General features: G+C 44.8%; 59 protein-coding genes (2 of these 59 only partly in view). 22 read left to right on the top strand and 37 right to left on the bottom strand.

Going from position 1 to position 57,671, the window contains the following annotated elements; all coding sequences use genetic code 11:
• The 5 genes from FLA_RS09110 to araA all read left to right on the top strand — a co-directional run.
• Positions 1-636 carry the 3' portion of an AraC family transcriptional regulator gene (locus FLA_RS09110; RefSeq protein ID WP_076381047.1) on the top strand. 264 nt of this gene lie to the left of the window's left edge, so only the last 636 of its 900 coding nucleotides appear in the window; the start codon falls outside the window, past its left edge; its stop codon occupies positions 634-636.
• Positions 611-1,315, top strand: a complete 705-nt coding sequence (locus FLA_RS09105) for an NUDIX hydrolase (protein ID WP_076381048.1) — start codon at positions 611-613, stop codon at positions 1,313-1,315. Before FLA_RS09110 ends, FLA_RS09105 begins: the two co-directional genes overlap by 26 nt.
• A gap of 89 nt (positions 1,316-1,404) precedes the next feature.
• Positions 1,405-3,087 carry a ribulokinase gene (locus tag FLA_RS09100; RefSeq protein ID WP_076381049.1) on the top strand — a complete coding sequence of 561 codons (1,683 nt, stop codon included), beginning with the start codon at positions 1,405-1,407 and terminating at the stop codon, positions 3,085-3,087.
• 35 nt (positions 3,088-3,122) lie between these two features.
• Positions 3,123-3,818 carry an L-ribulose-5-phosphate 4-epimerase gene (locus FLA_RS09095; protein WP_076381050.1) on the top strand — a complete coding sequence of 232 codons (696 nt, stop codon included), beginning with the start codon at positions 3,123-3,125 and terminating at the stop codon, positions 3,816-3,818.
• Positions 3,819-3,858: 40 nt separating this feature from the next.
• Positions 3,859-5,358: an L-arabinose isomerase gene (gene araA / locus FLA_RS09090; RefSeq protein WP_076381051.1), complete on the top strand. Its 1,500-nt coding sequence runs from the start codon at positions 3,859-3,861 to the stop codon at positions 5,356-5,358.
• Between the two features lie 153 nt (positions 5,359-5,511).
• Here araA and FLA_RS09085 read toward each other — a convergent pair whose 3' ends face one another.
• A complete protein-coding gene (locus FLA_RS09085) occupies positions 5,512-5,727 on the bottom strand; it encodes a YwbE family protein (protein ID WP_076381052.1) in 216 nt (71 codons plus the stop codon).
• 68 nt (positions 5,728-5,795) lie between these two features.
• On the opposite strand from FLA_RS09085, the gene FLA_RS09080 reads away from it, so the two are divergent.
• From FLA_RS09080 to FLA_RS09070, 3 genes are read left to right on the top strand one after another with little or no spacing between them, the layout of a single operon-like run.
• On the top strand, positions 5,796-6,665 hold the full coding sequence (locus FLA_RS09080; protein WP_076381053.1) for an alpha/beta hydrolase: 870 nt from the start codon (positions 5,796-5,798) through the stop codon (positions 6,663-6,665).
• A 56-nt stretch (positions 6,666-6,721) separates the two neighbouring features.
• On the top strand, positions 6,722-7,522 hold the full coding sequence (locus FLA_RS09075; protein WP_076381312.1) for a HipA family kinase: 801 nt from the start codon (positions 6,722-6,724) through the stop codon (positions 7,520-7,522).
• Positions 7,500-7,880, top strand: coding sequence for a DUF3037 domain-containing protein (locus tag FLA_RS09070; protein ID WP_076381054.1), 381 nt, complete (start codon positions 7,500-7,502; stop codon positions 7,878-7,880). The genes FLA_RS09075 and FLA_RS09070 overlap by 23 nt, the downstream gene beginning before the upstream one ends.
• Before the next feature lie 112 nt (positions 7,881-7,992).
• Here FLA_RS09070 and FLA_RS09065 read toward each other — a convergent pair whose 3' ends face one another.
• The 6 genes from FLA_RS09065 to FLA_RS09040 form a co-directional block, all read right to left on the bottom strand.
• Positions 7,993-8,418 (bottom strand): hypothetical protein, encoded by a 426-nt coding sequence (locus FLA_RS09065; protein WP_076381055.1) that lies wholly within the window; start codon positions 8,416-8,418, stop codon positions 7,993-7,995.
• A 34-nt stretch (positions 8,419-8,452) separates the two neighbouring features.
• Entirely contained in the window at positions 8,453-9,040 is a 588-nt protein-coding gene (locus FLA_RS09060; RefSeq protein WP_076381056.1) for a hypothetical protein, read from the bottom strand.
• 11 nt (positions 9,041-9,051) lie between these two features.
• A complete protein-coding gene (locus FLA_RS09055) occupies positions 9,052-9,543 on the bottom strand; it encodes a hypothetical protein (protein ID WP_076381057.1) in 492 nt (163 codons plus the stop codon).
• Between the two features lie 10 nt (positions 9,544-9,553).
• Complete coding sequence (locus FLA_RS09050; RefSeq protein WP_159445152.1) at positions 9,554-10,447, bottom strand: DUF1266 domain-containing protein; 894 nt, start codon at positions 10,445-10,447, stop codon at positions 9,554-9,556.
• Between the two features lie 107 nt (positions 10,448-10,554).
• Entirely contained in the window at positions 10,555-12,447 is a 1,893-nt protein-coding gene (locus FLA_RS09045; RefSeq protein ID WP_076381059.1) for a sensor histidine kinase, read from the bottom strand.
• 23 nt (positions 12,448-12,470) lie between these two features.
• Positions 12,471-13,214 carry a LytR/AlgR family response regulator transcription factor gene (locus tag FLA_RS09040; RefSeq protein ID WP_076381060.1) on the bottom strand — a complete coding sequence of 248 codons (744 nt, stop codon included), beginning with the start codon at positions 13,212-13,214 and terminating at the stop codon, positions 12,471-12,473.
• 281 nt (positions 13,215-13,495) lie between these two features.
• On the opposite strand from FLA_RS09040, the gene FLA_RS09035 reads away from it, so the two are divergent.
• A complete protein-coding gene (locus FLA_RS09035; RefSeq protein WP_076381061.1) occupies positions 13,496-13,873 on the top strand; it encodes a DoxX family protein in 378 nt (125 codons plus the stop codon).
• On the opposite strand, the gene FLA_RS09030 is transcribed toward FLA_RS09035, so the two are convergent.
• The 10 genes from FLA_RS09030 to FLA_RS08985 form a co-directional block, all read right to left on the bottom strand.
• Positions 13,870-14,763 carry a hypothetical protein gene (locus FLA_RS09030; protein WP_076381062.1) on the bottom strand — a complete coding sequence of 298 codons (894 nt, stop codon included), beginning with the start codon at positions 14,761-14,763 and terminating at the stop codon, positions 13,870-13,872. The two genes, FLA_RS09035 and FLA_RS09030, sit on opposite strands and share 4 nt — an antisense overlap.
• Position 14,764: 1 nt before the next feature.
• Positions 14,765-16,075, bottom strand: a complete 1,311-nt coding sequence (nrfD, locus tag FLA_RS09025; RefSeq protein ID WP_076381063.1) for an NrfD/PsrC family molybdoenzyme membrane anchor subunit — start codon at positions 16,073-16,075, stop codon at positions 14,765-14,767.
• A gap of 36 nt (positions 16,076-16,111) precedes the next feature.
• Positions 16,112-17,050, bottom strand: a complete 939-nt coding sequence (locus FLA_RS09020) for a 4Fe-4S dicluster domain-containing protein (RefSeq protein ID WP_084206401.1) — start codon at positions 17,048-17,050, stop codon at positions 16,112-16,114.
• 25 nt (positions 17,051-17,075) lie between these two features.
• A complete protein-coding gene (locus FLA_RS09015; RefSeq protein ID WP_076381064.1) occupies positions 17,076-17,318 on the bottom strand; it encodes a hypothetical protein in 243 nt (80 codons plus the stop codon).
• 84 nt (positions 17,319-17,402) lie between these two features.
• Positions 17,403-17,804, bottom strand: a complete 402-nt coding sequence (locus tag FLA_RS09010; protein ID WP_076381065.1) for a c-type cytochrome — start codon at positions 17,802-17,804, stop codon at positions 17,403-17,405.
• A 33-nt stretch (positions 17,805-17,837) separates the two neighbouring features.
• Positions 17,838-18,764, bottom strand: coding sequence for a DUF5777 family beta-barrel protein (locus FLA_RS09005; protein WP_076381066.1), 927 nt, complete (start codon positions 18,762-18,764; stop codon positions 17,838-17,840).
• Positions 18,765-18,785: 21 nt separating this feature from the next.
• Positions 18,786-19,196 (bottom strand): c-type cytochrome domain-containing protein, encoded by a 411-nt coding sequence (locus FLA_RS09000; RefSeq protein ID WP_084206402.1) that lies wholly within the window; start codon positions 19,194-19,196, stop codon positions 18,786-18,788.
• 11 nt (positions 19,197-19,207) lie between these two features.
• Positions 19,208-19,954, bottom strand: a complete 747-nt coding sequence (locus tag FLA_RS08995; protein WP_076381068.1) for a YceI family protein — start codon at positions 19,952-19,954, stop codon at positions 19,208-19,210.
• Between the two features lie 147 nt (positions 19,955-20,101).
• The gene (locus FLA_RS08990; RefSeq protein ID WP_084206403.1) at positions 20,102-20,464 is read right to left on the bottom strand and encodes an Hpt domain-containing protein; all 363 of its coding nucleotides are present in this window, start codon (positions 20,462-20,464) and stop codon (positions 20,102-20,104) included.
• A gap of 89 nt (positions 20,465-20,553) precedes the next feature.
• The gene (locus tag FLA_RS08985; protein WP_076381070.1) at positions 20,554-20,967 is read right to left on the bottom strand and encodes a hypothetical protein; all 414 of its coding nucleotides are present in this window, start codon (positions 20,965-20,967) and stop codon (positions 20,554-20,556) included.
• Between the two features lie 224 nt (positions 20,968-21,191).
• Here FLA_RS08985 and FLA_RS08980 point away from each other — a divergent pair, with 224 nt between their 5' ends.
• The 3 genes from FLA_RS08980 (at position 21,192) to FLA_RS08970 (ending at position 22,945) form a co-directional block, all read left to right on the top strand.
• Positions 21,192-21,572 carry a helix-turn-helix domain-containing protein gene (locus FLA_RS08980; protein WP_076381071.1) on the top strand — a complete coding sequence of 127 codons (381 nt, stop codon included), beginning with the start codon at positions 21,192-21,194 and terminating at the stop codon, positions 21,570-21,572.
• An 86-nt stretch (positions 21,573-21,658) separates the two neighbouring features.
• Positions 21,659-22,420 (top strand): SDR family NAD(P)-dependent oxidoreductase, encoded by a 762-nt coding sequence (locus tag FLA_RS08975; RefSeq protein WP_076381072.1) that lies wholly within the window; start codon positions 21,659-21,661, stop codon positions 22,418-22,420.
• Between the two features lie 234 nt (positions 22,421-22,654).
• Positions 22,655-22,945: a hypothetical protein gene (locus tag FLA_RS08970; RefSeq protein WP_144264111.1), complete on the top strand. Its 291-nt coding sequence runs from the start codon at positions 22,655-22,657 to the stop codon at positions 22,943-22,945.
• Between the two features lie 32 nt (positions 22,946-22,977).
• Here FLA_RS08970 and FLA_RS08965 read toward each other — a convergent pair whose 3' ends face one another.
• The 10 genes from FLA_RS08965 to FLA_RS08925 all read right to left on the bottom strand — a co-directional run bounded on the left by FLA_RS08965 (position 22,978) and on the right by FLA_RS08925 (position 35,120).
• On the bottom strand, positions 22,978-25,137 hold the full coding sequence (locus tag FLA_RS08965; protein ID WP_076381074.1) for a type IA DNA topoisomerase: 2,160 nt from the start codon (positions 25,135-25,137) through the stop codon (positions 22,978-22,980).
• Positions 25,138-25,206: 69 nt separating this feature from the next.
• Positions 25,207-25,836, bottom strand: coding sequence for a murein L,D-transpeptidase catalytic domain-containing protein (locus FLA_RS08960; RefSeq protein WP_076381075.1), 630 nt, complete (start codon positions 25,834-25,836; stop codon positions 25,207-25,209).
• 64 nt (positions 25,837-25,900) lie between these two features.
• Complete coding sequence (locus FLA_RS08955; RefSeq protein WP_076381076.1) at positions 25,901-26,581, bottom strand: DUF4253 domain-containing protein; 681 nt, start codon at positions 26,579-26,581, stop codon at positions 25,901-25,903.
• A gap of 356 nt (positions 26,582-26,937) precedes the next feature.
• Positions 26,938-27,492, bottom strand: a complete 555-nt coding sequence (locus tag FLA_RS08950) for an endonuclease V (protein ID WP_197705878.1) — start codon at positions 27,490-27,492, stop codon at positions 26,938-26,940.
• A 91-nt stretch (positions 27,493-27,583) separates the two neighbouring features.
• On the bottom strand, positions 27,584-28,255 hold the full coding sequence (locus tag FLA_RS08945) for a hypothetical protein (protein ID WP_076381078.1): 672 nt from the start codon (positions 28,253-28,255) through the stop codon (positions 27,584-27,586).
• 118 nt (positions 28,256-28,373) lie between these two features.
• Complete coding sequence (locus FLA_RS08940) at positions 28,374-28,568, bottom strand: hypothetical protein (RefSeq protein ID WP_076381079.1); 195 nt, start codon at positions 28,566-28,568, stop codon at positions 28,374-28,376.
• A 60-nt stretch (positions 28,569-28,628) separates the two neighbouring features.
• Positions 28,629-30,920: a GH92 family glycosyl hydrolase gene (locus FLA_RS08935; RefSeq protein WP_076381080.1), complete on the bottom strand. Its 2,292-nt coding sequence runs from the start codon at positions 30,918-30,920 to the stop codon at positions 28,629-28,631.
• A gap of 137 nt (positions 30,921-31,057) precedes the next feature.
• The gene (locus tag FLA_RS31435) at positions 31,058-31,219 is read right to left on the bottom strand and encodes a hypothetical protein (RefSeq protein WP_159445153.1); all 162 of its coding nucleotides are present in this window, start codon (positions 31,217-31,219) and stop codon (positions 31,058-31,060) included.
• A 203-nt stretch (positions 31,220-31,422) separates the two neighbouring features.
• Positions 31,423-33,738 carry a hypothetical protein gene (locus tag FLA_RS08930; RefSeq protein ID WP_076381081.1) on the bottom strand — a complete coding sequence of 772 codons (2,316 nt, stop codon included), beginning with the start codon at positions 33,736-33,738 and terminating at the stop codon, positions 31,423-31,425.
• Positions 33,739-33,794: 56 nt separating this feature from the next.
• The gene (locus tag FLA_RS08925; RefSeq protein ID WP_084206405.1) at positions 33,795-35,120 is read right to left on the bottom strand and encodes a nucleoside recognition domain-containing protein; all 1,326 of its coding nucleotides are present in this window, start codon (positions 35,118-35,120) and stop codon (positions 33,795-33,797) included.
• A 93-nt stretch (positions 35,121-35,213) separates the two neighbouring features.
• Between FLA_RS08925 and ychF the strand changes: the two genes are divergently transcribed.
• Positions 35,214-36,317 (top strand): redox-regulated ATPase YchF, encoded by a 1,104-nt coding sequence (gene ychF, locus FLA_RS08920; RefSeq protein ID WP_076381082.1) that lies wholly within the window; start codon positions 35,214-35,216, stop codon positions 36,315-36,317.
• Positions 36,318-36,476: 159 nt separating this feature from the next.
• Here ychF and FLA_RS08915 read toward each other — a convergent pair whose 3' ends face one another.
• Positions 36,477-36,881, bottom strand: coding sequence for a hypothetical protein (locus tag FLA_RS08915; protein WP_076381083.1), 405 nt, complete (start codon positions 36,879-36,881; stop codon positions 36,477-36,479).
• Positions 36,882-36,996: 115 nt separating this feature from the next.
• Between FLA_RS08915 and queG the strand changes: the two genes are divergently transcribed.
• A complete protein-coding gene (gene queG, locus FLA_RS08910) occupies positions 36,997-37,959 on the top strand; it encodes a tRNA epoxyqueuosine(34) reductase QueG (RefSeq protein WP_076381315.1) in 963 nt (320 codons plus the stop codon).
• A 22-nt stretch (positions 37,960-37,981) separates the two neighbouring features.
• On the opposite strand, the gene FLA_RS08905 is transcribed toward queG, so the two are convergent.
• Together FLA_RS08905 and FLA_RS08900 are read right to left on the bottom strand one after the other, a co-directional pair.
• Positions 37,982-39,424 carry a porin family protein gene (locus tag FLA_RS08905; RefSeq protein ID WP_076381084.1) on the bottom strand — a complete coding sequence of 481 codons (1,443 nt, stop codon included), beginning with the start codon at positions 39,422-39,424 and terminating at the stop codon, positions 37,982-37,984.
• Complete coding sequence (locus FLA_RS08900; RefSeq protein WP_231940410.1) at positions 39,414-39,935, bottom strand: RNA polymerase sigma factor; 522 nt, start codon at positions 39,933-39,935, stop codon at positions 39,414-39,416. The genes FLA_RS08905 and FLA_RS08900 overlap by 11 nt, the downstream gene beginning before the upstream one ends.
• 123 nt (positions 39,936-40,058) lie before the next feature.
• Here FLA_RS08900 and bioA point away from each other — a divergent pair, with 123 nt between their 5' ends.
• Complete coding sequence (bioA, locus tag FLA_RS08895; protein WP_076381086.1) at positions 40,059-41,330, top strand: adenosylmethionine--8-amino-7-oxononanoate transaminase; 1,272 nt, start codon at positions 40,059-40,061, stop codon at positions 41,328-41,330.
• Positions 41,331-41,332: 2 nt separating this feature from the next.
• On the opposite strand, the gene FLA_RS08890 is transcribed toward bioA, so the two are convergent.
• From FLA_RS08890 to sppA, 3 genes are read right to left on the bottom strand one after another with little or no spacing between them, the layout of a single operon-like run.
• A complete protein-coding gene (locus FLA_RS08890) occupies positions 41,333-41,842 on the bottom strand; it encodes an SRPBCC family protein (protein ID WP_076381087.1) in 510 nt (169 codons plus the stop codon).
• Between the two features lie 9 nt (positions 41,843-41,851).
• A complete protein-coding gene (locus FLA_RS08885) occupies positions 41,852-43,006 on the bottom strand; it encodes an ABC transporter permease (RefSeq protein WP_076381088.1) in 1,155 nt (384 codons plus the stop codon).
• Positions 43,007-43,046: 40 nt separating this feature from the next.
• Positions 43,047-44,804: a signal peptide peptidase SppA gene (sppA, locus tag FLA_RS08880; RefSeq protein ID WP_076381316.1), complete on the bottom strand. Its 1,758-nt coding sequence runs from the start codon at positions 44,802-44,804 to the stop codon at positions 43,047-43,049.
• Between the two features lie 64 nt (positions 44,805-44,868).
• Here sppA and folK point away from each other — a divergent pair, with 64 nt between their 5' ends.
• The 3 genes from folK to FLA_RS08865 are packed head-to-tail and all read left to right on the top strand — an operon-like array spanning position 44,869 to position 47,315.
• Positions 44,869-45,372, top strand: a complete 504-nt coding sequence (gene folK / locus FLA_RS08875; protein WP_076381089.1) for a 2-amino-4-hydroxy-6-hydroxymethyldihydropteridine diphosphokinase — start codon at positions 44,869-44,871, stop codon at positions 45,370-45,372.
• 23 nt (positions 45,373-45,395) lie between these two features.
• Positions 45,396-46,028, top strand: a complete 633-nt coding sequence (locus tag FLA_RS08870) for a deoxynucleoside kinase (RefSeq protein ID WP_076381090.1) — start codon at positions 45,396-45,398, stop codon at positions 46,026-46,028.
• 18 nt (positions 46,029-46,046) lie between these two features.
• Positions 46,047-47,315 (top strand): MFS transporter, encoded by a 1,269-nt coding sequence (locus FLA_RS08865; RefSeq protein ID WP_076381091.1) that lies wholly within the window; start codon positions 46,047-46,049, stop codon positions 47,313-47,315.
• An 84-nt stretch (positions 47,316-47,399) separates the two neighbouring features.
• On the opposite strand, the gene FLA_RS08860 is transcribed toward FLA_RS08865, so the two are convergent.
• Complete coding sequence (locus tag FLA_RS08860) at positions 47,400-47,717, bottom strand: DUF2188 domain-containing protein (protein ID WP_084206406.1); 318 nt, start codon at positions 47,715-47,717, stop codon at positions 47,400-47,402.
• 106 nt (positions 47,718-47,823) lie between these two features.
• Here FLA_RS08860 and FLA_RS08855 point away from each other — a divergent pair, with 106 nt between their 5' ends.
• Both FLA_RS08855 and FLA_RS08850 read left to right on the top strand, forming a co-directional pair.
• On the top strand, positions 47,824-48,246 hold the full coding sequence (locus FLA_RS08855; protein WP_076381092.1) for a hypothetical protein: 423 nt from the start codon (positions 47,824-47,826) through the stop codon (positions 48,244-48,246).
• Between the two features lie 472 nt (positions 48,247-48,718).
• Positions 48,719-49,606, top strand: a complete 888-nt coding sequence (locus tag FLA_RS08850) for a HEPN domain-containing protein (protein ID WP_084206407.1) — start codon at positions 48,719-48,721, stop codon at positions 49,604-49,606.
• A gap of 775 nt (positions 49,607-50,381) precedes the next feature.
• On the opposite strand, the gene FLA_RS08845 is transcribed toward FLA_RS08850, so the two are convergent.
• From FLA_RS08845 to FLA_RS08835, 3 genes are all read right to left on the bottom strand, one after another.
• Entirely contained in the window at positions 50,382-52,460 is a 2,079-nt protein-coding gene (locus FLA_RS08845) for a glycoside hydrolase domain-containing protein (protein ID WP_076381093.1), read from the bottom strand.
• Positions 52,461-52,708: 248 nt separating this feature from the next.
• Positions 52,709-54,961 (bottom strand): cation:proton antiporter domain-containing protein, encoded by a 2,253-nt coding sequence (locus FLA_RS08840; protein WP_076381094.1) that lies wholly within the window; start codon positions 54,959-54,961, stop codon positions 52,709-52,711.
• 78 nt (positions 54,962-55,039) lie between these two features.
• Positions 55,040-55,522 (bottom strand): YkgJ family cysteine cluster protein, encoded by a 483-nt coding sequence (locus FLA_RS08835; protein WP_076381095.1) that lies wholly within the window; start codon positions 55,520-55,522, stop codon positions 55,040-55,042.
• Positions 55,523-55,689: 167 nt separating this feature from the next.
• Between FLA_RS08835 and FLA_RS08830 the strand changes: the two genes are divergently transcribed.
• Together FLA_RS08830 and FLA_RS08825 are read left to right on the top strand one after the other, a co-directional pair.
• Positions 55,690-56,907 (top strand): PAS domain-containing sensor histidine kinase, encoded by a 1,218-nt coding sequence (locus FLA_RS08830; RefSeq protein WP_231940409.1) that lies wholly within the window; start codon positions 55,690-55,692, stop codon positions 56,905-56,907.
• 17 nt (positions 56,908-56,924) lie between these two features.
• Positions 56,925-57,671, top strand: partial view of a response regulator gene (locus tag FLA_RS08825; RefSeq protein ID WP_076381096.1) — the 5' portion only. 294 nt of this gene lie beyond the right edge of the window; the window shows 747 of its 1,041 coding nt (coding positions 1-747); the start codon lies at positions 56,925-56,927; the stop codon falls past the right edge of the window.

The following is a 57,671-nucleotide window of genomic DNA, read 5'->3' as shown; positions in this document are numbered from 1 at the left end:
CCTGATTCTAGGGTAGCTCATTTTAGAGAGGACTTTTGGGGCCCTGGATTCCTGGATTTGCCGGAAAATGTGAAAATCAAAACCATGCTGGAGAAAGCAGCCAGGGGTATTCAGATTTCCGGGAAAACCCGGCAAGACATTATGTTGCTGCTGGAACAGTTGCAGGTGGCAGAGGGAACAGGCCGTATAGTGCTGCTGTTACAGATATTAGAGGTAATTGCTGAAAGCATCCATATCCAGCCTTTATCCTCTATTGGTTTTAAACCACATCTGGAAGCTGCCGAAAACGACCGTATCAATAATATATACGACTACTCACTCAAAAACTTTAAACGGAAAATACAGCTGGAAGAAATTTCGGCAGTGGCAAACATCAGTCCTCACTCGTTTTGCCGGTATTTTAAATCGCGTACGAGAAAAACGTACTCGCAGTTTCTCATCGAAATAAGGGTTGGTCATGCCTGCAAGCTTTTAATTGAAAATAACAAGAGTATTAAACAACTTTGTTTTGAAAGCGGTTTTAATAACTTTACCAGCTTTCATAAGTACTTTAAACTGATAACCGGCAAAAGTCCGCTGGCTTATCAAAAAGAATTTATTACTTTCCGATATGACAAATCATTCCAGGCAAAATAAAATGCTGATAGCAGTTGACTGCATTATTTTCGGATTTGATGGACAGGAGCTGAAACTACTATTGATAAAAAGAGGATTTGACCCGGAAAAAGGACGCTGGAGCCTGATGGGCGGTTTTGTACAGCCCAAAGAAAGCCTGGAAGATGCTGCTACCCGTGTACTGAAACAACTCACTGGTCTGGAAAACGTGTATATGGAACAATTACACGCTTTTGGCAGCCCCGATCGCGACCCTACAGAACGTATTGCTTCTGTAGCATACTTCAGCTTAATTGACATCAATAAATACCAACAGCAAATCAGTGACGAGTACCAGGCAGAATGGTTTTCGCTGAAAAGAATGCCTTCTCTTATTTTCGACCACCGCGATATGATAGACATGGCCAAGGAAAAACTGCAATACAAAGCAGCCATCCACCCTATTTTATTTGAATTACTACCCGAAAAATTCACTTTGCCACAGCTGCAAAGCCTGTACGAAGGGATTTACGATGCCATTTTAGACAAAAGAAACTTCAGCAGAAAGGTTTTATCTACCGGTTTATTGGTAAAACAAAAGGAAAAAGAGAAAGAAAGCTCTAAAAAAGGCGCTTTTTATTTCAAGCTGGATAAAAAGAAATACCAGAAGAAATTCAATGCGTTCCTCAATTTTATCCCCAATCCGCACAACCTGAAATAAGGTGGGTTACCCTATATTAGATCTCCGCTTGCGGAATTAATTTTTTTATATAAAATTGTAAGTGTTATTTTGACACTATTATTTGCTGTATGAGTCAGGAAAAATATGTAATAGGCGTTGACTACGGAACAGATTCCGTAAGGTCAATTATAGTAAACGCAGTTAGCGGTGAGGAAATAACCTCTGCTGTTTTTTACTATCCCCGTTGGAAAGAAGGTCAATATTGTGCCCCCCAAACCAACCAGTTCAGACAACACCCTCTCGATTATGTAGAAGGGCTGGAACAAACCATTAAAAGCTGTTTAACGCAAGCAGGCGCTTCTGTAGCAGCCAACGTTAAGGCCATTTCGGTAGATACTACCGGTTCAACCCCCGTAGCAGTAGACAAAGCAGGTACCCCGCTGGCGCTGTTGCCCGAGTTTGCCGAAAATCCGAATGCCATGTTTGTGCTGTGGAAAGACCACACTTCTGTAAAAGAAGCGGCTGAGATTAATGCACATGCGGAGAAGTTTAACCCTAACTACCTGCAGTTTGTAGGGGGGATTTATTCTTCAGAATGGTTTTGGGCCAAGCTGCTGCATATTTCCAGGATAGACGAAAAAGTGCGTAAAGCTGCCTACTCATGGGTAGAACATTGCGACTGGATCCCTTTCCTGCTTACAGGTGGTAATGATGTGCATGCACTGCGTCGCGGTGTTTGTGCTGCTGGTCACAAAGCGTTATGGGCTAAGGAATACGACGGTTTACCGCCGAACGATTTCTTTAAAGCACTGGACCCGTTGCTGGACGGCGTAACCAGCCGTTTATTTACCGACACCTATACCTCGGACAAAGCTGCCGGTACTATCAGTGCTGAATGGAGCGCCAAACTGGGGCTGCCTGCTGATGTGGTAATAGGCGTAGGTGCGTTCGACTGTCATATGGGTGCTGTAGGCGGTCAAATTGAACCATACCATTTAAGTAAAGTAATGGGTACCTCTACCTGCGATATGCTGGTAGCACCTGTTGCCGAGTTAAAAGATACTTTAGTAAAAGGCATCTGCGGCCAGGTTCCGGGTTCTATTATCCCGGGCATGATGGGCCTGGAAGCAGGACAAAGCGCTTTTGGCGATGCATACGCCTGGTTTAAAAATGTGCTGGCATGGCCTGTACAACAGGTAATTGCACAGTCAGCTTTACTGGACGCCGCTACTAAAGAACAACTAATACAGGAATCGCTGAACCAGATCATCCCTGTGCTAAGCCAGCAGGCTTCTGCACTGGACTGGAACGAAAACAGCGAACTGGCTATAGACTGGTTAAACGGCCGCAGAACCCCTGATGCCAACCAGTTACTGAAAGGTGCTTTAAGCGGCTTAAACCTGGGCACCAGTGCACCGCGTATTTTCCGTGCTATAGTAGAAGCTACCTGCTTTGGTGCTAAAGCCATTGCCGATCGCTTTGTAGAACAAGGCGTGCCTGTAAAGGGCCTGATTGGTATGGGCGGCGTTGCTAAAAAATCTCCTTTCATTATGCAGATGATGGCTGATGTGATGAACATGCCTATCCGCATTCACAAGTCAGAGCAAACCTGTGCATTGGGCGCTGCTATGTTTGCAGCTACTGCTGCCGGCATCTACGCTACTGTGGAGGAAGCAATGAGTGTTATGGGACAAGGTTTCGACGCTGAATATCATCCCGATGCCGAAAAAGCAGCCCTGTACGCTAAGCGTTACGAGAAATATAAGGCGCTGGGTTATTTTGTAGAAACCAAATTGACTTCAGCAGAGTAATCCTTCATAAAAATCCCTCCAAAATTCACACAAGCATGAGCTATCAGGACATACAGGAAGCCGCTTACGAAGCCAATATGCAACTGCCTAAATTAGGACTGGTGCTGTTTACCTTTGGTAATGTAAGCGCGGCCGACAGGGCTAAAGGCGTGTTTGCCATTAAACCCAGCGGCGTACCTTACGACCAATTATCACCGGAAAAAATGGTAATAGTTGACTTTGACGGCAAAACCGTAGAAGGTAAACTACGCCCCTCTTCCGACACGCTTACCCATGCGGTTTTATACAAGCATTGGGAAAAAATAGGTGGCATTGTACACACACACTCTACCTATGCTACTGCCTGGGCGCAAAGCCTGCGCGACATTCCTATTTTTGGCACTACTCACGCCGATCATAACACGGTAGACATTCCCTGCGCACCGCCTATGAGCGATGAAATGATACAGGGTGATTACGAATATCAGACTGGCTTTCAGATTATGAATGCACTGAAAGACCGTAACCTGAGTTATGAAGAAATAGAAATGATACTGGTAGGCAATCACGCTCCTTTTACCTGGGGTAAAACTCCCGACAAAGCGGTGTATAACAGTGCAGTGCTGGAAAACGTAGCCCAGATGGCTTTGTTAACAGAACAGATTAATCCCAAAGCGCCCCGCCTGAAAGATGCGCTGATTAAAAAGCATTTTGAGCGTAAACATGGCCCACACTCCTACTACGGTCAATAATAGAAAAACCATACAACACAATTCAATAAATACGAATAACATGATCGATTTAAAAAAACTGGAAGTTTGGTTTGTAACCGGCAGCCAGCATTTATACGGCGAAGAAACGCTGAAACAAGTAGCAGAACATTCTCAAATCATTGCTGCTTCTTTAAACAAAGCCAGCCAGATTCCCGTAACGGTTGTTTTTAAGCCAACTGTTAAATCAACAGAAGAAATTTACAACATCGTAGCTGAAGCCAATGCCCAGCGCAATGTAATTGGTATTATCACCTGGATGCACACATTTTCTCCTGCTAAAATGTGGATCAATGGCTTAAAAATTCTGCAAAAGCCATTACTGCACCTGCACACACAGTTTAACCGCGATATTCCGTGGAAAGATATTGATATGGATTTCATGAACCTGAACCAAAGCGCCCATGGCGACCGTGAGTTTGGATTTATGGTAAGCCGTTTACGCCGCAACCGCAAAGTAGTGGTAGGCCATTGGGAAGACACAGCGGTGCTGACTTCTATTGGTGGTTGGGCCCGCGTTGCAGCTGCCTGGCACGACTGGCAGGGCGCACGCTTTGTACGTTTTGGCGACAACATGCGCTTTGTAGCCGTAACGGATGGCGATAAAGTAGAAGCTGAATACAAATTCGGTTTCTCTGTAAATACCTATGGTATTGGCGATCTGGTAAAGGTGATCAATGCTATTGGCGATGCAGAAGTAGATACACTGATTAAAGAATACGAAGGCAAATACAAGATAGCTTCCGGTTTAACTAAAGATGGCGCACAACGTCAGTCGCTGAAAGACGCAGCACGTATTGAGCTGGGTATTAAAGCATTCCTGGAAGACGGAAATTTTAAAGGCTTCACTGATACTTTTGAAGACCTGCATGGCATGATTCAACTGCCAGGTATTGCAGCACAGCGTTTAATGGCTGCCGGTTATGGTTTTGCCGGTGAAGGCGACTGGAAAACAGTAGCCCTGGTGCGTGCGATGAAAGTGATGGGTCACGGCCTGAAAGGAGGAAACTCATTCATGGAAGATTACACCTACCACTTCGATCCTTCTAACCCAATGGTATTAGGCTCGCACATGCTGGAAATTTGTGAATCTATTGCTGATGCACAACCTTCCTGCGAAATTCATCCGTTAGGTATTGGCGGTAAAGCAGATCCTGTAAGACTGGTGTTCAACTCCGCTGCAGGCCCCGCTTTAAATGCCTCTTTAATTGATATGGGCAACCGTTTCCGCTTACTGGTGAATGAAGTGGAAGCTGTAAAACCAGATCAGGACTTACCTAAACTGCCGGTAGCACGTGCCTTCTGGAAACCACTTCCGGACATGAAAACAGGTTTACAGGCATGGATTCTGGCAGGTGGCGCACACCATACAGGCTATAGCCAGAACCTGACAGCAGAAAACCTGGAAGACTTTGCAGATATCGCCAATGTAGAATTTACATTGATTGGCAAAGACACGAACATATATCAGTTCAAAAATGAACTGCGTTGGAGCGAAGCTTACTACCAGTTAAAAGGCTAGTATCTTACTACATATAGTTTTTCAAAGGGGCTTCTTAGTTAGGGGCCCCTTTGCTTTTTACTTACCTGCCGCGCTAAACTATTTACCGACCTCATCGATAAGTATACCCGGATTATTCAAAAGGAATGGGCTAAGCCATAATCAGGCAGATCACTAATACTCCTCATCCATAATAGGTTCAATTTCTACCACCCGGCCAATCTGACCATCTTCCAGTCGCACTTTAATACCCCTCGTGTGGTATGCTGCCGAGGTAAGCAGGTCTTTTACCACTCCATAGGTTTTCCGGCCGCTACGCTGGTCTTTTTTCAGGATAATCGCCACCTCCAGTCCCGGGTAAATATCTTTCCTGTATTGACCGTCTTTCATTTGCTTGTGTTAAAGTGAAACGCAATAATACAAACAGGAAATGAGATAACTTTAAATAAACAATATCCATGAGATTTTTGCTAATACTACTGCTTTGCTTACCCACCTGGCTCCACGCTCAAAAAAGCCAGGTAATAAATAGCTTACCTGTAAAAAGTAATATTCTACAAAACACCCAGCACATAGCTATATACCTTCCCGCTGGTTACGCTAAAAGCAACACGCAATATCCTGTACTATATCTGTTACATGGGGCTGGCGGCAATTATCGCAGCTGGCTACAAGACGGTAACCTTCAACACATTGCAGACAGCTTTTTGCAGGCCAGTAAAACACAATGTATCATAGTAATGCCAGATGCCGCCATGACCTTTTACCTGGATAATATTCACGGGCACTACTCCTATGAAACCTACTTCTTTAACGAATTGATTCCTTATATAGAAGCTCACTACCGCTGTAAACCAGACAGAAGATTCAGAGCAATTGCCGGCTTGTCTATGGGTGGCTTTGGTAGCCTGTTGTATGCCATGCACAGGCCAGCTATTTTTTCGTCCTGTTATGCTATGAGCGCTGCGGTAAGAACAGATGAAGACATCATAAAAATGCCATTGGCCGACTTTCGCCGCAGATACACCACCGCACTGGATAGCATTGCTGATACCGATAACCGCATTACACCCTTCTTGCATCAAAACAGCATTTTATACCTGGCGGAACATATACCAGACAGTCAAAAGCAACTGGTTCGTTTTTTTATCGATTGTGGAGATGATGATCCACTTTCCAAAGGCAACGCCCTGCTGCACATTCTTATGCAGGAAAAAGGCATTTTACATGAATACCGGGTGCGCAACGGGGCGCACACCTGGGATTATTGGAAACAGTCGCTACCGCAGGCATTACAATTTATTACACAGGCATTTCAACAACTATAGCAGGCTCACCAGGTAAACCTGTTACGCTGTGGGTGGTATCCTGTATTTTTGTTGTTATGAACTATAGTGTACCACAACTAAGAACGGTTACGGTCATGCGCTATATAACTCCCCTGCGCGAGGGCGGCTCTATGCCAGCGTTGGCTGAGGCTGATGATGAGTTTATGTATGTGCTTAAATTCCGAGGTGCGGGACAAGGTGTAAAGGCGTTGATAGCGGAACTTATTGGCGGCGAAATAGCCCGTCTGCTGGGCTTGAAAGTGCCCGAACTGGTGTTTGCCAACCTGGATGAGGGCTTTGGCCGCACAGAGGGTGATGAGGAGATACAAGACCTGTTAAAGGCCAGCACAGGCCTGAACCTGGCCCTGCATTTTTTATCAGGCTCTATTACATTCGACCCAACTGTTACCACCATCCCCTCGCAGCTGGCTTCGCTGATTGTATGGCTGGACTGCCTGCTGGTGAATGTAGACCGTACAGCCCGCAACACCAATATGCTGTTATGGCATAAAGAACTATGGCTGATTGATCACGGCGCCTGCCTGTATTTTCACCATTCGTGGCAGAACCAGCAGGAAATGGCTACACGCCCGTTTGCATTGATTAAAGACCATGTGCTGCTGCCACAGGCGGGAGATCTGGAAGCAATCAATACCAGCAGCAAAGTCCTCCTTACAGAAGAAAGGATACGAAACATAGTAAACCTGGTTCCTGATGAATGGTTAACTACTGCCGAATCGCCTTTTGCCACTGTAGAGGAACACCGGGAAGCCTATACTCAATTTCTATTAACCCGTTTAAACCATTCCGAAGTTTTTGTTAAAGCAGCACAACATGCAAGAGAAGCACTTATTTGAGTATGCCATTCTTCGCGTAGTGCCCCGGGTGGAACGTGAAGAGTTTATCAACGTAGGCGTAGTACTTTATTCCAGGCCACGCTTTTTACAGGCGGTGTATTACCTGGATGAACAAAGGCTGGCTACGCTATGCAATACAATGGATATAGCCGAAGTAAAGGCCTATCTGGAAGCTTTTGAGCGGATATGCAATGCCGCACCTGGCAGCGGGCCTATTGGCAAGTTAGGGGTGGCTGAACGCTTTCGCTGGCTTACAGCTACACGCAGCACCATTTTACAAACCTCCAGGGTACATCCGGGATATTGCGCCAACCCGCAGGAAACCCTGCACAAGCTTCACCAGCAGCTGGTGTTGTAATCCCTCTGCGCAATTCCAGTTGTAACAAGGCTATCCCCTACTATACACAAGGCAGTATCAAAATACATTGATACAGCCTTTTCTTTTGCGTTCTTTCGGGGAATATGGGCAATTACATAGCTTTCATAAATTCAGTAAAAGCAGCTGCTTCCTGCTTCTGTTCAACAGGCAGCATATAAGCCGAAGCCAATAATTTAGACACTACCGGCATCACCGACAGTTTATACTTAGGCAGGTTTTCGGCTTGTATCACATAACGTTGCTGAAAATCTTTCTTCACAGTTGGCTTATTGCTTTGTGTAATAAAAGTAGGCGCATCAATTTGCTCCAGGTCACTGTTAATTTCCAGTATCACCATGTCTTTCTGGGCAGGGCGAAATCCTACTATATAATTATGCACTATCTGCTTCTGAAAAATCACATAGTTTTTCGTTTGCAGATAACTGGCATACACTGTTTGATACGTATTGGCATCCGGCACGGCGCTGCTAAACAGGCTTTGCATTTGTGCTTTGATATTTTCGCTTGAAGCTGACATAACTTTTGTTTTAACAGAATGAAATAAAAACAGGTTAATAGATCAGGTTTTTAAAATTTCCTTTTACGTCATAGACAAAAGAGAAAGTAGTGCCACCGCTTTCTGGCTCAACATTGATATGATAAGTTGGATTGCCGTCCTCCTTGTTGTCCAGCTTATCGGGCATGCTTAGGCTTACACTGCTTGCTATTACCTTATCGATGCCTTTTTCTTTCTGTATCTTTTCTTTAGCCTGTTTTACCATTGCAGGAATCTTCGAAAGATCTACCTGGTCCAGCGTAAACATAAAATCCCGCGGCTTGCCTTCTCCCGATATTTCCATGGTTATTTCAGACAGGTCTTTCCAAATGCCTTTCATTCTATGCCTTTCAATCAGTTTGGCTGAGTTAAGATCGGGCGTGCCGGTAGCTGTTATTACCGTGCCCACATCTTTATGAAAAGAAAACATCACATCTGTGTAACCGGCACCTTTACCAAACTTACTGTCCAGTTCTTTTTGCGCGTCTTTAATACCATCAGCGGTTTCATAGGTGCATCCTCCCCCTCCAAAGTACTCACAGGCGGTAAGCGTGATGGCCAGCAGGGCAATGCATAGGACCATAGCCTTTAATTTGTGTATCATAGTTTTTCTATTTAGAGTGATAAACAGGAATAGTGTTCTTTTTCTACGAAAGTGGATTGTATCATGTTTTCCAACACAGGTAATACACTCGCTTCATATTTCAGTTGTCCACGGCCTTGTGTACTGTATAATGTACTGATGCGGATGCGCTTGCCGCTTTTGCAGGTTACTTTATAACACACACCATATATTTTCCCGGGTGCAGGTCCAATGTTGTCGATGTTTTCAAACTTTACCAGCAACCAGTTAAACACCCGCAACCAGCTGTAATGTATAGCAGCTGTGTTGGTATCAAACACAACGCACCAGCCCGATGTAGCTATCAACACCACCGCAGCAATCATCAACAGCAATGCCGCATACAGCCAAACCGGGGTAAAATGAAAAGCCATTATACTGCACGCCCCTGCCAGTGCCAGCGATATAAGTCCAGCATGCCGCAATTGTTTATCAGGGTATATGATAATTCTGCCTACCTGTGCAAGAGGATAGTGCTGTTTCATAGGTTAGCTGTTATATAGCATCCCAGGATAAGGCTACCCAGGGGCTTTCCGGACTGGACAGCAATGTTTTCATTCCTTCCTGGAATAAGGCAACGCTATCTACATCTACCCCATTCCATACGCAACGGGCAAACTGATAAGCTACTGATAATTCTTTCCAGGAAGAATAGGTGCTTTTAATAGCCGGGATGCAGTGAACAATGTATTGCAAAGCCTGTTGTTTAGGCAGATAACCTGCATCAAAGCCACCACGACAAAGGTTGATAATGCGGGCAAAATCCCATATTAAAGCATCGGGTTGCTCTGTGCTGCCAATAATCTGCTTTTCGCGAAAAAGCTCAAGTGCATCGCGCGTGTTACGCAGCTTTTCCATTACGGCTTCTTCCTCCTCCTCGTTGTTAACGGCGTAAGAACGCAAAAAGGTTTTGCTTTCTTTTACAGAAATCGTATTCAGGGCCTGGCAAATGGTATCGTATTGCAAGCGATGCCCTTCTTCCTGTAGCCATTCAATGGTTTCCACCAACTCTTCTGCACTGTCGATATCCCACCAGTCGGACAGCAGTTGCCTGCATGCCTGCTTGCCCAAACCGGTAGCGATATCATTCAGATATTGCCCGTTGGCAAAGGCCAGATCGGCCCCGCAGGCAATAGCCCATTTCTCTTCATAGGTGAGGTCGGATACGGCGTTCAGATGTATGGTAAACGCTTCCGGCTGGCCGTCGACATCCGTATTTAAAAAGTTATGTAAAGCGTCGCTATTCTGCTGCTGTGCCTGAGTGGCCCAATCATTGGCCATGTTCACATACTGCGTCATCTGCTTACGGTATACTTCTATCATATCCTCATTAAAGCCCATGTTGCGCAGTTGCTGCAAGTATTGTTCTGTTGCATTCTCCTGATTCATATACTGCATTTACTACTGCAATGTAGAACAGGTATTTACACAGAATAAAGCAGGTATATTTCTGCCGGAAGTTTTCTTAAATCCGTTTGCTTTTCCTGTAAATCCGTTTAAACAGAGCGGCGGCGAACAGGGATTACCATTTCCACTTTCAGGCCTTTTTGTCCCTGCTGCTGCCGGTCGGTGATCACCAGCGTAGCAGGCTGGTGTGTTTGCCTGCTTAAAATAGCCAGCCTTTCCTGTGTAATAATGCCCGACAGCGACTTTTTGGCTACCTGTTTTTCATGCTGTTGCAGGCCCGCGCCATTGTCTTCTATGGTGCAATACAGGGCCTGCCCTTTTAAGCGGATATTCACTTCTATATGTCCTTTATAGGCAAGGTTGCGCATGCCATGCTGGATAGCGTTTTCTACAAATGGTTGCAATAGCATGGGAGGTATATAAATCTCTTCTTCTTCATATCCTTCAAAAGCATGCACCCGGTATTCAAAAACACCTTCAAAGCGCATAGCCTGCAGGCTTAGGTAGTTTTCCAGCGCTTCTACTTCTTCTTTCAATGCCACCAGGTTTTCACGCGAATTTTCCAGGTTAATACGCAGTAGTCTGGCAAACTGGTTCAGGTATTTGGTAGCCTTTTCAGGTTCGTTGTTGCGGATAAAGCTTTGCAGTACAGATAAAGTATTGAAAATAAAATGCGGCTCCATCTGGCTACGCAATAGTTGCTGCTCCAACTCTATGTTTCTTTTTTTATTGCGCAGGCGGCGACGCTCTACCAACAAATACCCTACTCCCACAGCCAGTAACAGCAGGGCTGCCAGTATAATAATTAACCAGCGTTGCTGACGCAATTGAATAGCCTTGTTTTCATTTTCTTTATTCAGCGCTATGGTTTTCAGCTGCTCCTCTTTCAGGTTGTTAATAGCTTCCATTTTTGCCACCTGCTTGTATTGCTGCTGATACATGGCACGCATGGCGGCAATAGAAGAAGAATCCATATAACGGATGGCATTTTTATAATCGCCCATCTGCCACAGCGCTTCGTAAATAGTACCATAAGCGCGGTTTAACATATCCTGGTTCTTTTGCTTTTTAGCTATGGCCAGTGCTTCTTTTAATAAAGGAATGGCTTTGGCTGGGGTATGCTTCTCTATAGCTTCCATCCCCATGTTCAGCCAGTCGTTGTAGGTGATTTCATTCAGCTCTCTTTTCAAGGCAAAAGAAGAATCCAGATACACATGTCCAACGGCCGTATCACCGGTGTTGATATGTAAAACGCCTAAGGCAGAATACACGCTGGCCAACCTTCTTTTATCGTTCAGCTGGCGGGCATAATACATGGCGCTGTCTTCATATAAAAAGGCAGTTGTATGATCTTTCTTTTTTTCATACGAGCGCGACAGTTGCTCCATAAATACTGACTGCTGAAACAGGTCGTTCTTCCGCGGATACTGCGCAATAGCCATGCGGGTATATATTTCCGGCATTACACTATCCCCATACCGGAAATAGGTTTCGGCCCCCAGGTTATACAATCGCCACAGGTTGGGATACTTATATTTTTCGGCCAGCTTTATTAATGGGCGTAACCGTTCAAAAGTATGATCATCTATCACCGTGTCCATACTGGCGCGTAACAAACCGCTATGTTGCAGCAGAAACACATCCAGGTTGCGAACGGTATCAATACCCGTACTATCCAGCATGGCCCTGTAGCAGAGATCGGCCGAATCGGCATCTTTGTTACGCAGGTAACGGTTACCCTTTAAATACAGATAGTAAGCCTTGCTTACAGTGTCTTTTACATGTGGTTCCAGGGCGATCAGCTGCCTGCTCATAGAGTCGGCTCCTATGCGGGATTCCTGGTCTATCAAACGGTTTAGTATAGCAGTGGTTTCGTTAATTCCTGCTACAACAGGCGCAGAAGCTTCCCGCCCTGCCGGCTTTTGCTTACATGCAGTAAGATACAACACCAGCAGGCACAGCAATAGTAACGTTCTTTTCATAGTTGTTATTTAACAGGAAGTAATCAGGACGACCGGCGTAACTGACCGGTAAGAAATTGCATTACATATTCTTTTTTACGGGTAGACACAGGTATTTCTGTGCCATTGCGTAAAATGATATATCCATCTTTATGCAACCGTTCTATGCAATAATGATTTACCATGTATGACTGGTGTGTGCGTATAAACCAGCTTTCAGGCAACAGATCTTCATATTCTTTCATGGGGCGCGACACGGTAACCTTCCTGTTGTCCGATAAATAGAAAGTAGTATAACTACCTTCTCCCTGGCAATACCATATTTCCTCAAAGCTCACCACCTGCAAATATTGTTGCGAACGCAGCACTATGCGGTTATGCAAAGCAGGTTTTAAATGTTCGCGGGCCACTACCTGTTGCTGCATTTGTATCAACGGATATTCCTGCACCCGTTGTAGTGCTGCTGCCAGTTCTTCTTCCTCCAATGGTTTTAACAGGTAATCGAATGCACCGTATTTTATAGCCTTAATAGCATAGTGGTTGTAAGCAGTGATAAAAATAACCCGGAAGGTGCGGGCGGGAAAGGCTTCCAGCAGGTCAAAACCATTACCATCACTCAATTCAATATCCAGCAACAGCAAATCCGGTTCGGTGTTGGCTATCAATACCCGCGCCTCCGACAGGGTGCCACAGGTGCCGGTAACAAAAAAGCCCTCCCGGTTTTCCATCAGGCGGCTGGTATCTCTCCGGATAGCAGGCTCATCATCTATAATCAATGTTCTAATCATACAGGTTGCGGGTGTTCTTTCATTACAGGCAGCTGTTTCCGGGCACAGCGTTCTTTACCGGCCTGGCGGGCATATTTCAGAGCAAATTCAATGCCGCTCACCACCATTTATGCCCGGCGGCCGAAGTTATAGGATAAATGGTAACCAGCCATCTGCATTAAAGTTTCACCACTATATCAGGAAAAAGCGGCGGAAATCCCCCCTAAAATGTCCTGAATGCACATTTTCCCACGTAAATTCCGCTTGTAAGTTTGCTATGTAACAGAAGATCATTAAACACTATGAAATCAAAACAGTTAGTTGTTGGCCATTGGATTGCCGTGTCTTTATTTGCCTTGTTGATGTTAATGGATGCCATTGGTGGCCTTACACATGCCCAGGCAGGGGTGGATTCCATTAAAAAACTCGGTTATCCCGAGTATGTGCTTACCATTATAGGCGTTGCCAAACTAATAGGTGTGGCTGCTATTGTGCAACCACAATACCCCATCCTGCGGGAATGGGGCTATGCGGGGTTTGCCATTAATTTTGTTATTGCCTTTCTTTCGTGGCTGCTGGTAGGTGGTTGGTATGGCCCCTTGCTACCCCCTATTATTATGTTGTTGTTTATGTGTTTACCTTATATACTCTGGAAAAAGAGTGAAACAGAACTGGATTAAGCTTCTTTGCCTATACGCTTTATTTTTACTATCTGCATTACCAGGTATAGCAATATGCCCCAAACAGCACAAATAAGCGTATAGGCTACCATTTGCAACGGCAGTGGCGCTTTGGCATTTACCGCCCACATGGCTCGTTTGCCATATCCAAATTCATCGTCTTTTTTAACCATGCCCCAGGGCACCGTTTTGCTTACGCTGATATTGCCATAAGTATCGTTGTCCTCTACCCTTGCCACCATCACCAGGTTGCCTTTGGCATCGCCCGGCAGTTTTTGTAAAGAAAAAGATGCATTGGCCACACCTAGTGAATCGGTAGTGTAGGTTTCATCTTCCCCTACAGGCAAAAAAGAAGCCAGCCGCTGCACTCCTATTTTCAACTCCACATCCTTCACCGCTACAAAAGAATCCTGCTGCCATTCTTCCACCCGTGCCACAATGCTTCTGCTCCCATCTTCACCGGGCAGCGTATCCAGTAGCAAGCGTGCCCGTGTAATGTCAACACTTTGTGTTTTTGCAGCCAGCTTACCCTGGGGCTGACTTACTGCTACAAAGCTTAATGTGGTAGCCGCTTTCCAGACAGCCTGCAATCGGGCAGGAATGGTAGCAGTAGCTTTGCCGGTGCGGTCTGTAACTACTTTACCAATGCTGTTGGCAGCTAGGGTATCCTGTAGGTAAAGTGCCACAGGCAGGGCTTCTACGGGATTTAATTTGCCATCCTTTTTTTCCAGGGCCGATACTTTTACGTAAGCAATATTATCGTTGTTATAATACGCCAGCTTTAACATCAGTTCAGGTGGCTCATTTTCCTGTGCCATTGCCCGGCCCTGGAACAATATCCCTAGTAGCAGGCCCGCAATCAGCAGCCGTTGTTTTAATAGCCATTTCATATTAATCAGTTTTCATTTCGTCAATAGTTTCCCTGATAGGGATAACAGGAAAGATTCTCACCAGCAGCGTAATTACCAGCAACGCGCCTGCCAGTGAACCACCGGCAATAGCCCACTCTTCCCAGCTGGGGAAATAGTATTTATAGCTGGCGGGCACATCGTGCATAGGCAAAAAGGGATGCAGCATAGAAGGCACCACAATAATGTATCTTTTAAACCAGGCACCGGCCACTACCATCAATCCTGCAATGAACATAGGCAACGGCTTACGGCCTTTCTTAAACACCAGCATCACAATAGGTATTACCATAGATACCAGAATGGTGGTCCAAAACTTCAAAGCCCAGTCACCACGGAAAAGCTGGTTCAGATGCGCGCCTTCTCCTTCTTTCATTTTAAAGGCAGGTACCAGGTATTCATTCACATTGAAATATAGATACAACAAAGCCAGCAGCACCAGAATACGGCCCATTTTGTCAAAGTGTACATCTGTAATATACTTGTCCAGCTGATATGCTTTACGTACCACAAACATGGCAACTACCACGGCGCCGCTGCCCGCCAGAAAAGCACCGGAAATAAAGTAAGCGCCAAAGTTGGTGCTGTCCCATCCGGGCCGGAAAGTAGTAGCAAACAACCACGAGGTTACCGTGTGAATACAAAAGGCCACCGGTATAATAGTGATACAAAGTATGCTGATGGCTTTGCTGCTGATGCGGTGTTGTTCGGGTGTTTTTTTCCAGAAAGCCCCCATGAACTTATACAGCTTCTGAAAAGGTTTTACGGCAGCTACCTGGTGCGCGCGCAATATCTGTATATCTGGCAGCAAAGGCAGGTATAGCAATAAAAGACTCACAAAGAAATAAGTAGTGATCACCACCACATCCCATATAATGGGCGATTGAATGCGCCCGTGGGCAAATACGTTCAGCAGCCTTTCGGGCCGGCCCATATCAATTACAATAATCATGGCCGCGAACATAATAGCCGCAATAGCTATCATTTCAGCAATACGGGTTAAGGGGGTGCTCCAGGTTACATTGGCTATGCGCAATATGGCTGTAATCAACGATCCCACCAGGCTTATAGCCACAAAAAACACAAAGTTGGAAATGTATAAGCCCCACGATACATAATCGCGCATAGCGGTTACCTGCAGCCCATAACGCAGCTGCCGGTAATAGGCAAACACCCCCAGCAGGCAAACTACACTTAATGCAGCCACCCATATTTTGCCGGCCCTGCCAAATGGCCTGGGCAATAGATCGGCTATAATTTTTTGCTCTTCCGTTACTGTTAATTCATTTTCCACAGTAGTATATTTTACAGGTGAACAATCACAAACTGCTTATCCTTTATCGTTTTCCTTACCCACCTCAAATGGAAAGTTTCTGTTTACCGGTGGCAGGTAATACACGTTAGGATGCGTGCCCAGGTCTTCCAGCAGGCGATAACCGGCTTTATCCCTGATCAGCTCGCTAAAGCGGAAAGTTTCGGCACCATTGGAAACACTGTCTTCATTAATGTCACCAAAGAAGAACACGCCGTTGGGACAAGCGCTTACACAGTGTGGTAATTCTCCTTTGCGCGTCATGTCTGCACAAAAATCACATTTACCTACTGTGCCTTTTTTCTGTGGCACACTGGTTTCGCAGTTATAATGCGTGCTGGCTACATCCTCCGTTAACACAGGTTCGCTCCAGTTAAACACACGGGTGCTGTAAGGGCAGGCAGCCATGCAAAAGCGGCAACCTATACAGCGGTCACTGTCTATCAGCACCACCCCGTCCTGACGCTTAAACGTGGCATCTACAGGGCATACTTTTACACAAGGTGGCACATCACAATGCATACAGGTGGTGGGTTGCCAGTAGGGCGCTGTATGCTCCGCTTCTTCTCCCATAGCATATACTTTAATCCAGTTTTGTCCGTCCTGGATATGGTGCATGTGATTACAGGCAGACTGGCATTTTTTCAGGTTTTTACAACGGCTTAAATCAATTACCATTACAAACTTTTTGCCCGCAATGCCCACCCGTGCTTCGTCGTTGCTGATGGGCGGCATATCAGGCACTGGTTTTAAAAAAGCCTTATCCACTTCTATCACATCACCATTTACCGATAACAGCTTTACTTTTTCGCCGGATGGCACAACGCTTTCATCTTCCGGCGTAAAAGGATGTTTATTACTGTTGCAAGCTATAGCCGCCACGCTGCCCACGGCAGCCATAGCAGCGCCGGATAAAAACGCGCGCCTGCTGGTAAGTTCATTAGTTGAGTTGCTCATGATCAAAAAATTGTAGCATCAGTAATCAGGGTTTATGCTTTACCCATGTTTGCAGTTCGGCGTTTGTAACCTTTTTGGTTGCACCTTTTTGCAATAAGGTAGAATCAATCTGCACCAAACGGCCATCCTCTGTAAGCATGGTCACCTTTTCAGACAGGGGTGGCTCCTGTTTTTTTCTAAACCAGGTAATGCCTGACAATCCTGCAATAGCCAGAATAATCCAGCCAGCAAAAAACCGGCGCTCCTGTATATCTTTTTCTACGTCCATAAAACAAAAGTTGAAGTAATAAACCGGCCGCCATTACTGGCAGGCCGGTTTACATTAGTAAACAGAAACAGAACAGAAGAAGAACTATTTTTTAAATGTGCGCATGTAGTTGACCAGATTCCAAACATCTTCCTGCTCAGGAAGTTTCTTTTTAAAAGAGGGCATATCATCTCGCCCTTCAGATGTTTTGTAGAAGATGGCCCCATCGCTTTGCTGCTGAAAAGCGGCTTTGGCAAAAGAAGGGGGCAATGTTTTCAGCTGAGCGGCTTTAGAACCATCGCCCTCGCCCGCTTTACCGTGGCATGACTGGCAATGCTTGCTCCATAACACTTTACCTTCTGCAATAGATTCGGGGGTAGCTTTTACAGGGTTAGGTGTTTTAGCTGCTTTATCGGGTACCGGCCAGTTATCGGCAACGGTAAAAGCAAAAGCTATACAACTAACAGCCAGTAATAAGACGCTGCTTTTTAAAATGCTGAGTTTCATTGTAACTTATTTTTAGATGATAAAAACCTGTCGCTAGTAATTCCACAAACGGGTGATGTTGAAACCAATCAGAAACTGCCTTTCGGTGTAATCGTTCTGGTTAAACACGATGTTGCGCTGTGGGGTGATATAATAGTAGTTACCTGCAAAAAACTGGAATACGTGTCCGCTGGTAGACAACTCCAGACCTGCTGAAATATTGGGATGTGCATTGCCTACATTGTCTGTAGTAAGCGGCTGGTCGTAGTTGGCAATCACCGACATAGATTCAGTCAGTTTAAACCTGCCACCCACCGCTACCATAAAGTGATCATTAGGCTTTTCTTTCAGGTACTTGCCTGCATAAGGGGAATAACCATCTACCACATTATGATGTACCCAGCCCGGCGCCACTTGTACAGATAGCTTCTCGCTTATTTTACGAGCAATGATTAACTGATTGAAGTACGACATGCGATCGGAAAAGCGCGCATAGGTAGCACTCTCCTTGCTTTCTATGGCCATATGAGCATACCAGGTAGCACTTACCGGTGACCCTTTGCCATTACGCACCTGTTTTAGCAAAGCATATTTGGCGTAGCCTTCCCAGGTCATATTGCTTTTGGTTAACGCCACCCCTACCAGTAAATTTTTGATAGGAACATAGTTAGCGCCCAGCGAAATGTTGGCAGAAGCAAACAGCCCATAAAAATCTTTATAACCATTGTTCACCGTTCCAAAGCGGTGACGAAAATCCATTTCAAATGTTCGTACCACTGGCACCTCCACTGTTTGCTCATCAATAAGCCAGATGCTTTCAAATGTATTTTTAACCGGCTTCCCTTTTTTAGGCAGTACAGGCTGGCTTACTGCTTCGGCTTCCACAGCAGTGCTGTCCTGCGCCTGCAAAGCAGCACTGTAGCCTACCAGCAGTAATGCGCAACATACCATACGCACACCGGATATATTCAATTGTTTCATGATTGATAATTGTAGAAATGATTAATTATTCAATGCCCCGTTGTTGATCCAGTTTTTAATTTTGTCAATATCAGTGGTCTTCATAGGACCATCGGGTGGCATAGAACCGGAACTTACTTTCTGGTAAAGAATGCTGCTGGCGGCATCACCCGCTACCACATACTTGCCATTGATCAACGATTTATAAGCATTGTCTGCACGCAGGTCGGGCGCTTCATTGCCGCCGTGGCAGGTAACACAATTGCTGGTAAAAAGCGGCACTACATATTTCGCAAATGTTACCGAATCGGCAGGCACTGCACCTCCATCACTACCACCCGAACTGCCGTCGCTACTTGAACTGTCGGCCATTCTTACATCCTTGTAACAACCTGTTAGCAAGGCGCAGCCAGCCATAGCCATTATCATGACTGTGAGTATCGTACGTTTCATAACTGTAGAAATTATTGTTTGAAGTTGGCGTTACAGGTAATGTCCACTTTGTCATTCACCTGATCCTGATCGGCCTTTAAAGGATGGTCGGTAAGAGAAATAGAAAAGCGCAGATCAAAGCTTCTGAGCAGGTTGGTACCATTGGTATAAGTGCCTTTGCCTGCATAGCCCAGTTTGGCAGTCACTTCCTTGGTTATTCCCATGAAAGTGAAGTCGCACACTACGTTGTATACATTCTCTGCTGAATTATAGGTAACAGTTTTAGATTGAATCACCGCTTTGTTATAATCGTTGGCAGGTTCACCACTTTTGGCTGCGTCTGATGCAGCATCGGTATTAAAGGCAGTTAATAAACATCCACCATCCCTGCCACTTTCGCCGGTGTTTACCTGGTTTAACTGCACCCATGCCCTGAACTTAGTATTGGAAGGGGTAGCTTCATCAAAGTTAAATTCACTGAATCCAAACCAGTTAAATTTACCGGTTAGCTTGGCTCCTATAGCGGCATAACGTGTTTCCCACCCTACATTGGAGTGTACTTTATCAAATGTATACACCCCATTAGCAGCAGTAGCAGCAAACTTTACCACATCAGAACCGCGTGTTACATAATAGGTAGGATCTGTGCTTTCAGAGCCGGTGCTGCTGGCTGGCAACACGGCATCGTCGTGGGTACAGGAAGATGTATAAAAGATAATTCCACTACACAATAAAGAAGCAGCTATAAGAACCCGGATAGGTTTGTGCCTGGTTTTCATAATGTAAACTTTTAGTTTTTTTCGAATTGGTTTCTACACCAAAACTAAAAGCCGCACCATGACATTTCTATGACATAAAGCATTAGCAAATATGACTTTGGACAGATAGCAATATGACAAAAGTCATATTATATAAAAAGATGTATTTCAGGCTTGTTGAATATAGTTTCCAATTAATTGATTTACCAGCTGTACTTCTTCTTTTGTTTGCAGCACTAAAAGGCCAGCTTCTTTTTCCGAAATATATTGCAAATGTTCAAACTGCTGCGCCAGGCTTCCCAGGCAAGGCAAACCGGCAATCAATGTAGTGCCATATAGTTTATGTCCTTCCGCTTTCAAATTTTGCAACTCGTTATTGCACACATTCGTCTCCAATATGGCCACCGACTTGTTCAGTTCTTTTATTATCATGGCAAACATCTCGTTCAATTGTTCTTTATTGTTCACCATCAGGCCAGACATAATAGTGGCATCAAAATGAGCAGGCAGTTTCATTGTATCGGATTGCATAAAAAAAGCTTTATCGGGCGGTTAAATGTAACAAAGGCGGTAGAATTCCACCTTATAAACAGATTAAAAATTAAAAACATAACAATACTTCAATATTGAAAATCAAGATCCTTGTAATTAGAAGCCACCCACAGCATTAATGTTTTAAAACCACCCACGTAACGGGAAATACGCATATGTTTTCCTTTGTGAGAAACCAGGTAAATGTAATCCTGCCTTACCCGGTAGCCCTTGATGTCTTTTAACCGGAGTTCCTTGTGCTGAAAGCGGCAAACCTGACGAACAGAATGATGATCCACCATCCATTTTTTGTTAATTAAAAACAACTCCCGTACACAAAACGTTAGAGCTATACCGGCAACAACAAATGTTACAAAGTACTCTGTGCTAATAGGAATGATACTCAGCGGAGCCGCTATCCAAACTAAAAAAATAGTAATCCACGCTGTAACACAAAGGCGCAACAACGTTTTCCATATGGAAGGGTATGTATATATTTTCATGTCGTAGTTGGGGTCTTAATTCCTCATAAATTTAATAAAATAAAATAGTTATTAATTGTTGGAGCCTTTATCTTTTGCGGGAACATTTACTCACATTTACACTCAGGCATTCGTATTGCCGTGGTTATATATAACAAATAATACAAAACCTCACCCCCTCTGTAGCAACTCTACTACAACATACCATAGAATTCCTACTTTTGTGTTTACAAACCAATACAAGCATGTCCGTTCCCCAGAAATATCTAAGCCGGAAAGACGAGATCACGGCCGATTTTTTAAGACTGGCCGAAGCACATATCAACGACCTGGTAAATAACCGGTTAGAACGCAGGTTGTCTACGGCCGATTTTGCCAGGCAGCTTTTTATAGATTCCCGCCACCTTACCAACACTATTAAATTAACCACCGGAAAATCGCCCTGTGAGATTATGGAAGAGCGTATTATAGAAGAAGCGCAAAAAATGCTGAACAACACTACCCTTGCGGTGGCGGATATCAGCAGCCGGTTTGGCTATAACAGCCCGGCCAGTTTTATTAAATTTTTCAAAGGCCTTACCGGCATCACTCCCCTGCAATACCGTAAAACCCGCCAGGCTGCTTAGGTAAATTCTGAAGTCTGCGATACTTTTTCTGGTATCCCCCCTGCTAATTTTGTATAGCAATAACGCAAACAATAAATCAAAATAGCATGGCACAATCTAAAATTGCACTGGTAACAGGTGGTAGCCGCGGCTTGGGTAAAAACATGGCATTAGCGCTGGCATCCAAAGGACTGGACATCATTCTTACTTATCACAGTAAAAAAGACGAGGCAGCAGCCGTAGTAAAAGAAATTGAACAACTGGGGCAAAAAGCAGTAGCACTGCAGCTGGATGTGGCCAACAGCAAAAGTTACGATGCTTTTTTTGCTGAAGTGGGCAATGCCTTAACCGGCACTTTTGGTTCTGCAAACTTCCACTACCTGGTAAACAATGCGGGCGTAGGTGTTCACGCATCTTTTGCCACTACCACAGAAGAACAGTTTGACTCACTGGTGAATATTCACCTGAAAGCTGCCTTTTTCGTTTCTCAGAAAGCCCTTCCCCTGCTGGCAGATGGTGGCGGCATTGTAAACATCAGCACCGGTTTAGCCCGTTTCAGCACTCCTGGTTACGCAGCTTATGCCACCATGAAAGGCGGTATTGAAACACTCAGCCGCTACCAGGCCAAAGAGCTGGGCGCCAGAGGTATACGTGTAAACGTAGTTGCTCCCGGTGCTATTGAAACCGATTTTGGCGGTGGCATGGTAAGGGATAATTCAGATGTAAATGCCTTCATAGCTTCTCAAACCGCTTTAGGCCGTGTGGGTTTACCGGACGATATTGGCAGCGTGGTGGCCTTCCTTTGCTCTGACGATGCCAAATGGGTTACTGCTCAGCGCCTGGAAGCTTCGGGTGGCATGTACCTGTAGTAAATAAATGTATATAAAGTAAGATGCCTGCTGACATTGACTTGTCAGCAGGCATCTTACTTTATTAAAAACGTACAGCAGTGTACCAAAACCGTACAGTATGTTTTAGCAAACAAAAACTTAATTGATTGACTCATAATAGCGTTGCAAACTGGCACCTGGTTGGCAATATAAATGCGAAGTGTAGGTTTTGTGCTGCGGGAATATGTTGATTCACCAGTTAATATCCAATATATGCTTAACAGATTCTACCATTTTACTCAACTAGCTGCTTTGCAGGCACATCGTTTGGTGCTTTTCTCTCAAAAGAGAACCCTGTTATGCATTACCTGTTTAATACTATTATTTTCCGCGGCCACTATGGGCAGTGCAATGAGTAAAAGAGTGATGATCACTAAAAAGATACGTCCTGCTCAACAAAGTGTTTACAATAAAAAAGCTGCCGATTCAACTGGTTTCCCGCATTTATACAGTTTCCCTTCCTGGTTTTTAAGCAAATGTTTCCGCTTATTACATATTTCCTGATACCCTCCTCCTTACTAATACGGACTGTTATTCTATTCCGCCACAATTACAAACTCACTGTTCAGCACCAGCTTAGCTTCGGTTTCACCCTCTTTACCCGGTACCTGTAACCCTTTAATTTTACCGGTTTTACCTTTTATCACCAGGTCAGCCACCTGTTTATCAGAAAGCTTTTTACCCATCACCTCAAAAGGTACTTTAAAGCCACACTCTCTAAAGTTAGCGCAGCCATAAGCTGTATTCCCTTTCTTCAATGCATGCGTTTTACACTTAGGGCAGTTCATTTCTTCCAGCACCACAGGCTTTTTAGGTTCTTTCGGCTCTTTAGGTTTGACCTCTTTGGGCCTAGCTTCTTTAGGTTTGGCTTCTTTCTTCTCTTTCTCGTCCTTTACAGGCGCAGCTTCTACCACTGATATCACCTTATGCACGCTGTATTTCACTTCACGTGTAAGGTTCACCACCATATCAATCAACTCCTGTTTAAAGGTTTCCATGGCATATTCGCCTTTTTCTATCATGCGCAGTTTGCGCTCCCACTGTCCCGTTAACTCGGCACTCTTGAGCAGCTCGGTTTGTATAGTGTCTATTAAGTCCATCCCTGTTTGTGTAGCAAACAGGTTTTTCTTACGTTTTTCAATGTACTTGCGCCGGAATAAGGTTTCTATGATATTGGCACGGGTACTTGGGCGGCCAATACCGTTATCTTTCAATAATTCACGCATTTCTTCATCTTCCACCTGCTTGCCAGCTGTTTCCATAGCCCGCAGCAAGGATGCTTCGGTGAAAGGTTTTGGTGGACTGGTTTTGCCGTGATGCACCCGGGGCGTATGCGGACCACTTTCGCCTACTTCAAACACCGGAATCAGCTTTTCTTCTTCTTCCCCTTCTTTTTTAGGTGCTGCATCGTTGGCATACACTTCTTTCCAGCCTGGTTCCAGTATTTGCTTACCAGTGGCTTTAAACTCCACCTGGCCCACCTTACCCAGTACGGTTGTGTTGCTTATTTTACATTCCGGGTAAAACGCAGCAATAAAACGCTTGGCTATTAAATCGTACACCCGCTTCTCTTCGGTGCCAATGCCGGAAGGATATACTCCCGTTGGAATAATAGCATGGTGATCCGTTACCTTATTATCGTCGAAAACTGTTTTGAGTTTGGGGATGGGCTTTGCCAGCAAAGGCGCCGTTAAAGCCGCATATGGGGTCATATCCTGTAAAATGCCCGCTATTTTCGGGTACATATCATCCGGCAGGTAGGTAGTATCCACCCTGGGATAAGTAACCAGCTTTTTCTCGTACAGGTTTTGAATATACTTGAGCGTTTCGTCTGCCGTATAGGCGTATTTTTTGTTGGCTTCTACCTGCAAACCAGTTAAGTCGAACAAGCGCGGGTTGCCTTCTTTTCCTTCTTTTCGCTCAAAAGAGGTAATTACAAAAGGATGCTCTTTCAGATAAGCCAATCCCTTCTCGGCTTTTTCAATATTCTTAAGCCTGTCTATGGTAGCGGTAAACTCCGTTTCGCGGTAAATGGTTTTTAATTCCCAGTATTCTTCCGAAACGAAGGCGTTAATTTCTTTCTGGCGCTGCACAATCATGGCCAGCGTGGGTGTTTGCACCCGGCCTATAGACAATACCGTTTTAGTTCCGGCGGCAAACTTGCGGGTAAACAAACGGGTGGCGTTCATACCCAGCAGCCAGTCGCCAATGGCACGGCCGCTGGCAGCTGCGTAAAGGTTATTATATTGAGCACTGTCTTTTAGCTTCTGGAAGCCATCTTTTATAGCCTGTTCTGTCAGCGAAGAAATCCAGAGCCTTTTTACCGGTACCTGGCAACGTGCTTTTTGCAGCACCCAACGCTGAATCAACTCTCCTTCCTGCCCGGCATCCCCGCAGTTGATCACCTCGTCGCATTGCTGTATCAGGTTTTCAATTACTTTAAACTGCTTTTTTACCCCGTCGTTTTCAATCAGCTTTATCCCAAACGTATTCGGAATCATCGGCAGGTCTTCCAACCGCCAGAATTTCCATTGATCGTAGTAATCGTGCGGTTCTTTCAGGGTGCAGAAATGCCCGAACGTCCAGGTAACCTGGTAGTCGTTGCCTTCGTAATAGCCATCCCTTCGCTGTTTAGCGCCGAGAACTTCAGCTATATCTTTGGCCACACTTGGCTTTTCCGCAATGCACACCTTCATACGTTTTCAAATATAGGGCGGCAAAAGTCGGAAATTGTAAATAAAATAGCAACGGTAATTCCCTCAGCCTTACTGATAAATATACAGTAACACCGGTTTTGAAGAAGCATCCAGCTTTTTAGCCAGTTTAGCGAGGAAAGCAGGAGCTACTGTGGGGCATCCATCGCTTTGGCAAATGTCATCCGGGGCCACTTCATTGGCAGGCACACAGGTATGAGAGTGTAGTACTACATAACGGTTAAACGCATTACTATTTGTAGCGTCCAGGCCATATAATTTATAAGCCAGTCCCCATTGACCATGATAAGGCTTTCCTATTTTATACCTACCCAGCGAGGTGCAGCCACTGCCATTCACATTGGAATACTTTCTTCCTTCGAGCCAGTTTTCATTACAACGCCCATGCGCTACCAAGCCACTCACTTCCACAGAATCTTTTTCCAGGTTATACACATAAAAGCGATTACTGCCCGAAGGTTTGCTCATATTCACCAGGAAACAAAAACGGGTGTTGAATCCGTTTTTACGGATGTAGTCCGAAACCGATTTTGCATGCTGCTTTAGCTGGGTAATTTCTACACCCACACCCGCCGCTTCCTTTTTAAGCTTTTTGTTATTTTCAGACGCATGAGAAGTACAGGCACACCAGATACCGCACAACATAACAATGGCAAGTATACCGCTTAGGAATTTAGGCATGAGATAGTTTTGTAAGAAAGGATGCAGTAACAATCATTTTCCATAACACAGCAGGCAAATTCTTTTACTCCCACCATAAAGTGATCTTGCCTTTCTCCTCTTGTAAGGAAACAGCCAGGGCTTCTATATCTTCCGGCTCTTCTTCCGACAACGGACATACTTTTAATGTTTCCCGTGCATAGTCATGCCAGTCTGTAATATTACCATGCGGACGTACTATCATCCAGTCGCGGGCTACGGCAATAAAATCTACCGTGTATTTCAGTTCCAGTTGTTTTAGTCTTACAATAAGGCTATCTGTGCAGCAGCTATCCACCTCACTACAAGTTTCCTGCATACGTACAATATCATATTTATCAGCAGTACGTACTATGGTAATCTTTTTTTTATGATCCCCTCTGTAATGGTCTTCCGATATAAAAGCCATACAGTGTTGCTGTTGCAACCAGCTGTTTAATGTATCTATCAGCTCGGCACTTTTCTCCCCGTCTACCAATAAAGAGATACCTGGTAAATAGATAGGGGCATTATGATGTATGGTATCGGCCAAAGGCTTTTTAGTATGCAGCAATGTAGCGGTGGCATGAGTTATTTTTTCAGCTTCGCTGATCACTACCACATCTATACCTGTGGTAGCTGCCAGACTTTTTTGATTATCAGAATTCCTGCTGTCAGGGGCATTGCATGCAGCCAGTGATAGCCATGCAACCGCAAGCCATGTTGCTTTGGTTAAGGGTTGATTCATATACGCAGGGTTTATACTATACAGGGTTTATGTACTTCTTTCATGGTGTTTTGAAATACTTCATCAGGTTATAAAAGGGTTGTTGTTTGCTGCACTAAAATTAGATAAAAAGGTGCAAGCAACAGTTGTTAGCATGTTAAGGAAACAAGTTATTTACTTTTTGAAAAAAAATCTTTGAAACGGATACGTAGTTTTCTTCCCTTCTTACTCTTTAGGGTATCGGACTTTGACCAACCCCTTAAAAAAACGATTTTAGTTTTCTGACGGAGAGATTACCCCCCTTATTTACAGGATGTCACTATCGCTGAATAAAGGAGGTAATTTCCCCTCCCTCAGTTCTTCTCTTCTTTTCATCATTACACTTGCTTTGTTAATGTATCCAGCTCCTTTAATACCTGTGGTATACGAAATTCTCCATACATACTTTTAATATGCGCAGCTGCTGTATCTATGTCCATCCCTAATGCTGATACAAACAAAGGACGCTGACTTTCACCTCTCAACACGGCTCGCTTCAGTTGTTCAAATCCTGCATAGTCAGTTTTAGCCACACCAATAACCGGCACCTTACCTTCCAGCAATTCAAATACATATCCTCCCAGTCCTTTATTGCCTTCATCATCCAGCACCACAAAACCATCAATAATAATAGCCTGTGGTAATGTTGCGGGCATTTGCTGCAACAGGCTAGCTATACAGGGAAGTTCTCTTTTATAAAACGCACCTGGTTCATAAGCTTCTATCCCTTCTTTTATTTCGGTATACACCTGTGCTGGTGAAGCTGCCGTAAAGCTGTCCAGTACAATACCCACCGTTTTGGCTTTATCATCGTAGTAATAACTATCAAACGCATAAATCATATCCTGTCTAAAATTATAAGTGCTGTATAATATTACAACAACATTGGGCATAACTAAAAAACTTCCTCATTCCACCAGGCAGTTGCCCGAAAGAACAAGGAAGTTTTTTTAGTGCAAACAGGCATAGTAACCTGTTGGCAAATTATACTACAGAAGGTCTTTGCAAAGAAGAAAATCCACCATTGCCCTGTTCTTTCAACAAAGCAGCCAGCTTCATCCTACCCTCCTGACCATTATCTATTACATACTTCAGCTCGGCCTGGGTTAACAGTTTTACATTCACCAGTTTGATAGTTTCCAGCGAAAGTTCTATTCCCGCAGGCAAACCTTCATCAGAAATGCCTAACATGGCTCCCACCCTGCCGTCTGCATTTAAAAATTCAGCCGGCACATCTACATTATAAAACTCGGTAGAGATATAAGGCTGCTTGTCCAGCATAGAAGCTACACTGCCATTATCCGCCATGAGCTGCGCTGCCTGGTACACCAGCTGAAACTGCCAGGTGCTTTGTACAGGCCCGGTAAGCGGCTCCGTTACAATATAGGTTTCCAACCCAAAACCATTATAAGGAGCATTGTCGGGATTGGTGTCCATATCATCGTATGGATCGCTCAGGCCATCACTGGCCAGGATAGTACTGTCGGGTCTGTGTACGGTAATAAACGCCTGACGTACCGATGGCCACATAGGACCACCCATAAAGGCCGGGTTAATGATGTGGGCGATGACATCTTCTTCCAGTTTACCCACTGCCTGCCAGAAAGAGGTACGTAACAGGCAAGAATCTTCATAATGCTGATCGTAAGTTTCCATAGTTATTTTTATGCATGTGCTAAAGCACACCGTTTAGAGTTTACACACCAAAATACAGAAATAAACAGATGAGAAACACAAAGGCCGCTTCTTTTTAGAAACGGCCTTTGCTGTTTTATCAGGAGGGATTATCCCTCGTATTTTTAATAAGGCTGATACCTGAAAAAAAGAATATGGCTCCCAGTATGCCATAGATAAAAATGGACTTAATGCTTCTGGTACCTCCTGTAGTATTCATAAACTGAACAGCTGCCAGGATAAGCCCTAATACTCCTAACAGGGAAAGAATAATACCCAATATGCGTTTTTCCATGGTTACATTTTCCCATAGAAATACAAATTATGTGCCCACCTGCCGCTTGTGGGAGCTGTTTTATTGCGTACTGGCAGGCGGACGGCTATCTGCCCCAGTGCCCCATTTTTTATTGGGTTTGATGCCCATTACAAACTCTATTGTGGCCCCACTGGTAATATCTGCATGAGTAATATAGGTTTTAGCATAGGGCTTGCCATTGAGCAGCACCTGCTGAATATAGATATTGTTGCCCCCGGCGGCAGGTGCTAGCATAGTAAATGGTTTACCATTGGCATTATGTATCACCGCTTTTTTTAATTGGGGCGAGCCTATGGCGTAAACACTACTGGCCGGGTTTACCGGGTAAAAGCCCATAGCACTGAATATATACCAGGCACTCATTTGTCCGCAGTCTTCATTGCCCGAATACCCGTTAGCCTTGTTGTTGTATTGCTGCTGCATTACCTCTGCCGCATATTGCTGCGCTTTCCACGGCTGGCCGGCATAGTTATACAGGTATATTACATGATGGCTGGGTTCATTGCCATGTGCATACTGGCCTATAAAGCCAGAAGCATTACCATTTACATCTTCCGGCTTGGCAGTGAGGGTAAAAAAGGTATCCAGCTTGTTTTGGAAAGCCTTCTCCCCACCTACCAGGTTTATCAGTCCCGGCACATCCTGTGGCACATACCAGAAATATTGCCAGCCATTGCCCTCTGTAAAAGGCGAACCGCCATTGCCGCCATAAGCCAGCGGGTTAAAAGGTAACCATTCCCCATTACTGTTTTTACCACGGAAAAAGCCCGTTTGCTGATCGTACAGGTTGCGGTAATACATGCTTCTTTTCGTAAAGTAGGTATAGTCTGCAGTGTGGCCCATCTGCTGCGCCATTTGTGCTACACACCAATCGTCATACGCTATTTCCAATGTAATAGACACGGATTGTGACTGCTTATCTTCCGGGAAATAATGGTACTGCTCTAACAGGTTAAAAGGCGAGCCGGGATGACTGCGTAAAGAAGAAGCTTTTATGGCTTCATATGCCTTCTGATAGTCTACTCCTGCAATACCTTTCCGGTAAGCATCCACAATAACAGGAATGGCATGGTTGCCTATCATGCAATAGTTTTCATCACCCCATAACTGCCATATAGGTAAATAGCCATAGGTTTCGTATTGCCGTAACATCGCATTGATAAAACCTGCTGTGCGTTGCTGCTGCACCAGTGTATATAAAGGATGGGCAGCACGATAGGTATCCCACAAACTAAACGTGCTGTAGTGCGTGCCATCAGCGGCTTTACGCACCGTATAATCAGTGCCGGTATAGCTGCTATCGGCATCGGCTATGTTGTTGGGTTGTGTAAAGGCATGGTATAAACCTGTATAAAAAATCGTTTTCTGTTCTTCTGATCCTTCTGTTGCTATTACCGACAGTTCTTTGTTCCAGTTGCTCCATGCCTGTGCGGCTATGCCATCAAAATCGAAGCCGGTTACTTCTGCTGCCAGGTTATTGCGCGCACCTTCGGCACTTACAGCCGAAACGCCCACCTTTACCAACACCGGTGTGCTGCCAGCTGTAAAATTGAGCACTGCTTTTACAGTACCTCCATTAGCCACCTCACCGTTTTCTATAACATGTCCTCCCTCTTTCAGCAGGCGCGATGCAAAGGGCTGTGAAAACTCTGCCCGGAAATACACTTTACGTAAACGGCTCCAACCCGTGATAATGCGGTATCCTTCAATAGTATGATCGTTCACCACCGCTATATGTGCTGTAATAACCTTACACACCCAGTAAGGCCGCTTTTTATTGAGGGAATGGTCAAGATCAATGATAACATGCGCCGGCTTGCCTGCCGGAAAGGAATAACGATGCAAGCCACAATGCGCCGTGGCAGTGAGTTCGGCCTTTACCTGGTGGCTTAACAGCTGCACGCTGTAATAACCCGGCTTTGCCTGTTCCTGGCTATGCGAAAAGGAAGAACGGTAACCACTGTCGCTTTTAGTGGGTGCCGCATTCCATACTACATTACCTGTATAGGGCATAAATAGAAAATCGAACAAATCGGCAACACCCGTACCGCTTAAATGGGTATGGCTAAAGCCTACAATGCTATCGTCGTTGTAATCGTATCCGCTGGCAGGATCATCGGGATTTTCGCGGGTATCCGGACTTAGCTGCACTAACCCAAAAGGCGTGCATGCCCCAGGAAAATTGCTGCCCGACAGGCTGTTTTTGTCAATAGCGCCTGTGCCTATAAAAGGATTTACATATTGTGCATAATTGCCGCCTGCATTGTTTTGTGCATTGCTTTTGGCAACGCAAAGCAGCAAACCGAGGGCAACCACATAATTTTTACACATAAGCATTGTCGTTTACAGCCCCGAAAATACCCGTTTAGTAACCTGGTACCTGTTAACACATTTCAAATGGCACCAACTATCAACAACAAAGCCGCCCGATTGCTCGGGCGGCTTTGAATATCTTAACAACAAGATGGTTACTTATGCGTAATTTTCAGCCTTGATACCATTTCGTTTGCAGCCTTAACCTGCTCCGGAAACATTGGTTTACCTGAATACTTATCCAAAGAAGGATCATACTTCAAGTTGATTCCTAGAGTTTTTGCATACTCAATCAAATCTTTAAGCTTGTCTGTCATTATTTGAAATTTACTAAAGTTTCAATTATTAATCCCAATAAGATTAGCAAAGGTATTCGATAAAACAACGCATAAGCTGTTCATTTTATTCAGACAAGCCCGGTTCTGACATGAACATATATAAATTATTTCATCAACAAAACAACAACGCCGCCCGATTGCTCGGGCGGCGTTGCGTTTATTTCTATTCAGATCTTATCTGATTAATCTTCACTTTCTTCTACATAAGCTTCGGTTTCTTCCTGGGCTTCTTCTTTAGTGGCTTTGTTCAGCTTTTTCAATACCACTTCTTCCTTTACCTCGTCTTTATCGTTTACTTTAAAGGTGGTAATAGGCAGTTGCATTACAATTAACCAACGCACCAGAAATACCAGGCCTAACGAAAACACGCCAATAGCAACAGCAGGCCATATAGGCTTTAATACAGACATTTTCATGCCCTGCAACAGGTTAATCATACCCAAAGCCAATCCAACACCTGCCGCCACACATAAAACCAGGGAAAGAATCAGTTTTAACTGGCGTTGTGTTTTGGTTTGGGTTTTAATCCAGGCATATGGTTTGCCACCGGTAGCTTTCTGCATCACCTTACAGTATAAGGCTATATGCTGGCTGCTTACTTCCTGTTCACGTAACCAGGTTTCAAAAGAATACAACCAAACACCGTTTTTGTGCAGTATTTGCCCTTCCTCTTTATGTGCAAACATTCCTTCCACAAACTGCTTGGCCAGCCCTGGAAACTTAGCCAGATCGGCTTTGCTTGGTTTGGGGGGTGGCGGTGCAGGCGCATCCTCTGCTACCGGAGCAGATGGCGCATAAGAAGAACTATAAGAAGAGGAACCTGATGAGCTATAAGACGACGAAGCAGATTCTGATGCCGGCGCGGATGGAGCATAAGAAGAGGGAGCATATGCATTATCTGCTGCTGGTGAAGCATAAGAGGATGCATAGGAAGATTCTGCTTCTTTGCTTGCTGGTGCATAGGAAGAACCCGCAGACGGCTGTGATGAAGCAGGCGCGTACGGAGAATCAAATGCAGACGCCGGAGAAGGCGCATAAGAAGAACTATAAGAAGAAGAATCACTATACGATGGTGCTGGCTCTGGAGCCGGTGTAGACGGAGTATAGCCGGAAGGCGTATATGCGCTATCTGCCACTGATGAAGCAGCATAAGAAGGCGCGTAAGACGATTCCGCTTCTTTATTTGCAGATGCATAAGCACTCACAGGCGACTGCGAAGAAGCAGGTGCATAGGGCGAGTCAAATGCAGATGATGATGCTGGTTCTGCAACCGGGGTGGATACCGCCGCCGGTTTATAAGTATCGTTATACGTGGAAACCGCTTCCGAAGCTGGCGTTGCAGACGCATAACCAGAAGGAGCATATGCATTATCAGCTGCCGGCGCGGAATAAGACGGTGCATAAGCCGAACCCGAATAAGTATTTTCAGTAGCCGGAGCTGTGTAAGCCGGCGTTGTATAAGACGGAGTTTCTACAGGAGCTACCGGTGCAGGCGGCATTACGGGAGCTGATGCAGCTGGCGCATAAGCCGAACCTGAATAAGCATGATCTGTAGCAGGAGCTGTATAAGATGGCGTTTCCACCGGGGCTGCCGGTGCAGGCGTTACAGCAGCAGGTGCTACAGGAGCAGACGAAGCTGCTGGTGCGTAAGCTGAACCTGCATAAGTATTGTCAACAGCTGGCGATGCATAAGAAGGCGCTGACGAAGCAGCAGTATGATATGCAGGCGTTTCTACCGGCGCAGGTGGCGGCGTTATGGGAGCTGATGCAGCTGGTGCATAAGCCGAACCTGAATAAGTATTATCACTGGCCGGAGCTGTGTAAGATGAAGCTGAATAAGCCGGTGCTTCCACCGGGCCTGCCGGCACAGGTGTTACCGGTGCAGGTGCTGCTGCAATTACCGGCTCCGGCTGTGAAACAACTGGCGCAGGCGCTGCCACCGGGGCAGGCGCAGAAACCACTGCCGGTTCTGCGGCAACGGGTTCCGGTGTTGCCGGGCCACCTATCTTTTTAGCCATAAAACGCCATGCTTTATAAGACGGATCGGCACGGATAACATCTATACCCACATATTCTTTACTTAAAGGACCAAATACCTGGAATATCATATCCGTACCCTGCTGAATAGGCAGTTGCGATCCTAAACGGCGAAAACCGTTTTCCGACACACAACCATCCTGCCACTGCAACTGGGCATTGGTATACTTTTCAAAATAATAAGTTTCGGAAATTTCATTCAGCGCAAATAACACCAGCTCTCTGCCGTTACTCAACGGAACCATGATATGGTCGTCTTTAAAACGATCGCTGCAAAACAGCACTACACCCTGTCCGGTGCCGAATAAATGAATGCTTTCATGGTCATGGTGGTTATACATGGCCTTTTCCAGGTAGGTTTCCTGTCTGTTAACAAACTGGTAACCGGAAAGACGTGCAAAGTCTTCCATGATCTTATCGGGGTTGCCTTTTATTAACAGGCCTGACAAATTAAAGCCCATAGATTATGATTTTTTAAGGGGACTATACTACAATAGTACGGATTTTACCATTTTTTTTAATGGAAAAATATGTAAGCGATGAATATTGCCGCTATAACTCCTATTAATTCCGCCAATAAACCCATTGAAATGGCATATCGTACTTTTTTAATACCTACGCTACCAAAATACACCGCCACGATGTAAAAAGTGCTGTCGGCCGAGCCATGAAACACACAAGCCAGCTGCCCCACAAACGAATCGGGGCCGTAAACCGTCATGGTATCAATCATCAGCCCACGGGCTCCTCCCCCGCTAAACGGTTTCATAATGGCCGTAGGTAATGCCGGCACAAAATCGGTGTTTACGCCGGTGTATCCTATGATAAAACTCAGGCCGTCGGTAATATAGGCTAAAGCGCCGCTTTCCCTAAACACACGAATACCCACCAGCAAGGCCACCAGGTAAGGAATAATTTTCAGCACCACGTCAAACCCGCCTTTCGCGCCCTCTATAAAGGCGTCGAACACATTCACTTTCTTCCAAACCCCGCCCGATATAATAATTACAATCAGCAGCAGCAAAATTAAATTGCCGGCTACCTTACTAAATACACCTTTGTTTTCTGCGCTCATCATGCCCACCGTAATAGACAGCAGGGCCACGGCAGCAGCAATACCCAGCATCCAGCAAACCAACACCCAATCCCACTTAATGCGCTGGCGTATGCCAATAATTACAATGGCAGCCAAAGTAGTAATAACCGTACCCAGCACACAGGGTATAAATACGCTGGCTGGGTTGGCAGAATGGGAAGCTAAGCGGTAAGATATAATAGATAAAGGAATCAATACCAGCCCGCTGGTGTGCAAAATCACAAACATAATTTGTGCATTGCTGGCGGTTTCCTTGTCTTTATTCAGGCTTTGAAGACTTTCCATGGCTTTCAGACCAAAGGGAGTAGCGGCATTGTCCAGCCCCAGCATGTTAGCACTGAAATTCATCACCATTTGCCCCATAGCCGGATGGTTATCAGGCACTTCCGGAAACAAACGGGTCATAAACGGGTTTAGCATGCGGGCCAGCCAGTTTACGGCCCCCGCTTTTTCGGCAATGCTCATCAACCCCAGAAAAAACACCATGGTACCTGCCAGCGGCAGCGCCACGTCCATAATAGAGATTTTAGCGCTATCGAACACCCCGTCTACCAGTTTGCGGAAAATATCTACGTCCTGTAAAAAGGTGAATTTAAAAAGGCCGATCACCAGGGCTACATAAAAAAACAGCATCCAAACTATACCCAGCGCCCCGTTTTTATGACGTACCGCCCCTCTTATCAGTGCAATTCCGCCCAAAACAGCCACTACAGAATAAAGAATTTTGCTAAAATCAAGTAAGCCCATGCGCTAATTGTTGGTTTTAAAACGACTAAAAATAATTGATTATAGCCTTTTAACAATCAAACCGTACTTTTGCAGCCGAAATTTTGAACTATCATGGCTTTACAAGTAGGTATTGTAGGTTTGCCCAACGTAGGAAAATCAACCCTGTTCAACGCTGTAAGTATCAGCGCCAAAGCACAGGCAAGTAATTACCGTTTCTGTACTATCGATCCTAACGTGGGATTGGTAGATGTGCCTGACGAGCGCATGAAAAAACTGGCCGAGCTGGTAAATCCCAACCGTATTGTGCCCACACAGCTGGAAATAGTAGATATTGCCGGCCTGGTAAAAGGCGCCAGTAAAGGGGAAGGCTTAGGCAACAAATTCTTAGGTAACATACGCGAGGTGGATGCCATTATACATGTAATACGTTGTTTTGAAGATGAGAACGTACTGCGTGAAGAAGGTGCCATTAACCCCGTTAGCGATAAAGAGATCATTGACACCGAGCTGCAGCTGAAAGACCTGGAAAGCGTGGAAAAGAAAATGCAGAAGGTAGAGAAGCAAGCCCGTGTAGGCTCTGATGCCAAAGCAAAAGCGGAGTTTGAGGTATTAACCCGCTGTAAAGAACATCTGGAAAAAGGTAAAAGTATTCGCGGCCTGGGCTTAAGCAAAGAAGAAAAACTGGCTATTGAAGACCTGTGTTTATTAACAGAAAAACCGGTTTTATATGTAGCTAACGTTGACGAAGCTTCTATGCACACCGGCAACAAATACTCCGAAGCGCTTATTGCCAATGTAAAAGACGAGGGCGCAGAAGTAATTATTATGAACAACTCTATAGAGGCGCAGATTGCAGAACTGGAAACAGAAGATGACAAGGCGATGTTTATGGATGAGTATAAAATGACAGAGCCTGCCCTGCACCGCTTAATACGCAGCGCTTACAAACTGTTAAACCTGGATACTTACTTCACTGCCGGCGTTCAGGAAGTGCGTGCCTGGACCATTCACAAAGGATGGAAAGCACCACAGGCCGCAAGTGTAATTCACACCGATTTTGAAAAAGGCTTTATCAAGGCGGAAGTAATTGCCTATAACGACTTTGTTAAGTATGGCAGTGAATCAGCTTGTCGCGATAATGGTAAATTAAGAATTGAAGGTAAAGAGTACATTGTACAGGATGGTGATGTAATGCACTTCCGCTTTAACGTATAATGCTATACAAGCATATTGTATAAGCCCGGATAGCTACTGCATCCGGGCTTTTTTATTGTATGAACGGCTGGCAGGGATGAATTGCCGGAACGTGCCATTCAACACATAGAAGGTCGCTAATACCTGCAACCACAGGTGGTGCTGATACGCCACCTGTGATTAACATACAAACACGGTTTCAATAGTATCTAACTGGTTTACCCAAATCATTACCCCACAATCAAAATCGTACAGGTTGTCAATTTTGTCATCTTCATCCATGTACATGGTTTCTACTATATACTCTCCTTCCAACCATTTCCTTTCTAAAAAACGATGAATGTTCATGCCTATCACATCTTCCTTTTCCATGTAACAATACCTGCCACACTGCACACCTTCAATCAGGCGCGTGGTGGTGTTAACGTTCACCTTTATCTCTGAGTGGAAGAAAACATAAATTTCACAATCTTCATCATCGTCTTCCTCAACACATTCACAATCATACGTTTCCAGGTAACTGTCAATGCTTTCGCCTAAATAAAACGGCGCTATTCCCTGGTTCACTTTCAATTGGTATTCCATTGCCTGTTCTTTCTTTACTAAAATGCGTCTGAACTTGTTTATCTATCTGTTTTTGCGCCTGCAAAGGTGCAATTATTCTTTTTCTGGTTTACGGGTTATTTTTGCCAGATATTACATGTTACAGGTAACACACCATACACACCTTATTAAGGAATGGGCACAGCAGCTGGGGTTTAGTTACTGTGGCATTGCCCGTGCACGTATGCTGGACGAAGATGCCCGCCGGCTGGAAAGCTGGCTAAACAAGGGCATGCACGGCAGTATGCATTACATGGAAAAGAATTTTGAGCTGCGGGTAGATCCAACCCGGCTGGTACCCGGTGCCAAATCGGTTATTACCCTGCTCATGAACTATTACCCGCCCGAACAGCAGGTTACAGATGCGCCACGTATTGCCAAATATGCCTACGGCGAAGATTATCACGAAGTAATACGCCCCAAACTAAACGACCTGCTGGCACGCATACGACTGAATATTGGCGCCGTGGAAGGCCGTGGTTTTGTGGATAGCGCTCCTGTGCTGGAACGCAGCTGGGCACAACTGACCGGGGCAGGGTGGATTGGCAAGAACGGCAACCTCATTTCCAAACAAAACGGTTCGTTCTTTTTTATAGCCACGCTTATTATCGACCTGGAATTGGAATATGACGATCCTTTTGCCAAAGACTTTTGCGGCACCTGCACCAAATGTATCGACGCCTGCCCTACTGATGCTATTTTACCCAATAAGCAGGTTGATGGCAGTAAGTGCATCAGCTATTTTACCATTGAGCTGAAAGACATGCTGATACCCGATGAAATGCAGGGACGGTTTGACGACTGGATGTTTGGTTGTGACACCTGCCAGGATGTGTGCCCCTGGAACCGCTTTAGTAAAGCAGGCTCAGAGCCCGCATTTGCACCTATACCGGAGGTGTTGAACCTGAAAACACAGGACTGGGAAGCCCTTACGGAAGAAAGCTTTCGCACCATCTTTAAAAACTCCCCTTTAAAGCGCAGTAAGTTTAAAGGCATACAGCGCAACCTGCAGTTTTTGCAATACAATGGTACACCACTCCCCACTAAGGAAGAACAGTAATGAACCCGCCTGCTTTATAGGCTTATTGCTTTACATGCCACACCACCTGTACACCTGCCTGTAATACTTTTTTATCGGTTACATTACCTTTAAATGCACCCTGTAAGCCGTATTGCACAAACGGGCTGACGATGAGTTGTTGCTGCGCTATTTTACCGGCAGATATATCCAGTGATAAATATCCCGCAGGCACATACCTCCGTATAGTATTAGAATAACTGTTATCTCCTTCTTTTGCAGATATAGCCAGATTATGAATCACACCACCGGAAATACCCCACCCGTTCGTTGCCTGGTATTGCAATAAGGTAGGAACACCAGCATAATACATGGTATAACGGAGATGGTAATCCTGTTTGCCTACCGACATCCCCACAGGACGCTGGTAGTCGTACAACAAATTCACCTGGTACGACAGGTATTGCAATTGTAAACCGGTTTGCAGCTTCCATTTGCGCCATAGTTCTCTTTCCACAGCAAACCCTACTTTAAAAGATGGGCCAACTTTAGTGGAACTGGTATACAGTTCAGCACTTGTTAAACCACTAGCGCCACCACCACCCGTGCCTACGCTGGAATTAAAAGTATTTCTATTAGTTTCGTCAGGGGAAGGAACCAGATAAGAATAATAAGAACTTTGTTTCACACCGCCGGTTAGTGTACCTCCGCCTATAGCTATTAATGGATACACATTCCACTGTTTTTTAGGTGAAGCCACTTGCGGTGGAGCCACAATACCTGTTACCGGTGTAAACGGATCGGGGTAGTTTGCAGGGGTGTTTTTTTCTTCTCCTGCACGGTTATTTGCTGTTATTTCCACGCTATCTCCCACTGTATACAACACCGTTTCACTTTTACCTGTTACAGCCGGGCTTTGCTGCCCGCTACCTGCTAAAACCGGTGTAAAGGAGTTAGCATCAGATGGCTGTACAAAATCTTCACAGATGATTCTCAATGCTTTAGCGTCCTTCTTTCCGGCCCAATGCCTTGGCTGTTGGTGTACTTTATCGGATATTACTTTCTCACTACTGCCTGTTTTTGCTGTTTTACCAGAAATGACACCCGCTGCGCCTCCAGCTAACACCGTGTTGCCTGGTTGGGCTGATGCAGGTTCTTTTGTGTTGGAAATAATGGTTGCAGAAGCCTTGTTTGCTTCGGTAGTGGTTTCGCTACCACCCGCCTGTTGTGGCAGCTGTGTGCCTGCAACATTTTCCGGCGCTGGCTGCTGCGTTACTGCAACAGCAGGCTGGGCCGGCCGCTTAGTTCCTGTTTGTTGCCAAAACCTTCCTCCCCAGAAAAGCAACAATAGTACTACCCCGGCCAGCCACCACCATACTGCTACCCTGCGTTTTTTCTCCGGGTGCAATTCCCGTTGAATATTTTCCCATACTGCAGCATCCGGCTCAAATTCAAGCCCGCTCATTAGTTGCTGCATATTCTTCTCTAATGAACTATCATCCTGCATGGTTCAGTTTTTTAACCCCTGGTTTGGTTAACCAGTCAATCAGTAATTTACGGGCACGCATGTATTGTGTACGGGAAGTGCTTTCCGTAATACCCATCATTTGTGCTATTTCCACATGTGGGTATCCTTCTACAGCGTGCAGGTTGAATATTGTTTGATAACCGGCCGGTAATTGCCGGATTAACATAGCTACATCTTTGGCGTTCAGCTGAATAATCGGATCATCGTCCGAAACCGGGTGCAAATGCTCTTCGGGCAACAACATATCATACTGGTACCGCTTTTTACGTTTCAGGTAGTTGAGCGCGGCATTTACCATAATCCTCCGTATCCAGGCCCCCAGCTCGCCTTCCATTTTAAACTGCGCCAGGTTTTTAAACACGTTAATAAACCCTTCCTGCAACACATCCTGCGCATCCTCCATCGATTTGGTATACCGGTAACACACACCCAGCATTACCGAAGCATACTGCTGGTAAAGCTGATGCTGCGCGTTAGCATTTCCTGCCAAACAGGATTTTATTAACTGCCGGTCGTCTGTCATATCACTTATACCTCCTGACAACGGCTTTTTTCAAACCGTTGCACTTCGCACATAATTTTTTTACAAGAGCCAGCCGCTTACATTTGCCGCATGAACCTGGTAGAAAAAGACAAAAAGTACATCTGGCATCCTTTTACCCCTCAAAAGAATATGGCTGCCCCTGTGGCCATTGTAAAAGGCAAAGAAACGCTTTTGTATGACGAGAACGGCCACGCTTACATTGACGCCATCAGCAGCTGGTGGGTAACCCTTCACGGACATGCCCATCCCTATATTGCCGAAAAGCTTTACCAGCAGGCGCTTACGCTGGAACAGGTGATTTTTGCCGGTTTTACGCACGAGCCCGCCGTTACCCTGGCTGAAAAACTACTGCCCCTGCTGCCCGGCAGCTTTGCGCGTATTTTTTACAGCGATAATGGCTCTACCTCTACCGAAGTAGCCCTGAAAATGAGTCTGCAATACTGGTGGAACCAGCAACAGCCCCAACGTAAAAAAATACTGGCGTTCAGGAATTCCTATCATGGAGATACGTTTGGCGCTATGAGTGTGAGCGACCGGGGCGTGTTTACCATGGCCTTTCACGATTTGCTGTTTGAAGTTATTTTTATAGATACCCCTACTTCCAACAACCTGCCGGCAACATTAGCCATCCTGCAACAGCAGCACCCACACATAGCCGCCTTTATTTACGAGCCATTGGTGCAAGGCGCAGGTGGCATGCAGTTTTACGAAGCCAGCGCCATGAATCAACTGCTGCAAGCCGTGCAGCAATATGGCATTATCTGCATTGCCGATGAGGTGATGACGGGGTTTGGACGCACCGGGAAACTGTTTGCCAGCGAATATCTTACTTACCAGCCCGATATTATTTGCCTGAGCAAAGGCTTAACAGGCGGCACCATGGCGTTAGGCGTTACCGCCTGCGTACAACGCATTTACGATGCTTTTGTACAGGACGATAAACTCAAAACCTTTTTCCACGGCCACTCCTTTACCGCCAATCCGCTTGCCTGCACTACTGCTGTAGCCAGCCTGGAATTGCTGGAGAAAGAAAACAGTATGGCCAAAGTGGAATGGATCAGTAACCGCAACAAACTATTTGCTTCTACCCTGCTGGCTTTTGCTCAGGTAAAAAATATACGCACACTGGGCACTATACTGGCCTTTGAAGTAGATAAGGGCAAAGATGAATACCTCAACAACATCAGCCATACCATTACACAGCAATGTATGCAGGCCGGTGTGTATCTGCGTCCATTGGGCAATACGGTATATATTATGCCGCCCTACTGCATTACATCAGCACAGCTGGACAAGGTATATACCACTTTATTAGAGGTGATTAATGCAGTAACCGAATAAGGTTACTGCTGCTCTACTACCTTTTTTAAGTTGGAAAGGCTCATTTCCATTACCGGGCCTAATATCTTTTCGTTCATAAAAGAACCCAGCCTTTGCCAGGGATACCAGCCTATTTTTTGGGTGAACGACCAGTGCATGGTAGTCATAGAGCGGGTTTCATTGGTATACACTTCCATTACCGCATCCTGGTTAAAGCCATTGCTGCCTTCCCATAAGGTAAGCACTTTGTCTTTTTGCACGCTGGTAATGGTAATGATATTCTTATTTACAGTGGCTTTAGCGCCTACCCCGGTAGTAGCCGTAGTGGTAACAGCAAATCCATTGCTTTTTACGCCTTCAATCCATTCAGGCCAACGCTTCAAATCACTCAGGTAGCCCATTACACTATCAGGCGATTGCTGAATGTCAATAGCTTTAGAAACGGTTACAGTAGAAGGCAGTAACAGGCCAATTAAGGTAGCTATGATAAATAACACTACTACACTAATTAACCCCAGCTTAATAATTTTCATACTATTCGATTATTCCCATTTAAAAACTTTTACCGCAGCGGCATAGGCAATTACACCCCATATCAACATTACGCCAATGTTTTGCCAGCAGCTGATAAGGTTGGCCCCTTCAAAGGCAATATTGCGCATGGCTTCATTAAAATGTGTAAGCGGTAATATGCGGCAAAGTGGCTGTAGCCACGCCGGAAAAGCATCAATTGAAAAGAAGGTGCCTGCCAGTAAAAACTGGGGCAGGGTAAATATATTCGCCATCATAGGAATGGTGCTTTCTGTTTTGGCCAGGCCACTTACTATAAAACCGTAACCCATAAACACAATCAGCGCCAGAAAGCTCAGGAACATAATTTCCAGAAAGGTTTCAAAACCTTTTACCAAGGTAAAGTGAAAGGCAAACGTACCTATTACCACAATTACCACGGCAGTGATCATCTGGAATATCACACGGCTCAATGCTTCGCCCAGGATAATATACGGACGGGTGATAGGTGTAGCGAAAAAGCGCTTTAACACCAGTTGCTGGCGTAAGCTAAAAAACAGGAATGCCACCCCAAACACCGATGCACTCATTAACGAAAAGCCCAGCTGACCAGGCAATATAAAGTCGATAGTGCGGTAAATGCGGCCCGGTACCTTTTGTACATCAGGGCTTATATCTGCCACAGTAGGCACGTTAGGATAAGTACCTTTATTAAGCTTGTTGATGATACCTGCCAGAAAAATGTTTTGAAAAGTAGCCAGGGTTTGCGGGTTTACCGCCTCGGAACTTTTCAGTTGTATGTTGTAGTCAGCGCCTTTGTTCCCATTCAAAAAAGCCATGCTATCTGCAGCGGAAGCCAGCTTCCCATTCTTCTGAATATTCAGCACCGCCACAATACGGCCTTTTTCCAGGTCTTCCTGCAACTCTTTACCGCTTTTGGTAACGGTTTTAATGCCCGGCGTGTTTTGTATAATATGATATACCGCGTTGTTAGTATCGCAGGCCGGGTCGAACGCTATTTTAAACGAAACACCGCTTCCGCCACCCATAAAACCAAACACCAGTATAAACACCATCGGGAAACCTATACTGAACATTACCGTGGAAGGACTGCGCATAATAGACTGCAAACCGGCCCTGGTAATGGCAAACATTGCCTTCAACTGATTGTATTTATTGCCCGACATACTAGCTTTTATTCTAAAAATGAGAGCGCAAAGCTAGGGATTAATTTGATGTATAGTCAAAAGGCAAACGGGCCTGTGGTATATTATCCCACGATTTAATGGCTTTGATGTGCTGCATCAGTTTATAACCATCTTCGCCAATCTCTTCCGAAATCATTTTGGTTTTGATGGTCTTTTCGGCTGAGCCACTCGTCAACTGCTCCCAAAACGATTTACGCTCGGGATATTCTTTAATGTAGTACTCTTTTACTTTTGCCATTCTGGCCGCACAGGCAATTGCATCCTGCAGGTTGCCTATTTTATCTACCAGGCCTATAGATACTGCACGCTGGCCGGTCCATACCCTACCCTGTGCAATGCTATCAATATATGCCACGGGCTTTTTACGGCCTTCAGCTACGCGGGAAATAAAGGTTTGATAAACGGTATCCACATCGCTTTGTAACAGGGAACGCTCCTGTTCTGTAAGCGGGCGCATGCCAAATTGCATATCGGCAGAAGGAGTGGTTTTTACGCCATCGAAGGTGGTGCCCAGTTTATTTTTAAAGAAAGAAGATACGTTGAAGGTAAGGCTGAACACACCGATAGAACCGGTGATGGTAGAGGCATCGGCAAAAATAGAATCGCCGTTGCAGGAGATATAATAACCACCGGAAGCCGCCAGATCGCCCATACTAACTACAGTAGGCTTTACTTTACGTGCCAGCGACACCTCACGCCAGATAACCTCACTGGCCAGTGCATCCCCTCCCGGAGAATTTACACGCAGTACAATAGCCTTGACGTTTTTATCTAAACGTGCCTTGCGAATCAGGTTTTTGAACTTATCACTACCAATCTGTTCGTCACTGCCTTTACCGCTTACAATATCGCCCGAAGCGTAAATAACCGCTATTTTCTCCCCATCGGTATTGGAAAAATCCACAGCTTTATAATATTTGCCAATGCTAACAAAGTTTACTTTCTCTACTTCTTTAGCACCCATTCTTTCAAACAGCTCTGCCTTCACCTCATCATCATACTTTAATCCATCTACCAAATGATGCGCCAGTGCATCGTTGGCCGATTGTACCGCATTATCAGCAGCCAGTTTATGTAAAGTGGCAGTGTCTATGCCACGGGATTCTGCAACATTCAGTAACAGGCGGCTGTATAAATCGTTTACCCAAACAGTGGTTTGCAAACGGTTGGCATCGCTCATTTGTGTATAACGAAAAGGCTCTGTAGCACTTTTAAACTTGCCGGCATAAAATACTTCCGGCTGCAATTCCAGCTTATCCAATGCGCCTTTAAAAAAGGCCAGGCTGTTGGCATATCCTCTCCATTCTACCCCACCCTTAGGGTTACAATATATTTTATCAGCTATCGAAGCAACGCCGTAAGCCCCCTGGCTAATGGCATCGCCATAGGCGATAATGAACTTTCTGCTGGATTTAAACTCTTTCAGCGCCCTGCGCAACTCTTCACTGGCAGCAAAGCTGTTGCTGTTGTGTACCGCACGTATAAATATGCCTTTTATAGAAGAATCGCCCTTTGCATAGTCAATCATCTGCACCACATCACTCAGTCCGGGTAATACACTAGGCTCATCACTCACAATAGAGTTAACGGTATTATCCTTCGACTGATCGGCATAATCTACCGACAAATCGAGATATAGAACGGCGTTTTTGCCTACCACCGGTTTCTCTTCACTGGATGCACGGCCAATAAGCACGATGCCCACAAAAAGAAATACCAACGCAAATACTACCAGTGCTACAAACACTGCTAAAAATGTTTTAAAAAATCCTTTCATAGTTAAAATCTCCTGTGCAATAGTGTAAAAATAAAGATATTTGGCCCCCATCATCCTGTTATTTATGAATAGAGCATACCTGCTGATAGGCGGTAATTTAGGCGATCGTACGGCATACCTTTCCAGGGCAGTTTCTCAGATACAGGAAAAATGCGGTGTTGTAGTGCAGCAATCCTCCATTTATGAAACCGCTGCCTGGGGTGTGGAAGATCAACCTTCCTTCTATAACCAGGCCTTGTTACTACACACTTCTTTCGCCGCTCCTGTACTGATGCAACAGCTGCTGGACATTGAAACGAGCCTGGGCAGGGAAAGAACCATTAAAATGGGACCACGTACTATTGACATAGATGTATTGCTTTATAATGAAGAAGTGATACAAAGCGAATTAATAACAGTACCACACCCTCATTTACCACAACGCCGTTTTGCATTGTTGCCCCTGGCCGAAATAGCACCGCAATATGTGCATCCACAGCTACACGAAACCATCACCACTCTGTTGAAAAATTGCCCTGATACGCTGGATGTGCATAAAATTTCCGGAGCAAAACCTCCGCTGCCTTAATTTTGAGCGGACATTACCACATAATGAAGTATCACTTTATTACGATTGAAGGGAATATCGGCGCCGGAAAAACCACATTAGCGCACCTCTTATCCAAAAAGCTCAACGCCAGACTTATACTGGAAGAATTTGCGGATAACCCCTTTTTGCCCCGCTTTTACGAAAATCCCAAACAATACGCTTTTCCGCTGGAGCTGTTTTTTATGGCAGAACGTTTTAAGCAGCTGAAAGACATGCTGCATACTAACGACCTGTTTCAAACAGTAACCATTTCGGATTACCTGTTTACCAAATGCCTGTTATTTGCCAAGGTAAACCTGCCCGAAGAAGAATTCAGGCTGTATCAGAAACTGTTTGATATTATTCACCAGCAATTGATTTTTCCGGATATACTCATTTACCTGCACTCTCCCGTTACCCGACTGCAAGCCAATATTAAAAAGCGCAACCGCGGATACGAGCAGCATATTCCCGATGAATACCTGTTTAACATCCAGGAAACTTATACAAACTACATTAAACAACATAAGATCAAAACCATCATTGTAGACGCTTCTAATGCCGACTTCCTGGACAACGAACAACATGTACAGGTGATATTGGACGCGCTGGAAAGAGACTATGATGAAGGACAGCACTTTATTTCGCTGCCCTAGAATTAAAGCAGATGTGATATGGCAAGTGACTCGACAAAACAAGACCCGACAGCAAAGACAATCGACAGATTCGCAGCAATTAAGATTACCGAATTCAGAAACCTGCTGGCCAGCCGCTTTCTGTTTACCATGAGCATGAGAATGCTGGCCACCATGCTGGGCTGGTGGGTGTACAACCTTACCAACGATCCCCTCGCAATCGGGATGATAGGCTTATCAGAAATTATCCCCGCTATTTCCCTGGCACTATACGCCGGACACGTTATTGACATCAGCGAAAAACGGAAACTATTGTTACGCGGCATTGGCTTATACATTGTAGCTGTGCTGATATTGTTAACCCTATCCAGCCGCTTTACCGCCAGCAACCTCAGCAATCACTGGATAGCTATTTGCATTTACATTACCATATTCGGCACCGGCATAGTACGTGCCTTTACCGGCCCGGTGTACAACGTAATGCTGGCCAGTATAGTACCGCGGGAAGACCTGCCCAATGCCACCACCTGGAACCAGGCAACTTATATGAGCGGCAGCATCAGCGGTCACGCAGCCGGCGGCTTTTTAATAGCGCTGCTGGGCAACACCGGCACGCTTGCCACCATAGCCTGTATGCTGGTAGTATCTATCAGCTGCGCCTTTCGCTTACATGTAAAACCACCTATTGCCAATAAAGGAGAAAAAAGAACCTGGGACAGCGTGAAAGAAGGTTTAAGCTTTGTGTTTAAAACCAAAGAGCTGTTAGGCGCTGTATCGCTGGATATGTTTGCCGTGTTATTTGGTGGCGCAGTAGCCATGGTGCCGGTGTATGCACGCGATATATTAAAAGTAGGACCCGAAGGTTTTGGCATGTTGAATGCTGCATCGGATATAGGCGCTATCTGCTGCGTGTTATTACTTACTCTCTTCCCTATGCGTAAGAAACAAGGCTATAAACTGTTATTCGCCGTAGCCGGCTTTGGTATATGTATTATCATATTTGGCATTTCCCGCTTATACTGGATTTCATTTGCAGTATTGATGTTAAGCGGTATGCTGGACGGCATCAGTGTAGTAATACGCGGCACTATCACCCAGTTAAAAACACCGGACAACATGCGCGGCAGGGTCATGAGCGTAAACTCTATGTTCATTAACTCCAGTAACGAATTAGGGCAGTTTGAAAGTGGCTTAACCGCCCGTTTAATGGGTGCGCCTGCTTCTGTGGTGTTTGGAGGTTGTATGACCTTGCTGGTAGTGGCGGTGACCTGGTTTAAAGCACCGGCTTTGAAGAAGATGGAATATTAGATTTTCACCAGAGATACTACAAAAAAGGCACTTCGCTATACACGAGGTGCCTTTTTTGTAGAAAATATGTTATTTTAATAAATCTTATATATAGCTCTCTCTAATTTGAACTACTCCATTTTTACCATGAACCACCAATTGCGAATGGTCTGTTTGGGCCATCATTCGACCAATAGAGATAGCCTCAGCCCTGGAATCCGTTATTGCGGTAAACTTAGCTGATTGAGCTGATTTTATCACCCAGCCATTACCCAAAGGAAGCACATAATGAATATTGTTAGCCGAGTTTTTCGGCTTAGAAACAACTTTGCTACGCATAACACTAGCAGCTGCCCCCTTTATTTTTGGAGAGGCATTACCTGTTTTACAGGCAACTGATTTTTTATCGAAAGGTTGTCTCATCTTCGATAATCAAGATACTTGTTTTGTCATTTCCCAATACAAATCCTAATAGATAAAGTATTCTGCAATATGAATTATGTAATATAGCTTAACTAAAGAACAATTATTGGGTAAAAAAAGAATCCATACTACTTCCCCAACCAACGAGGAAATAGTAAAATTCCTTCCTGTTACTTCCTCACTTAATGAGGAAGTAGTAAAAATGTCCCATCTAACTTCCCCGCCTAACGGGGAAGCTGTAAAACTCATCCAAGCTACTTCCCCGTCTAATGAGGAAGTAGAAAAACTGCTCCCTACCACTTCCTCACGCGGTGGGGAAACTGTAATTCTCTTCCCTACTACTTCCCCATTTAATGAGGAAGTGGAAAAACTGCTCCTAACTACTTCCCCACCCGATGAGGAAGTCGTAAAACTCCTCCATGCTACTTCCTTCTTTCATGAGGAAGCCGTAAAATTCTTCTCTGTAGTAGTTTTACTTACCCAGATGACCCTTCCGGCAAATAAAAAGGTCTTACCAATAGGTTTGTAAACACGCTCACTCATCAAAACCAACGTATCACTCAGCCAGGTTACCAATGGGGGTGCTTATTCCTACTCATGCTTCTATATATTTAATAATACTACTAATCATTATACAGATATAATACCTCATCAGTAAACAGGCTTACAGCAACTGTAGCATAGTTTCGCCCAAACATTCAACCCAGTCCGTTAGTACCAGAAACAAGTAAATTTTAATTGCACACTTTTCAATGGTGTGTTATTTTCGTAAGCATTGATTCCTGTTTGCAGAAGAATACAATTTCGATGGTGACGAGTGTAGGTCTTATATCGAAAAAAATATTCATCCATGAAGCAAACACAACCAAAAGCAAATAATCCCCCGGTAAAAGATTGCTGCCGTGCGGGCATTAGTGTCTACCGTTTTAGCCCCCACAAAACGGCCTTTTACTGCTATTGCCACCAATTTTCCTTTTTGAACCATTTAATCTAACAAACAAATGATAGATTTACCTACTAAACAGGCATTGATGAACACCTCTTTAGCCCACTTACCGGCCTATAAACAGGAACAGTTACAAAAGATTGCAAGTATTATTGTAGAAGCTGTACAACCAGAAATGATAATACTATTTGGCAGCCACGCCACAGGCCGCTGGGTAGAACATAAATATGTAGAAGACGGTATTGTATACGAATATATCAGCGATTACGACATACTGGTAATAACCAAAAGCGGCGAAAACCGTAAAGACTACGAAATACAAGACGTAATAGAAAACAGCTGCCGCTACCAAACACCTGTAACCACCATTGTACATGATATAGATTTTGTAAATAAGATGCTACGGGAAGGGCAATACTTTTTTACGGATATAGAACAGGAAGGTATTATGCTGTATAATAGCGGCCGTACTTCCCTTGCAGAACGAAAGCCGCTAAGCCCGGCAGAAGCGAAGGTGATTGCGCAGGATTATTATGATCAATGGTATTTGAGTGGTCAGAGGTTTTTGAAGGGTGCACGTTTTTATTGGCAGGATGGAGATTTGAAAGAAGGCGTGTTTAACTTACATCAAGCTGCTGAACGCACCTATAATGCTGTGGTATTGGTGTTTACTGGTTATAAGCCTAAAACGCATAACCTTGATAAACTTAAACGCTATACTAAACGTTTTTCAGAAGAGTTGGCTGGTGTTTTTCCAGAAAATACGGCAGAAGAAGAACGCCTGTTTGATTTATTAAAACGCGCTTATATAGATGCGAGATATAAAAAAGATTATGTAATAACAGCAGAGCAGCTGAGCTTGCTTATTGAACGTATTCAGAAATTGCAGGACATTGCCGGGCCTTTATGTATAGAAATGATAGCTTCTATTGACTCCATTTAGCAATACATTACATAACCCATACTTTATAAAAAGAGCCATCTCATTCATTAATGAGGTGGCCTTTTTTACCCGATTTAGCCACCTCTCCTTCCAATGAGTCTGGATAGGCTTTACATAGCCTATTGCATGCCTTTAGCATATATGAACTACGGTGGAATCCTATACACGTGTCGCTATAAGGTCACTATAAGCACGCTATAAGGTCGCTGTAACATCGCTATAATTATTCAAACTAAATAGCAGTAAAAAGGTGGGAATCTATAGGAAAAAGAGCTTTCTAAGAACGATTTCGGCTATTTAACTCTTTTACCCTCCTATACTTAACTGAAGGTTTAAAACGGGGTTTTATAAAATCAAGGGTTTCCTGAATATCACGTTGAATTTCCTGTACTGTTCTTTACTTTACTCTGCCAATAACAACACCTACATCATCGAGCTTATGGTATTTTTTTTATCTGCATAAAGGAAATGTATATTGAAGCTACAGAAATATAAAAAAGACAGCCAAGTAAAAACCACGTTCTAATGATCTAAAAAGGGAAGATCTCCCGGCTATTACACAAATATAAAAGTTCTCCTGAATTACTCCTTATTCAGGAATAGATAAATTATTTCTTCATATAATTCAGGCAGTAAACCTGCTTATTAACCTACCCTCATTACATTCAATGGCAGATAACTTCTTGTTGAAGTACCCCTTATACAACAAAGGTGTCTCACCCACGAGACACCTTTGTATTTAACATTACTTATACATCCGCCAAACACCGCACTATCACTTACCCGCAGCGTCTATCGTTGAAATCCATTTATCCGTAATAACACCCGTATCCGGCTTATCCGAAGCCGTGATCACCAGCTTCCCTCCTGCCATTATCTCATCCTGTGTTAACCAGTTACGATGAATAGCTTTTCCGTTCCATTCTATAGCCTGGATGTATTTGTTACCAGCGGCAAAGTTTTTTACCTGCACAGCAAAAGCCTTATTACCGGGCAAACCTAGTGTTACAGTGGGAAACAATGGTACACTCAGGTAATACACCGGCCAGCCTACACAGGCAGGAGAAAGACCACTGGCAGCCAGTACATACCAGGCCGACATAGCACCCGCATCATCATCCATGGTTCTGATATAGGTGTTGGGGACGTTTTTATAAATCCTATCTACAAAAGGATCTATGCCACGGCTGTTATCATTAAAGTAATACTGTACCACGGTATCTGCGGCATACTTATGAATATAGTACTGCGATTTCCACGGCTGTGCAGAAGCGTTGTACATATAGGGGGCCTGTATATCCGGTTCGTTGGCGTGGTTGTAATAATCGTTTTCAAAAAAACGATCCAGCTGGGCTATATAGGCATCTTCGCCACCCATCAGGCTTTGCAGGCCTTTTACGTCAAAAGGTACAAACCAACGGTATTGCCATATAGTGCCCTGGTACATGCCACGTGCCTGCATGCGGTCTACATCATTACGCGTAAGATCCTTAAACTCGCGGGTCCAGTAATCACGGTATTGTAAAGCCTTTTGTTTATACTTTTCGCTCAGTTCCGTTTTATGTTGTAAGGCCAGTATTTGTGATAAGGCCCAGGTATCGTAGCTCGATTCCAAAGCTTTATCGGGATGGGAATAATCCAGCGAATCCACTTCCCTTATCAGGGAATCGATAATACCCTCCCATGCCACCGGGTAGCCTTTGCGGCAGGCATCCAGCAATACCACCACGGCATGCTCGGTACGTACGGTGTTGGAAGGCTCGTGATCGGTGGCATAGTCTTGCTTACCGTATTGGTATAATCCGGCAATAGAATTGATCATACCGCGGTATTTTTCAGGATAAGTGAGCGACAGCAAAGGCAGCTGCGTGCGGTAGTTATCCCAGATAGCCCAGCCGTTGTACATGGTATCGGTAGAACGTTGCAGACTGCCATCGTTGCCGCGGTAGGTGCCATCTGGTTCGGATATATTGTAAGGCGATTGCACCGTGCGGTATAGCAAAGAGTAAAACAGTGCTTCCTTCTCATTATCACCTGTAACCTGTATGCGGCCTAATACTTTGTTCCATTCTTTAACACTGGCTTGTTGGCATTGTGCAAAGCTTTCGCTGGTAATAGCCGCTTTGGCATAGTCCGTATTGACCGATGAAAAACCAACCGATATATTCAGCTCTGTTACTTCGGGGGAAACCATAGCGGTTAATGTGTGATTATCCCCTTCTTTCCAGGTTAATGACTTATCGGCTACCAGGTAGTAATATACACGATATATGCCTGCATTGCAGGTGGTGCCTGTTTCTATCCACCCCTGTAAGGCATTGCCTTCTATAGTATGTGTTTCGGCCACAAAACGGTTGGCCAGGTGGTGCGCCAGGTTAAAAACCAAGCCCTTATCTCCCGCCGGAAAACGGTAATGGTGCCTGCCTTGCTTTTGCTGAACCGTAAACTCGGCTTGTACCTTGTTGGCAAAGGCCACGCTGTAATAGCCGGGGCTGGCCTGCTCTTTTGCTTTTACTAGTTTATCATCTGCCGGTTGCTTGCCCAAAAAGGGTTTTACCAGCAGGTTGCCACCACTGCCCATGCAGCCTACCCCTTCCATGCGGTTGTGGGTAAAACCAAGGAACTGCACCGCGTTATGCTCGTATCCGGTGTGGGTGTTGGGATAGGTTTGCGGGCCTATGCTCATCATGCTAAAGGGATAAGATGCAGCAGGAGATAGTTGTCCGTGATCGCCCGAAGAGCCTAAAAAAACGTTTACCAGGCTGGCAGGGGCTGCGCTCACCGGCTTTGCTGTTTTGCTTTGCGCCAGCAGGCCAGATGGTAACAGCGCCAGTAAATACCAATACTTTTTCATAGAATGGTGGTATAAGAGATAAGGGGAATTTGCTTTTGATAACGAAAGTAAGGCTTATAGTCTAAGCCCATTGTTACCTTAATGAGACAGTTCACCCTTATCAAAAGGGTGAATACGGACCACATAAACCGCAGGAAGGTAGCGTTGACCTATTTGCCCCATGGTGCTAAAAAAAGCGCCCCGGAAAAGCAAATAACTTTACGGGGCGCTTCCATAGCCAGGAGACCATTTATTTATCAGTAAGAAGGTTATTCTCCTCCTTTTACATATAACTTCTGAATTTTTCTTCTGTCACCCACAATCCAGATAACATCATCCCATTCAAACACAGAATCTGAAGTAGGGTTGAGTAAACGTTTGCCATTGCGTTCGATACCCACCACAAGACCATTGGTTTTTTCGCGGATGCCCGACCCGCGGATGCTTTGTCCTTTCAGCTTGGTATGCTCATCTACCAGCAGTTTCTGCAACACAATGTTTTCCCTGTTATCGCCTTCGGCATAGGTAATTTCATTGGCATGATCTTCCAGTAACGGACGTAATTGAATCAACTGCTCATCCGTACCAATCACCCCTATTCTATCGTAAGGGAAAAGCTTTTCGTCCCTGCTGGGTGCATATATCATTTTACCGCCACGTTCAATATAAGCCAGGTTTACCCCAAAGCGTTCGCGCCAGGCCAGGTTTAACAGGCTTACACCCACGTAACCTGCATACGGACTGATTTCAAAGCTGGCCAAATGCGCATCCCATGGCGACAGGGAGGTTCTGCTGTTGTCTTCTTCAATTTCGCGCGATTCACGGGCATTGAGGTTGCGCAGGAAGCGCTTTTCAATACGGCCATAGTATAGCTGCATTTTTTTGGAGAAGATGTACAATACAATGATCATTACCGGGATAGCAACCAATATGGCGATGATACCAGAGAAGATAGTATCTACCAGAAAGCCTACCATAAATACCGCCAGCAGGTTACGGATAATTTCAATAATCACCAGCGGGCCACGGTTATACTTTTTATCCAGCCACAGGTTGGTATACGCCATGGTTTCCGGCTTTTTGGCCATCATTGCCCAGGTAAAGGGCGCACTGGCAGCAAACGTAATCAGCAGTATAATAATATCAGCTGTAAGGCTGTAATTGAATTTTTCGCGTACCCACGGTGTAAGGAAGGTAGAAAACAATAGTATGATAGCTACTGATATTACCATGTTGGTAAGAATGATACCCACATAAGAACGTATCACAATTTTCCAATCGCTTTCGGCCTGGATGTCCTGTGTACCGGAAGAATATTTATTCAACGCATCAATAAACTTCCTGGGCAGCTTGCGATCGAGGAAATGATAAAACGGTTCGGAAGCACGTATGAGGTAGGGCGTGGTAAAAGTAGTAATGGCAGAAACAGCCACCGCTATAGGATACAGGAAATCGCTGGTTACCTTTAGTGTTAAACCCAGTGTAGCAATGATAAAGGAGAATTCGCCTATTTGCGCAAGGCTCATACCCGCTTGTATACTCTGCTTTAAAGGCTGACCAGATAACACCGCACCTACCGTGCTTGAAAAGAACTTACCAAATATGGTTAACAGGGTAATTAAAATAACCGGGCCACCATGTTGTATAATAGCTTTGGGATCAATTAATATACCCACGGAAACAAAGAACACCGCTGCAAACAGATCTTTCACCGGCTTAACCAGGTGTGTAATCTTTTCGGCCTTGGTAGTTTCGGCCAGTATAGAGCCCATTACAAACGCACCCAGCGCAGGCGAAAAGCCCACCTTGGTTGCCAGCACCACCATACCCAGGCAAAGGCCCAGTGATAATATCAGCAGGGTTTCTTCGCTCAATAACTTGCGGGCTCTTTTCAGGAAGGTGGGAATAAGGAATATACCTGCAATAAACCATAGCGACAGGAAGAACACCAGTTTCAGCACCGAAAATAACATTTCGTTACCGGCAAACTGACGACTAACGGCCATAGTACTTAATAACACCAGCAGTAAAATAGCCACCAGGTCTTCTACTATCAGCACACCAAAAACCAGCCCGGCAAAATTCTGGCTTTTTACACCCAGCTCTTCAAATGCCCGTATGATAATAGTGGTAGAGGAAATAGATAAAATGCCCCCGAGAAAAATACTGTCCATTTGCGACCAGCCCAGTATGCGGCCGGCAGCATAGCCAATGCCCAGCATACCCAACACTTCTACTACAGCAGTAATAGAACTGGCCCCTCCTACGCGCACCAGCTTTTTAAAACTAAACTCCAAACCCAAACTAAACAACAGGAAAATAACCCCTATTTCGGCAAGAACATTGATGTTCTCTGTATCAATTACCGTAGGAACAATGGCAATGTGTGGCCCCACCAGCAGGCCCGCGATAATATACCCCAACACCAACGGCTGTTTTAGTCTCCGGAACAACAACGTTGTTACGGCGCCTGCCATCAGTATCAAAGCCAGATCTTCTATCAATTTTGGCAAATGCGTCATAAGCTACTCTTCTTTTAAACATACACCATGCTTTATAATAACAACCGGGGTATAGTTAGACTATTCAAACAAATATAGTTATTTTGGCTGAACAAGTTTCTCCAGCACGTAATGTACTGCCGGGCAAAACGTTGCATTTTTCAGCGTGATCTGCTGCCTTTTCAGCAACACATCTTCATCGGTATAAGGAAAGCGGGCGCAGTCGGAAGGACGCACTTCATAAATACTGCAAAAGTTATCGTCCCCTAAAAAGGCACAGGGCGATTTTTTCACCACATAATCTCCATCACTATCCAGGTTCAGGTATTTATCAATAAAGTCGCTTTCGCGCATGCGTAAATGCTTGCTTATTCTTTTGATATCAGGCGTTTTAAACCGGGGCGAGTAGTTTTTACAACAAGCTGCGCAGGTTAGGCAATCTACATGTTCAAAAGCTTCTTCATGTAAAGCGGGCAATTGTTTTAACACTTTGTTTTTATCGGCACGCTGCAACCACTGCTTATACAGCTTGGCATGATCGGCCGATTTTTTTTGCCAGTTATCCATGTTTACATCACTCATACACTATGCAGATTACACCTGATTGCGGCAAAAATATCGTTTTCGACCCGATATATGAACGCCGCACAACAAAACAAGGCACCATTTACCACAACTGTACGCATATTTTTTTATTATAATGCTAACTTTGCTCCCAAATCAGTAGTTACCATCGTTTAATCACACATATGCAGCCAACACAGCCACTAAACTTAGGGATGTTCAGCAACGAAAAGCAATTGGTGGATGCCATTTTCTTACACGCTTCGGTGGGTATACTTATTACCAACGACCGTGGAGAAATTGTGCTGGCCAACCCGTTTACGCAAGCCCTGTTTGGCTATGATGATGGTGAGCTGAATGGCCGGAAGATTGAAATACTGATTCCCTCCCGCTATCATCATAAACACGTACACCACCGTGAAGCTTTCAGCAACCATATGCAAAACCGCCCTATGGGGCTGGGTATGGACCTGTACGGTGTGCGTAAAGATGGCTCGGAGTTTCCGGTAGAAGTGAGTCTTTGCCATTACCGGAACGACGACAATAACCTGGTCATAGCCTTTATCAACAACATTACCATTCGTAAAAAAGCAGAGGAAGAGATACGCAGGCTGAATGATGAGCTGGAAGATAAAGTGGAACAGCGCACGTTTGAGTTGAAAGAGACCATGACCAAGCTGGAAGAATCAACAGAAGAACTGGCCAAGTCGCTGAACAAAGAAAAAGAACTGAACGAATTAAAGTCGCGTTTTGTATCGCTGGCTTCGCACGAGTTTCGTACCCCACTCAGCACCATCCTTTCTTCTACTATCCTGCTGCAAAAGTATACTACCACCGAAGAGCAGTCGAAACGCCAGAAACATACCGAGCGTATTGTAAGCTCGGTGAATGGCCTTACAGAGATATTGAACGACTTTTTATCGGTAGGCAAAATTGAAGAAGGTAAAATAGCGGTAAAGCCTACCACCTTTACCATCACCCGCCTGATCAATGGCATTATAGAAGAGTTAAAAACCATACAAAAGCCCGGGCAGCAAATTACCTATGCACACGAAGGTGCTGAAACGCTGGTAATGGACCCTACACTTTTGAAACATATAGTGGTAAACCTGCTGAGTAACGCTATTAAGTTTTCGCCGGAAAATGCTACTATTGCCATCAACAGCACGTTAACCGACAAGCAGTTTATATTATCGGTGCAGGATCAGGGCATTGGTATTTCCAAAGAAGACCAGGCCCATTTGTTCGAACGCTTTTTTCGCGCATCCAACGCCAGCAATATAGATGGTACCGGCCTGGGGCTACATATTGTGGCCAAGTATGCCGAATTGATGAATGGTGTTATCAGTTGCAACAGTATTGTTGACCACGGTACTACCTTTACCCTTGTTTTTACATTCTAAAGTTTACAGTGTTTCATATGAAGAAGATTTTATTGATAGAAGACAACCAGAACATACGCGAGAATACAGCTGAAATTCTGGAACTGGCCAACTACAAGGTGTTTACTGCCGAGAATGGTAAAATAGGTGTGGAAGTTGCTTTAGAAGAAAAGCCTGATTTAATTATCTGCGATATTATGATGCCGGTGCTGGATGGCTATGGCGTGTTGCATCTTTTACATAAAAACCCCGCCATTCAAAACACCCCGTTTATCTTTCTATCTGCCAAGGCAGAGCGGGCCGATATACGCCGGGGTATGGAGCTGGGCGCCGATGATTATTTAACCAAGCCTTTTATGGAAACAGAGCTGCTTACTGCCATTGAAAGCAGGCTGAAGAAAGTAGAAGCTATGAAGCAGGAGTTTACGCCCGACCTTCCGGGGCTGGATAAGCTAATGCGCATTTCTACCGGCAACGATTCGCTGGAATCCTTTACCGCCGATAGAAACGTAAACACCTATAAGAAAAAACAAATTATTTATTCAGAAGGCAACCGCCCTGCCCGCCTGTTTTATATTAAAAAGGGTAAGGTTATTACCTATAAGTGTAATGAAGATGGTAAAGAACTGGTGGTGGGCTTATACAACGAGGGTGAGTTTCTGGGCCATATAGCCCTGCTGGAAGGCACTGTGTATAAAGAGATGGCCAAAGCGATTGAAGATACCGAACTGGCTATTATACCGAAGGAAGATTTTGAAGACCTGATGAATAATAACCAGAACATA

Source organism: Filimonas lacunae (assembly GCF_002355595.1).
Taxonomy (GTDB): Bacteria; Bacteroidota; Bacteroidia; order Chitinophagales; family Chitinophagaceae; genus Filimonas; species Filimonas lacunae.
This window is presented reverse-complemented; position numbering and strand designations above follow the sequence as displayed.

What these genes read in the sequence shown, in the direction of transcription:
- FLA_RS08870 (WP_076381090.1), top strand. Translation starts at nt 45,396, where the DNA reads ATGAAGTATCACTTTATTACGATTGAAGGGAATATCGGCGCCGGAAAA.
- FLA_RS08935 (WP_076381080.1), bottom strand. Translation starts at nt 30,920, where the DNA reads ATGTGTAAAAATTATGTGGTTGCCCTCGGTTTGCTGCTTTGCGTTGCC.
- FLA_RS08930 (WP_076381081.1), bottom strand. Translation starts at nt 33,738, where the DNA reads ATGGGCTTTAATTTGTCAGGCCTGTTAATAAAAGGCAACCCCGATAAG.
- FLA_RS08965 (WP_076381074.1), bottom strand. Translation starts at nt 25,137, where the DNA reads ATGAAGGTGTGCATTGCGGAAAAGCCAAGTGTGGCCAAAGATATAGCT.
- FLA_RS08885 (WP_076381088.1), bottom strand. Translation starts at nt 43,006, where the DNA reads ATGTCGGGCAATAAATACAATCAGTTGAAGGCAATGTTTGCCATTACC.
- FLA_RS08985 (WP_076381070.1), bottom strand. Translation starts at nt 20,967, where the DNA reads ATGAAAATATATACATACCCTTCCATATGGAAAACGTTGTTGCGCCTT.
- FLA_RS09070 (WP_076381054.1), top strand. Translation starts at nt 7,500, where the DNA reads ATGCAAGAGAAGCACTTATTTGAGTATGCCATTCTTCGCGTAGTGCCC.
- FLA_RS08975 (WP_076381072.1), top strand. Translation starts at nt 21,659, where the DNA reads ATGGCACAATCTAAAATTGCACTGGTAACAGGTGGTAGCCGCGGCTTG.
- FLA_RS08945 (WP_076381078.1), bottom strand. Translation starts at nt 28,255, where the DNA reads ATGGAAACTTACGATCAGCATTATGAAGATTCTTGCCTGTTACGTACC.
- FLA_RS09085 (WP_076381052.1), bottom strand. Translation starts at nt 5,727, where the DNA reads ATGAAAGACGGTCAATACAGGAAAGATATTTACCCGGGACTGGAGGTG.
- FLA_RS09050 (WP_159445152.1), bottom strand. Translation starts at nt 10,447, where the DNA reads ATGAATCAGGAGAATGCAACAGAACAATACTTGCAGCAACTGCGCAAC.
- FLA_RS09060 (WP_076381056.1), bottom strand. Translation starts at nt 9,040, where the DNA reads ATGATACACAAATTAAAGGCTATGGTCCTATGCATTGCCCTGCTGGCC.
- FLA_RS09080 (WP_076381053.1), top strand. Translation starts at nt 5,796, where the DNA reads ATGAGATTTTTGCTAATACTACTGCTTTGCTTACCCACCTGGCTCCAC.
- FLA_RS09015 (WP_076381064.1), bottom strand. Translation starts at nt 17,318, where the DNA reads ATGGACGTAGAAAAAGATATACAGGAGCGCCGGTTTTTTGCTGGCTGG.
- FLA_RS09040 (WP_076381060.1), bottom strand. Translation starts at nt 13,214, where the DNA reads ATGATTAGAACATTGATTATAGATGATGAGCCTGCTATCCGGAGAGAT.
- FLA_RS08845 (WP_076381093.1), bottom strand. Translation starts at nt 52,460, where the DNA reads ATGAAAAAGTATTGGTATTTACTGGCGCTGTTACCATCTGGCCTGCTG.
- FLA_RS08840 (WP_076381094.1), bottom strand. Translation starts at nt 54,961, where the DNA reads ATGACGCATTTGCCAAAATTGATAGAAGATCTGGCTTTGATACTGATG.
- FLA_RS08905 (WP_076381084.1), bottom strand. Translation starts at nt 39,424, where the DNA reads ATGCAGGATGATAGTTCATTAGAGAAGAATATGCAGCAACTAATGAGC.
- FLA_RS08850 (WP_084206407.1), top strand. Translation starts at nt 48,719, where the DNA reads ATGATAGATTTACCTACTAAACAGGCATTGATGAACACCTCTTTAGCC.
- FLA_RS08925 (WP_084206405.1), bottom strand. Translation starts at nt 35,120, where the DNA reads ATGGGCTTACTTGATTTTAGCAAAATTCTTTATTCTGTAGTGGCTGTT.
- queG (WP_076381315.1), top strand. Translation starts at nt 36,997, where the DNA reads ATGTTACAGGTAACACACCATACACACCTTATTAAGGAATGGGCACAG.
- FLA_RS09105 (WP_076381048.1), top strand. Translation starts at nt 611, where the DNA reads ATGACAAATCATTCCAGGCAAAATAAAATGCTGATAGCAGTTGACTGC.
- FLA_RS08990 (WP_084206403.1), bottom strand. Translation starts at nt 20,464, where the DNA reads ATGCAATCCGATACAATGAAACTGCCTGCTCATTTTGATGCCACTATT.
- FLA_RS08950 (WP_197705878.1), bottom strand. Translation starts at nt 27,492, where the DNA reads ATGCCCAATGTTGTTGTAATATTATACAGCACTTATAATTTTAGACAG.
- FLA_RS09065 (WP_076381055.1), bottom strand. Translation starts at nt 8,418, where the DNA reads ATGTCAGCTTCAAGCGAAAATATCAAAGCACAAATGCAAAGCCTGTTT.
- folK (WP_076381089.1), top strand. Translation starts at nt 44,869, where the DNA reads ATGAATAGAGCATACCTGCTGATAGGCGGTAATTTAGGCGATCGTACG.
- FLA_RS09045 (WP_076381059.1), bottom strand. Translation starts at nt 12,447, where the DNA reads ATGAAAAGAACGTTACTATTGCTGTGCCTGCTGGTGTTGTATCTTACT.
- FLA_RS08960 (WP_076381075.1), bottom strand. Translation starts at nt 25,836, where the DNA reads ATGCCTAAATTCCTAAGCGGTATACTTGCCATTGTTATGTTGTGCGGT.
- FLA_RS09055 (WP_076381057.1), bottom strand. Translation starts at nt 9,543, where the DNA reads ATGAAACAGCACTATCCTCTTGCACAGGTAGGCAGAATTATCATATAC.
- FLA_RS08860 (WP_084206406.1), bottom strand. Translation starts at nt 47,717, where the DNA reads ATGAGACAACCTTTCGATAAAAAATCAGTTGCCTGTAAAACAGGTAAT.
- FLA_RS09010 (WP_076381065.1), bottom strand. Translation starts at nt 17,804, where the DNA reads ATGAAACTCAGCATTTTAAAAAGCAGCGTCTTATTACTGGCTGTTAGT.
- FLA_RS08970 (WP_144264111.1), top strand. Translation starts at nt 22,655, where the DNA reads ATGCTTAACAGATTCTACCATTTTACTCAACTAGCTGCTTTGCAGGCA.
- ychF (WP_076381082.1), top strand. Translation starts at nt 35,214, where the DNA reads ATGGCTTTACAAGTAGGTATTGTAGGTTTGCCCAACGTAGGAAAATCA.
- FLA_RS09000 (WP_084206402.1), bottom strand. Translation starts at nt 19,196, where the DNA reads ATGAAACGTACGATACTCACAGTCATGATAATGGCTATGGCTGGCTGC.
- araA (WP_076381051.1), top strand. Translation starts at nt 3,859, where the DNA reads ATGATCGATTTAAAAAAACTGGAAGTTTGGTTTGTAACCGGCAGCCAG.
- FLA_RS08955 (WP_076381076.1), bottom strand. Translation starts at nt 26,581, where the DNA reads ATGAATCAACCCTTAACCAAAGCAACATGGCTTGCGGTTGCATGGCTA.
- FLA_RS08890 (WP_076381087.1), bottom strand. Translation starts at nt 41,842, where the DNA reads ATGAAAATTATTAAGCTGGGGTTAATTAGTGTAGTAGTGTTATTTATC.
- FLA_RS31435 (WP_159445153.1), bottom strand. Translation starts at nt 31,219, where the DNA reads ATGACAGACAAGCTTAAAGATTTGATTGAGTATGCAAAAACTCTAGGA.
- bioA (WP_076381086.1), top strand. Translation starts at nt 40,059, where the DNA reads ATGAACCTGGTAGAAAAAGACAAAAAGTACATCTGGCATCCTTTTACC.
- FLA_RS09100 (WP_076381049.1), top strand. Translation starts at nt 1,405, where the DNA reads ATGAGTCAGGAAAAATATGTAATAGGCGTTGACTACGGAACAGATTCC.
- FLA_RS08835 (WP_076381095.1), bottom strand. Translation starts at nt 55,522, where the DNA reads ATGAGTGATGTAAACATGGATAACTGGCAAAAAAAATCGGCCGATCAT.
- FLA_RS09095 (WP_076381050.1), top strand. Translation starts at nt 3,123, where the DNA reads ATGAGCTATCAGGACATACAGGAAGCCGCTTACGAAGCCAATATGCAA.
- FLA_RS08915 (WP_076381083.1), bottom strand. Translation starts at nt 36,881, where the DNA reads ATGGAATACCAATTGAAAGTGAACCAGGGAATAGCGCCGTTTTATTTA.
- FLA_RS08865 (WP_076381091.1), top strand. Translation starts at nt 46,047, where the DNA reads ATGGCAAGTGACTCGACAAAACAAGACCCGACAGCAAAGACAATCGAC.
- FLA_RS08940 (WP_076381079.1), bottom strand. Translation starts at nt 28,568, where the DNA reads ATGGAAAAACGCATATTGGGTATTATTCTTTCCCTGTTAGGAGTATTA.
- FLA_RS08995 (WP_076381068.1), bottom strand. Translation starts at nt 19,954, where the DNA reads ATGAAAACCAGGCACAAACCTATCCGGGTTCTTATAGCTGCTTCTTTA.
- FLA_RS09035 (WP_076381061.1), top strand. Translation starts at nt 13,496, where the DNA reads ATGAAATCAAAACAGTTAGTTGTTGGCCATTGGATTGCCGTGTCTTTA.
- FLA_RS09075 (WP_076381312.1), top strand. Translation starts at nt 6,722, where the DNA reads ATGAACTATAGTGTACCACAACTAAGAACGGTTACGGTCATGCGCTAT.
- FLA_RS09030 (WP_076381062.1), bottom strand. Translation starts at nt 14,763, where the DNA reads ATGAAATGGCTATTAAAACAACGGCTGCTGATTGCGGGCCTGCTACTA.
- sppA (WP_076381316.1), bottom strand. Translation starts at nt 44,804, where the DNA reads ATGAAAGGATTTTTTAAAACATTTTTAGCAGTGTTTGTAGCACTGGTA.
- FLA_RS08980 (WP_076381071.1), top strand. Translation starts at nt 21,192, where the DNA reads ATGTCCGTTCCCCAGAAATATCTAAGCCGGAAAGACGAGATCACGGCC.
- FLA_RS09005 (WP_076381066.1), bottom strand. Translation starts at nt 18,764, where the DNA reads ATGAAACAATTGAATATATCCGGTGTGCGTATGGTATGTTGCGCATTA.
- FLA_RS09020 (WP_084206401.1), bottom strand. Translation starts at nt 17,050, where the DNA reads ATGAGCAACTCAACTAATGAACTTACCAGCAGGCGCGCGTTTTTATCC.
- FLA_RS08830 (WP_231940409.1), top strand. Translation starts at nt 55,690, where the DNA reads ATGCAGCCAACACAGCCACTAAACTTAGGGATGTTCAGCAACGAAAAG.